Here is a 57,671-nt window from a genome sequence, read left to right on the forward strand (position 1 = left end):
GGGGCGGCGCCCCCCCCCCACGGCACGAATGAACAGATGAAGCAGGATCTAGCGGATGACCTGGTCCAGCTTGTACGTGATCTTGGAGAGGTCCTGGGTTGCCTTCCGCGTGTCGTTGCCGGCGGCCTTGTTGAAGGTGACGGTAGCGGTGACCAGTGCGGCACCGGAGTTGGCGGAGGTCAGGTCGCGGCCCTTGAGCTCGGTGCCGGCCTGCGTGATCTTGTAGTCGTAGCTCAGCTGGCTGGAGAAGCCGTTCGACGTTGCGCCGAAGTCCGGTGCCAGGGTGGCCTTGAGCTGGTCACCGCTGAGCTCGATGGTCAGGGGCTGCTCGAACTTCAGCACCTCACCCGGGACCACCTTGTAGTTGGAGATGTTGGGAATGACGGTTCCATCCGACTTCTTCCAGACGGCGGCACCTGACTCGAGGTCCAGGTTGCCGGCAACGATCGAACCGGTGGTGGCGTTGGCGGTGTCGTTCCAGATCGCCAGCGTTCCGCCGCCGCCGAGAAGCAGTGCCACGCCTACGCCGGTTGCCAGTGCGCCTTTAGCCATCTTGTTCATTCGTATCCCCTAACAGTTGAGTGCCCGGCGGGAACTCTTCCCGCCGACATGACTAATCTGCTATCCAATTCTCAAGAAACCGGGCCGTCCCGGCACAGGGTTTGGAAAACCTTGCGACAATGCTCAAGAGGTCCGCAACAAGGCCGCAAAATCTGCGCAATCCGGCCCGTGCAGCCGCACCTTTGACCACATCCAGCCCCCGGAAGGGCCGCCAGGCAGCGAGGAACCGATGGATATGCAGGCAGTTCCTGCGGCCCGCAGGCCCCGCCGCCATCTTCTGGCGCTGGGCCTGGCGGCCTATGCGGTTCTGCTGGCCAGCGTCGTTTTCTGGCCGCAGCCCGTGGACCGGGGCCTGCGCGGCTACCTCGACCATGCGCTTGAACTGTTCCACTCCCTCGGCGCACCGGGGTGGGTCGATTACACGCTGGTTGAAGCGGTAGCCAACGTGGCACTGTTCTTCCCGGCCGGCCTGCTGCTCGCCGCCTGGCTGACTCCGCGCTGGTGCTGGCTTGCCGCCGTCGTCGGCCTCTGCGTTTCAGCGGGCATAGAAGCGGCCCAGGCGCTGCTGCTTCCCGGGCGGTACGCCACCCCGCACGACGTCATGGCCAACGGGCTGGGGGCTGCGCTGGGCACCATCGCGGTCTATGCCTGGCGCTCCCGCGGCACGAAGCGCCGCCCGGCGCGCCGCCAGCCACCGCGGAAAGCGGCCGCGGGTTCCTGATTCGTGTCACCATCAGGCATTTTGTTTACCCGGGAGGGAGTTTCGCGGCATGATGACATAACCCACATAAATGCGTAAGGAGTACGGACGTGAGCACCACTTCCAAGACAACGGCCAGGTCCTACCGGGTAGTGAACCCCGCCACCGGTGAACCCGGGGAAGAATTCCCGCTGGCAACCGACGCCGAGATCCAGGATGCCCTTGCAGCGTCGCAGGCAGCCTACGAGTCCTGGCGGGAGGTTCCCATCGAGGAACGCGGACGGATCGTTGCCCGCATCGGTGAGCTGTTTACCGAGCGCAAGGATGAGCTCGCGGCAATCATCACCGAAGAGATGGGCAAGCCGCTTCCGGAGTCCGCCGGCGAGGCTGAGTACTGCACGGACATCTTCAACTACTTCGCCACTGAGGGCCCTGCGCTTGCTGCGGATCAGGAAATCAAGGCAATCGGCGGCGGCCGCGCCATGATCCAGAAGCTGCCGGTTGGCCCGCTGCTCGGCATCATGCCGTGGAATTACCCGTACTACCAGGTGGCACGCTTCGCGGCGCCGAACCTGATGCTGGGCAACACGATCGTCCTCAAGCACGCTGAGTCCTGCCCCAAGTCCGCCCTGGCGATCCAGAAGATCATGGACGACGCCGGAGTTCCGGCCGGCGTTTACCAGAATGTCTTCGCCAGCCATGACCAGATCGCGGACATCATCGCGGATCCCCGCGTCCAGGGTGTATCCCTCACCGGCTCCGAGCGTGCCGGTGCCATCATCGGCGAGCTCGCCGGCAAGAACCTCAAGAAGGTGGTGCTGGAACTCGGCGGCTCGGACCCGTACGTGGTACTGGACACCGAGGACGTCAAGGAATCGGCGGCCAATGCCTGGGCTACCCGGATCGAGAACACCGGGCAGGCCTGCAACTCCAACAAGCGCATGATCGTGGCGGAGGACATCTTCGACGATTTCGTGGCTGAACTGACGGACCTTGCCAAGGACCTCAAGCCCGGTGACCCCGCCGAGGCTGCCGACGGTACGTACGCTCCGCTGTCCTCCCGCGCAGCCGCCGAGGGGCTCGCCGAGCAGATCCAGGACGCCGTGGACAAGGGAGCCACCCTGCACGCCGGCGGAACCCTGCAGGACGGTCCGGCCGCATACCTGGCTCCCGCAGTCCTGACCGGCATCACACCGGAAATGCGTGCCTACCGCGAAGAGCTGTTCGGTCCGGTGGCAGTGGTCTACAAGGTGGGCAGCGATGAGGAAGCCGTCCGCCTTGCCAACGACTCCGATTACGGGCTGGGCGGCGCAGTCTTTTCGACGGATGAGGAGCGCGCCCGCAGGGTTGCCCAGCAGCTCCAGGTTGGCATGGCCAACGTCAACGGTGTCGGCGAGGGAGCGGACATTCCCTTCGGCGGCGTCAAGCGTTCAGGCTACGGCCGGGAACTCGGCCCGCTGGGCATGGATGAGTTCGTGAATAAGAGGCTCTTCTACATCGCCGACTAGGCGTTGCAGCGACCGCGACGGCGCCTGCTCCCCTGTGGGGCAGGCGCCGTCGTTTTCGTGGGCCTGCAGGAATCCTCAGCAAACTTTCTGAGATCTTGAGCCTCGCCGGGGACAGTTCCTGAGCTTGGCATGGAACCGTTGGCGGTACTGATCCACCTGCCCTCCCCCAGAAGGGGACGGCTGCCCTCCAGGAGGACCCCCCCATGTCTCCCCGCCCAAGCACCGCGCCTCCGGGCCGCGCAACCCGCGCCCGTGCCGCTGCTTCCGCCCGTTATCCGGCATGACCGTCGTGATTGACAGCCCGGTTTCCCACGTCCTGGTCTCGAGCGCTTCGCTGCGCGAGCTGAGCAGGCAGATGGGCCCGGAGATTTGCCGCCAGTTCGTCGGCAATTACATAGACATGTGGGAAGGCCGATACCGGCGGCTGGTGAATTCGCTCGACGGCGAAGACTACCCCGGCGCCATGGACGTGGTGCTCAGCATCAAAATTTCCAGCCACATGGCCGGAGCGAAGCGCCTCGCCGGCTACGCAGGAATAGCCCAGGAAATGGTGGGCCGAACAGACATCCAGGGACTGCTGTCCCTGCTGGAACCCATGCAGGAGTGCGGTGCGGCCACCCTGGCGTCGCTGCGGGAAATGCTGGACGCTATCTAGCCGCGCCCTCTCCCGGACAGGGCCTGTGGCGCAACCCGGCCTGCCGCTTGGTGAGGTGGCAGGCTAACTGGCCGGTGCCAGCCGGTAGCCTACGCCGCGAACCGTCTCCAGCCAGCGCGGCGACCTGGAATCGTCGCCCAGCTTGCGCCGGAGGTTGCCCACGTGGACTTCAATGGTGCGTTCATCCGATTCGCTGATGTAGGAGCCCGTGTCGTAGTCCTCGCCGCGCAGCCGGCGCACGAGGTCCGTCTTGCTCCGTACCCGGCGCCCGCTCTCCAGCAGGGCGTGCAGCAGGTCGAACTCTGTGCGCGTCAGTTCAACGTCCTTGCCGGACAGCACCGTGGTGCGCGTCCCGGCGTCGAGCACCAGGCCGTTGTGGCTAAAGACGTCATCATGGTGCCCGGCAGGTGTCTCGGCTGCCGGGGGCTGCGGCGCGGGGACGGCTGCTGTTTCCGGGGCGGCCGGGACCGAGTCCTTGCGGGGGCGGCGCATCATCGCCGAGATCCGGGCACGCAGTTCCCGCGGGCGGAACGGCTTGGTGATGTAGTCGTCCGCGCCGGCCTCGAGACCCATCAGGGTGTCAAGCTCTTCTGCGCGGGCCGTCAGCATCACAATGTAGGCGTCGCTGAAGAGACGCAGCTGCCGGATGACTTCGAAGCCGTCGATGTCCGGCAGGCCCAGGTCCAGGGTGACAACGGCAGGATTGTGCAGGCGTACCGCCTCGACTCCCTCCAGCCCGGTGGGGCTGGCGTGGACTTCAAAACCAGACTGCTGGAGTACTGCGTGAAGAAGATCGCGAATGTCCTTGTCGTCCTCGATAATGACGGCGACGCGCTGAGTTTCCATAGCTTCTTGGTTTTTCCTGTCCTGCGAGACCTGCTGTACCCGCTCCCCTTATTCGGCATCCTACAGCCTCAGCGCATAAACTATGGATTCCATTCACGGCGAAAATGCGAGGTACCGGGCAGATGTCCAGCTTTCGGGGCAATGCCCTGTCCGTGCTTGGAATTCGCAGGGATTTCCACGAACTGAGCCTGCGCACCCGAGTCGGCCTCAGCCAGTTGCCGCTGTTCCTGGCAATGCTTGTTTCGGTTCCCATCGTTCTGCTGAACAAACCCTCCGCGTTCCAGGACCCGGTCTACCTCTGGGGCCTGGGACTCATGGTCCTGCTAACGCTGCTTTCGGCCGGGCTCCCGTGGGAAAAGTTCTTCGACGCGGCCTACTGGGTAATTCCAATCCTGGATTTCGTAGCCATTGCGCTGCTTTTCCGCGCGGTCCAGCCTGATGTCACCGGCATGCTCCTGCTCACGGTGTTCCCGGTGTTCTGGCTCGCCTGGTCCGGCTTTGCCCCCCGGGCGGCGTCTGTCCTCACCATCGCGGGATCCCTGCTGGTGGTCTGGAGTCCGTTAATCGGCACGAGCCCGGACCTTCGGGATTTTGCCCGGTCCCTGCTTGTCCCCGTCATCATGCTGCTGGTCCATAAGTCGGCCACGGTCATGACGCAGGATGCCTCGAGGCAGCAGCACGCCCTGGAAGAGAAGGACCGGGAGCTCAAGCGCAGCCTGCAGGACAGCCGCCGGCGGGCGCGGCTCCTGGACGCCGTACTGGACACGATCGATGTGGGAGTGGTGGTCCTGGCCAAGGACGGCCACGTGATGCTGATGAACAACCGCCAGCTGACCACTCACGAGCTGGCGCTTCCCTCGCACACCGGGAACTGGGCCGAGGAAGACATGCACCTCTACCTGCCCGACGGCGTTACTCCGATGCCGGCGGAAGAACGCCCCGTTGCCCGGGCCATGCGCCGCGAAGCTTATTCGGACGTCCTGGTTTCGGTGGGCCGCGGTGCGGAACAGCGGGCAATGACTGTGTCCGCCCGTCCGCTCACGGACGAGAACGGGGATTTCAACGGGTCTGTCATCGCGTTCGGTGACGTCACCGAAATGCTGCAGGCGCTGAGGGCCAAGGAGGATTTCGTGGCCAGCGTCTCCCACGAACTGCGCACGCCGCTGACCTCCATCATCGGCTACCTGGATCTGGCGATCGGCGAAGCGGAGGAACGCAGTGACTCCGCCGCGCTGACGGCGTCACTTACCGTGGCCATACGCAACGCTGAGCGGCTGCTGGTCCTGGTCGCTGACCTGCTGACGACGGCCGCGGGCTCAGTTCACCTCGAGCCCGTAGAGCTGTCCCTCCGGGAGCTGGCTGCCTCCTCCGCCTGGTCCGCCCAGCCACGCGCCGATGCTGCCGGCGTCGAGCTGGCACTGGACATCCCTGAAGATGTGCGCGGTTTCTTTGATCCCGTCCGGGTCCAGCAGGTGCTGGACAACCTGCTTTCAAACGCCATCAAATACTCCCCCGGCGGCGGCACGGTCACCATCCGGGTCCGCGCCGAAAGCAGCATTGCCGTCCTGGAAGTCCAGGATCAGGGCATGGGCATGACCGAGGCGGAACAGGCCGAAGCGTTCAACCGGTTCTTCCGCTCGGCCGCGGTGAAGAAAGCGGCAATTCCCGGCGTCGGACTTGGCCTGGGCATTACCCGGGACATCGTCGACGCCCACGGCGGACGGATCTCCGTAGCATCCGAGGTGGGGCGCGGAACCGTGTTCCGGGTGGAGCTGCCGCTCAGGCCGGGTATGGCAAGGTAGAGTCGATCCGCATTGCCCCTGACATTGCTGCTTTAGCGGCTGTCTTTTAGTGGAATCCGAGAACATGACTAACCAGGTCCCTTATCGCATCCTGATCGTGTGCACCGGCAACATCTGCCGTTCGCCCATGGGCGAGCGTCTGTTCCAAGCCGGTTTCGACTCCCTCGCACCCGGCGAGTTCGAGGTGTCAAGCGCCGGAACCGCCGCTCTGCAGGGGCACGATATCGAACCGCGTGTCGCTGGATTCATCAATGTGTTTGGAGCCAGTTCAAGCGGCTTCTGCTCTCGGCAGCTCACGGAGGACATCCTGTCAGACAAAGACCTTGTGCTGACCATGACCCGTGCTCACCGCAGCCAGGTACTGCAGCTCGCGCCGGGGATGCTTCGTCGCACGTTAACAGTCCGGGAACTCGCAAGGCTTTTACCGGCCGTGGAGGGGGATGCGCGCGCTACAGCCGTTGAACGATGGCGCACCGCGCTCCCAAAGGCCCTCCGGCTGAGGACGGCTCGTACGTCCGACCCTGCCGGTGACGACGTCACTGACCCGTTCCGCCGCGAAGACGCCGTCTACCAGCAGATGGTCCGAGAGCTTGTCCCGGCAGTAAGAAGCATTCTGGATTGGGAGGCCCAGTACCGGTGAAAGGCCGCTACTGCGCAGCGAGTACGGCCTCTTCCAGCGCCACCCACGCGAGCATGGCGCACTTGACCCGCGCCGGATAACGCGAAACACCGGAGAAGGCAGCGGCGTCGCCAAGCACTTCCTCGTCAGCCTGCACGGTGCCGCGCGACCGCATGACCTCGCGGAAGTTCTCCACCAAGCTCAGTGCCTCAGCCCGCGGCATCCCTGCCATCAGGTCCGTCAGCACGGAGGCCGACGCCATGGAGATGGAACAGCCCTGCCCCTCCCAGCTCACGCCCTCCAGGGTTTCCCCGCCCAGCACCGCGCGGAGGGTGATCTCATCCCCGCAGGTGGGGTTCAGCTGATGGGACTCCCCCGCCGAAGCTCCGGCCGGCGCGTCCTGCAGGCCCTCGCCGTGCCGGGTCCTGGCGTGGTCAAGGATGATCTGTTGGTACAGCTGTTCCAAATCCGAGCTCATAGCTACTTCACTCCAAAGAACGGACGCACGCCGGCCACCGCGTCCAGGAACGCGTCGACGTCGTCAGTGGTGTTGTACAAATAGGTGCTGGCCCGGGTGGTGGACACCAGCCCCAGCCGGCGGTGCAGCGGCTGTGCGCAATGATGGCCCACCCGCACCGCGATTCCCTTGTCATCCAGGAACTGGCCCACGTCGTGCGAGTGGACGCCGGCGACGTCGAACGCGGCCAGCCCAATGCGCTCAACGCCCGACGGCGGACCCACCACGCGGATACCCTCAATGGCTTCCAGCCCGGAGACCAGGCGCTGGCCCAGTTCCATCTCCCATGCATGGATCCGGTCCATGCCGGTTTCCTGCAGGTAGTTGGCCGCCGTGCCCAGTGCCATGGCCTGGGAAATCCGCTGGGTGCCGGCCTCAAAGCGCTGCGGGGCGGGCAGGTACTCGGCCTTGTCCATGGTGACGGTGGTGATCATGGAACCGCCGGTCAGGAACGGGGGCAGAGCGTTGAGCAGTGCGGCCTTGCCGTAGAGCACGCCAATACCGGTGGGGCCGAGCATCTTGTGCCCGGAGAACGCGGCGAAGTCCACGTCAAGGGCCTTCACGTCCACGGGCAGGTGCGGCACGGACTGGCACGCATCCAGCACCACCAGCGCACCGTGCAGGCGGGCCATCGTCACCAGGTCGGACACCGGGTTGATGGTGCCCAGCACGTTAGAGGCATGGGTGAAGGACAGCACCTTGGTACGCGGGCCGATGATTTGCTCGGCCTCGTCAAGCCGCAGCGCACCGGCGTCATCCACCGGGATCCAGCGCAGCGTTGCTCCGGTGCGGGCAGCAAGTTCCTGCCAGGGAATCAGGTTGGCGTGGTGTTCCATCTCGGTGACCACAATCTCGTCCCCCTCGCCCAGCGCGAAGCGGCGGGCCGCTGCCCCGCCGCGGTCGGCGGAAGCGTTGGAGAAGGAGTAGGTGAGCAGGTTCAGCGCCTCGGTGGCGTTGGAGGTCCAGACAATCTCGTCGGGAGCAGCGTTCACAAAACCGGCGATTGCGGTGCGGGCGTCCTCGAACACGTCCGTTGCCGCGACGGCCAGGGTGTGCGCACCGCGGTGCACGGCCGAGTTGCGCTGTTCGTAGAACTCCTGCTCGGCTTCGATCACGCTCAGCGGGTTCTGCGAGGTGGCACCCGAATCCAGGTACACCAGCGGCCGGCCGTTGACGTGCTGGTCCAGGATGGGGAAGTCATTGCGGATGCGAAGCACCTCGGCGTTGTCGATCGGCCCGGCGGACGGGCGCAGCGTTGCGGGGGTTGTCACCACGGGCACGTCTGTTACTCCTTGAGCTGGCGGAAGCCTGCATTACGCAAGACAAATCTTCCCTAATCATCCCACGGTGCGGGCGCCCTGGCATCTGAGTGTGGCCTAAGTTCCTGTTTGCCTGCCCGAATCGGGAGTCAAGTGGGAGTTTGCACCCGGCCCCGGACGGGAGTTTCATCCAGAGCCCAACGTTGGGGTGCGGGGCGTGCAGTCCCGGCTAGGTAGCTCGGCTGCAAAAGGCGGGTATGCGCCCGCGTTAACGTTCTGCTTCCCGCCCGCTAGGTTCCTGCCATCCGTTTGGACCGCACTGAGATCGTGGGTGGGAAACATGCGCAAAAAAATGACCGCGTTGCTTACCGGAGCGGTGATGGTCACTGCTTCCCTGTTCGGACTGGCTGCCCCAGCCAATGCCATCAGCCCGGGAGTTTCGTTTGCAGCCAATGACCTGCCTACCTGGCAGACCAACGGCATAGTCTGGGCGCTGGCGGAGGCCAACGGCATCATTTACGCCGGAGGCACCTTCACCGCCGTCCGCCCGCCCGGTGTCGGAGCCGGCGGTTCCGGATCCCGCAGCGCCGTGAACTTTGCAGCCTTCGACGCGTACACCGGCAATCCCACCAACTGCAACCTTTCCGTCACGGGCGGCAGTGCCACGGTTCGGGCCCTGGATGTTTCTCCGGACGGCCGCACCCTGTACATCGGGGGAAATTTCGGGGCGGTCAACGGCGTCACCACTACCCGGATCGCGGCCGTGAACCTTCCCGGGTGCACGGTGAAGACCGACTTCCGACCCGGCGGGGTCTCCGCGACCGTCCGGGCCATCGAATCTACGGACAACACGGTTTACTTCGGCGGCGACTTCAGGACCGTGGGAGGCACCAGCAGGTCCATGGCCGCAGCGGTCAGCACCACCGGAGCACTGCTGCCCTGGACCGCCAACGGCGACGAACCGGTGCGCGTCCTTCACGCTCCGCCAGGGAAGGACGTGGTGATTTTGGGCGGGGACTTTCTGACCATGAACGGTGCGGATTCCAAAGCCTTGGCCGTGGTGAATCGTTTGACCGGCGGGAACGTGCGCACCTATCCGAACTTTTTCATCCCCCGTACGTCCGTGGTGAAGTCTATCGACTCGGACGGCACCAGCTTTTTCATCGGCAACGAGGGAACCGGCGGCGGCGTGTTCGACGGCCGGGCCCGCTTTGATCTGGGCACCTATAACCAGGTGTGGCGGGACACCTGCCTGGGGGCCACGCAGGCAGTATCCGTCTACAACCGGGCCCTGTACTCCGCCCACCACGCGCACAACTGCGCCAGCATGAACGGCTTCACGGACGGCGTGCGGATCCACCTCAGTGCGCAGGACGTGGACCGGCCGTCCCCCATGCTGCAGTGGAACCCCATCACGAATGACGGCATCGGCGAAGGCATCGGCCCGCGCGCCCTGGTCCACACCACCACCGGGAGCAATGACGTGCTCTGGTCCGGCGGCGAGTTCACCACCGTCAACGGCAAGGGACAGCAGGGGTTGACCCGTTTTGGACCCGGCCCCGGCACCGCAGGACCCGGCACACCGCAGTTCGTTGCTGCCGAGTCACTCACCGCCGGGCAGAACGTCATCCGGTGGCAGACCACCTCGGACCCGGACGATTCGAATCTGACCTACAGCGTCTACCGCAACGGCTCGTCCACCCCGCTGGGGACCGTCCAGGCGTCCTCGCTCTGGTGGGACCTGCCGCAGGCGTCCTTCACGGACACCACAGCCACGCCCGGCATCGGCTATTCCTACCGGGTCCGCGCCAATGATCCGGACGGGCACGTGGGCCCGCTCTCGGCGCAGGTCTATGTGGTCACCTCCACCACTCCGCCTCAATATCCCGCCGCAGTACTGGCCGACGGCGCCGCCACCTACTGGCGCCTGGGTGAAACCTTCAACGCGGCCGGGGATTCCTCCCCCGGGAACCGCATAGGGCTGCCGTATGGCAAACCCGTGATGGCCAGCGCCGCCGGTGCGCTCACCGGGGACGCGAACAAGGCCACTTCGTTCGACGGCGTGGACGACTTCATCTATGGACCGCAGCTTATTGCCGCTCCGGGCGTCTACACCGTGGAATCCTGGTTCCGCACCAACACCACAACGGGCGGAAAAATCATGGGCTTCGGCAACGGGCTTCCGCGGCGTGACGGCGCCAACCCTGGACTGAGCAGCAACTATGGTCGGCACGTCTATATGACCAACGCCGGCAACCTGATCTTCGGCGAATGGACCGGGGGCGCGGCAAGAACCGTCAAGTCGCCAGGCACCTACAATGACAACTCCTGGCACCATGTGGTGGCCACTCAGGGGCCTGCCGGTATGTCGCTCTACGTGGACGGGGTGCGGGTGGCTTCCAACACCGTGACCGGTACTCAAACGGCCGCGGGATCCTGGCGGATCGGCGGGGATCAAATCGGGGCCGGCAATTGGCCCGAGGCCCCCTCCAGCCGCTGGTTCAAGGGCAGCATTGACGAGTTCGCGTACTATCCTTCGGTGCTCACCTCCGCGCAGGTGAGCACCCACAACCAGCTCGGACGGCGGTAACTTCGTGCCGGCACGCCTCCTTGGGTAGCTCCAGACTGCACGGCCGGCGGTGGAGGACGGTGGCACTCTGGTGCGCTGCCCTCGCCGCCGCCACGGCAGTCTCGGCAATACTCCTGTGGCCTTCTCCAGTGGACCGCCCGGTATACGGGGACGTACTGAGGGCGATTTCCTGGATGAAGGACCGCGGATTGCCCGGCTGGGTGACCTACAGAGCCGTTGAACAGGTGGCCAACGTGGCGCTGTTCGTGGTCCCAGGGTTGGTTGCATCCCTGCTGCTGCCGAGGCGGTTGTGGTGGCTCGCCGTGGCGCTTTGTGTCTGTTTCTCCGTGGCAATGGAACTCGCGCAGTTGCTGCTGCCAGCCAGATCGGCCAGCGGGGACGACATCACATAAAACAGTATGGGGGCCATGATTGGTGTAGGCACTGGCGCGTTGCTCCGGGGACATGGCGCCGCGGTCCGGCGAGATCCCGGCACGGATCGCCGCGCAACACGCCAGTCCAGCGGGCTTAGCTGACCTTCACGGCACGGAACTCTACCGGCGTGGGTTCGGCATAGTTGCGGCACAAGGAGAAATAGCCGCCACGGTAGCGCCGGTCCGGGGACATCCCGGCCCACCCCTCGCCGTCGAGCCGCGAATAACGGATCCCGTCGGGTGCCATATCAAGGCGGAAGGACATCCACTTCCCTGGAACAGCGGCTGCAGTATCCACCATGCCCAGCCGCAGTCCGCCAGCTTCGCCGGGGTGCCGCAGCAGCAGCGTCATCTGCCCGGTGGGCCGGATCACCAGATGGTAGCCACCCACGTCGCCGGGAACCAGGACCCGGTAGGGCAGGTCGAGGTCCTGGCCGAAAGCGAGTCCTGCGTGCAGGCTGTTGTCCACCGGAAGCGTTTCCGGCCAGCGCATCTCGAACGCGATACTAAACACGTCCCGCTGCACCGGCGCCATGGACCCCATCCGGTAGCTGCTGTTGGCTGGTTCAGACATCAGCAGGGAGGCAGAGTCAGGTTTGATCTGAGGCTGGAAGGCCCAGCCCAAGCCCACCGTCCAGGGCAAGTCTCCGGCCGCACGCAGCCCGTCCGCAAACCGGTCGGCGTTCTCTTTCGATTCGTCCCGGGCCAGATAGGGAAGGTTGGCACACATCAGTCCGGCAACGCCGAGGCTCAGCAGCCGGTCCCGCAGTTCGCGCGTGTGGACCTCCCAGCAGATCACTGGCTTACCGAGGCTAACGACGGAGGCGAGCTCGTCGTCGTCCGCTGAGTGGTGGACGCCAAGGTAGGTGAACTTCTCGTGCAGAGACGGGACCTGGTCCAGCTGGTCTCGGGTGAAGTAGCCCCAGGTGGCGTAGCCACGCCTGGTTGCCGCTTCCACCTGGCCGGCGACGGCCGGCTGCTTCCAGATCAGGTGCTCCCGAGAGTTCGGATAGCTGTCCATAAGGTCCAGCAATTCGGTGGTGTTTGTGCCCTGCTTGTCCTCGATAAATAGCACATGGCTGTCCGCCAGCGCATTCAGGACGTCGGAGAGCAACGGGATCTTTTCCAGTGGAGCGTTCGGACCCAGCCACTGCCGCGCGTCCACTCGCAGCTCGGAGAGTTCCGCATAGGTTGTGTCCTTGATGACCAGCTTCCGGCCGGTGGTGCGCTGGCTATCCAGATCATGGTGGCAAACCAGTTTTCCGTCCGAGGTGGCACAGACGGAAATTTCGATAGCCACGGCACCCGCCTCGGCTGCTCCGAGGTAGGCGGCCATCGTATGCTCGGGCCAGTTGTCCCAGGAACCGCGGTGCGCGATGAGGAACGGAGCGGACGCCAGCATGGACTCAATGGTGTGGGTTGCAGCAGCAGGCTCTTCCGCGTTGGCGTCGGAGTCCTCTCCAGGGCCGCTGCAACCGGCCAAAACCAGTCCTGCGGCGCAAATGCCAGCGGCACCCAGCCCAAGCGCCTGCCGCCGACTGATCCCCGAGGCAGTTCCCTTCCCCGGGAAATCGGCGCGCTTCATGCGTTCAGGACAGCATTCCCGGAGCGTCTGCCTTCCAACGCCGTAAGTGCCCGGCGGAGCATGGTGGAGGACGTGGTTGCCGTGTATGGGAGGTACACCACCTCAACGTTGATGTGCCCCATGTCCCGTTCCAATCGCTCCCCTTTTTCGGTGCCGCGCCAGTCATCGCCTTTGAAGAACACGTTGAACCCCACCTCGGCCCAGGTGTCGGCCTTATTAACATGCTCATCCACCACCACGGCATCCACATGACGGATGCTGCGCACAATTTCCAGCCGCTCAGCCAGGGGCACTACCGGAGTCGTCCCCTTGAGCTGTTCGGACATCTCCGGGGAGGCGACGCCAGCAATCAGGTAGTCACATCTGCTGCGGGCATGGCGAAGGAGATTTAGGTGCCCAATATGAAATAGGTCGTAAACGCCCGAGGCGTAGCCGATTCGAACCGTCATGTCTTAACCCCCAGAGATGGTGTGGTACCCGATCATCTTGGGACGCCGCAGACACGCGGTAAAGCGGATTTCCGGGATTCAAGTAGGCCGCCCGTAAACACGAGTACTACCTGTATTGGCGAGGGGTAAAGGGGTTCCGTAATCGGGTAACTCCCACCGTAGGGAGCGCCCGCGCCCACCGCTAAGCTTCAAGTCAGTTTCGGGCCGTTGGCCCGTCCCCAGTACAACGAGGCGGTTGAGCCGTGCAGAAGAAACTTGCGGCAATGTTCTCCATCGCGGCCCTTTCCGCGACGGCAGTTATCGGTGTTGCCACCCCCGCGTCAGCCCTGTCCCCCGGGGTCGAATTCAACGCGATCGCCCTACCGACGTGGCAGACTAACGGAATTGCCTGGACCATCGCCGAAGCCGGCGGCGTGATGTACGTCGGCGGAACCTTTACACAGATCCGTCCGCCGGGCACCTCGGCCGGCAGCGGCCAATCCCGGGCGGCCGTGAACTTCGCCGCCTTTGACGCCTACACAGGGAACCCAACCTCATGCGCCCTGTCCTTCACGGGGGGCACGGGCACCACCGTCCGGGCAATGGATGTTTCCCCCGACGGCAGCAAGCTATACGTCGGAGGCAACTTCACCACGGTCAACGGCGTCCCGGCGAACCGCCTGGCAGCCATTAGTCTTCCCAGCTGCACGGTGGACACCGGGTTCCGTCCCGGGAGCATCAGCAGCACCGTCCGTGCCGTGGCTGCCACTGCAGACACCGTATATATCGGCGGTGACTTCGTGACCGTCAATAATCAATCCCGGCGCTTCTTCGCCGCCGTCAATACCAGCGGAGCGCTTCAGCCCTGGGCTCCTGAGGTGGACACTGTGGGACGTGCCATCGACGTGCCGGAAGGACGCGACATAGTACTTATCGGCGGGGACTTCGCCACCGTGAACGGCGCCGATTCCAAGGCCCTTGCCGTCGTGGACAGGGGTACCGGCGCTAACGTACGCACGTACCCCACCCGTGAATACATTCCCCGGACCGCCGTGATCAAGGACATCGCCAGCGACGGCGGGAACTTCTACATCGCTGGGGAAGGGACCGGCCCAACATCTTTCGACGGGCGCGCACGGCTGTCATTGGAGAACAACTACGAGCAGGTGTGGAAGGATGTCTGCCTCGGAGCCACGCAGGCGGTGCTTCCTTACAACGGCGTGCTCTACGCCGGGCACCACATCCACGACTGCGGTGCCATGGGCGGCTTCTCCGACGGTTCCCGCAAACACCTCTCCGCTCAGGACATCGACAACCCTTATCCGTTCCTCGGCTGGAGCCCGGACACCAACGACGGCTCCGGCGAAGGAATCGGCCCGCGGGCCATGGCCATGACCCAAGCAGCCTCCAACAATGTGCTGTGGGTTGCGGGCGAGTTCACCACCACCAACGGTTCCCCGCAGCAGGGCCTGACTCGTTTCGGCCCCGGTCCCGCCTCTGCGGCGCCCAGTACCCCGGCAACGGTCAGCGTCTCCAGCTTGGCCGCTGGCCAGAACACCATCCGCTGGCGCCAATCCGTGGACAATGACGATTCCGAGCTGTCGTACAGCATCTACCGCAACGGATCCTCCACTCCGTTAGGAACCGTTGCCGGCAGCTCCCGTTGGTTCGATGCCCCACAACTGTCCTTCACGGACACGACGGCCCGACCGGGCACGGCCTACACATACAGGGTCCGTGCCAGCGACGGCACCAACAACAGTGCCCTCTCCGCGCAGGTCTCCGTCACCACAGCCGCAGAGACCCAGCCATACCCCGAGGCAGTCCTGCGTGACGGTGCCACCACGTACTGGCGTCTCGACGACGCCAACGCGGCTGCGCCGGCGGACACCTCACCCTTCAACAACCGCGGTATCACCTTCAGCGCACCGCAGATTGCGGGGACTGTGGGTGCAGTTCCCGGCAGCACCGGCGCCGTGTTCGACGGCGTCGACGACCAGGTTTCCGGTCAGCAGCGCTACCCGGCACCGACCACATACACCGCCGAGGCCTGGTTCAAGACCAGTACCACCCGCGGCGGGGAGATCTTTGCCTTCGCTTCCGGCCAGCCCAACCGCCATGGCGACCGTAACGCCACCGGCACGGTGGACCGCAGCCTGTACATGACCAACGACGGCAAGCTCTCCTTCGCAGTCCTCACAGGTACGAACACCTGGGCGGCGGCCGGGACGCAGGCACCCTACAATGACGATGTCTGGCACCATGCTGCGGTCAGCCATACCGACGCCGGCTGGACGATGTACATCGACGGCAAGGTTGCTGCCAACGGCCAAACCCCAGCGACGCAGAAGTACAAGGGCTCCTGGCGGGTGGGCGGAGACAGCCTGACATTCCGCTGGCCCAGCCGTCCCGCCAGCGGGTATCTTGCTGGATCCATCGACGAGTTTGCTGCCTACCCGACGGCGCTCAGCGCCGAGCAGGTGGTCAACCACTTCGTCGCCGGCGGAGGATCCACCGACCCCGGGACCGAACCGGAACCGCAGCCGGATACCACCGCTCCCTCGGCAGTCGGCGGGACGGCGGCGAACGTTGAAGGCGGCACCGCAACCCTGGTTTGGCAAGCCGCGACGGACAACGTCGGGGTCACCGGCTACCAGATCCACCGCTCCGCTGCGGACGGATTCGAGCCATCGGAAACTTCTCTGCTGGCCACGACCGGACCGTCCGCGTTGTCCTACACCGATACAGACCTGACCCCAGGCACCTACTACTACCGGGTCCTCGCGGTCGATGAAGCCGGCAACCAGGGCCCCGCTTCCGCACAGGCAGTTGCCACCGTGGCGGGGCCGCCTCCGGTTGAGCCGGTGACACTCACGTTGATCCCCACCGCTGACACTTATGTCAACCAGGGGGCACCGAATTCGATCCTTGGTGCCGCAGTCTCCATGGCCTCCCGGGGAAATATGGCGTACACCTCCTACCTGCGATTCTCCGCCGGCACCGATGTGCCGCCGGGCATGCGTCTAAGCTCGGCGAGTCTGCGGCTATACACCACTTCGGAGTCGATGGCCGGTTCCGTGGACCAGCACACCATCCACGCGGTAGACGGCTCCTGGGAGGAAACCACCACAACTTACAACAGCCGGCCGTCTCTTGCCGAAGCACTGCTGGGCAGCGTGGCACCAACTGCAATCAACACTCCGTACACCGTGCAGCTCGATCCTGAGGCCGTCGCGGCCATGCTTTCCGGCTCTGTTGAGCTGGGCGTCACCAGCGTCGGCTCAGACAACGCGTGGTTTTACACCAAGGAAGCATCCTCCACCCGTCGTCCCGTGCTGACCCTGGTCTTTGAGTAGCAGCTATGAATGCTGACGCACACGCCGGTTCCACTAACGATTAGAAGGCACCTGACATGACAACTGGTCTCAAACCAACCCGATCCAAGTGGCTTCCCGGCCTGCTGCTGTTGCCTCTGCTGGGACTCAGCCTCGCGGCCGGATGTAGCTCACCCCAATCGGTCAACGACGCCGCCCCGGCGACGTCGTCGTCCGCATCCGGGTCCGGAACAACGGGGAACACCGGCAAGGCAACACCCACGAAGCCATCTTCCCCTTCCCCGGAAGCTGACGAGGCGCAAGACCAGGATCCGGAAGCAGTACTACAGACCCCGCAGCCGGCACCGGAACCGGTGTTCGATGCCGCGGAGCAGCAGTTCCTGGCGGACAAGGTTCCGGAGGGCTACGACCCCAATGCCGTACTGCAGGTGGGTCAGGAGCATTGCGACCAGCTGACCAGTGCCAATGAGCTGGACGGCGAGGCCGTGCTCAGCGAGCTGATCATGCATCCTGCTACAGACACCTCTGACGCCATTGCGTCCCTCTGTCCGGAGTTGCTTCCCGTGCTGGAGGCAGCGGCACTCGGTTTTCCCGATGGCGCATTCACCGTCGGGGAGGCAGCACCCTGGGCTGAAGAACCTTCGATTGGACCCGGCACATATCGCGCCTATGGGTCTCCGGAGGCATGCACGATCTCCGTATACGCAGGCAGCGGCGAACTGATCGATTCCTACGACGGGACCACCCCCGTGACCATTGGCGCAGACGCTGCCCGGGTTGAGTCGGATCAGTGCTATTCCTGGGCCCGCGCCTAATTAGTTTTCCGGTCTCCACTTACTTTCATTATTGCCTATCCTAGGGAAGGGGTAACCAATGGATATGCGCGAACAAATACTAATTCTTCGCCGAAATTGGATGCTTATCGTCTCATTTGCACTCATCGGCGTCATTATGGCAGCGGCAGCATCTGTGCTCATGCCAAAAACGTATACCGCCACGAGCAGCCTTTTTGTGTCCACGCAGAATGTTGAAACGTCTGCCGAACTTCAGCAGGGAAGCGTATTCGCCCTGGCAAGGGTCCAATCCTACGTGGGGCTGGCCCGCAAACCGCAGGTCCTCGATCCGGTGATCGAGAACTTGGACCTAAACTTGTCTGCCTCTGAACTGGCCAAGACCGTGAAGGCCTCCACGTCCCGAAACACGGTCCTGATCGACATCACGGCCACCGATTCATCCCCGGAGATGGCAGCGGACATTGCGAATGGGGTAGTGGCCAGCCTGATCGCATCGGTCGCGGACCTTGAGCGTCCCACCAACGGCCTTCCTTCTCCCGTCCGGCTCACCTCGGTGGACGCCGCCCAGCCGCCGAGCAGCGCGTCCAGCCCCAATACGGTGCTGAACCTGCTGCTCGGGATCCTGTACGGACTGGCTGCCGGCCTGATCGTGGCAGTGCTTCGACATGTGCTGGACCGGCACGTACGCAGCGAGGCAGATCTCCGCCGATCCACGAACCTGCCGCTGCTTGGCGGCATCACGGAGTCCCACGTTCCACGGCACGCCACGGGTCCGGCCGTGCTGACTGGTTCCGGTACGGATTCCTTCCGCCGGTTGCGGACCAACCTCGAGTTCGCTGCTTTGGGCAAGCAGATGCGTTCCCTAGTGGTTACGTCCTCCCAAGCCGGGGAAGGAAAAAGTACAGTGGCGCTGAACTTGGCGCTGAGCATTGCGCACAGCGGACAGAGGGTCATGCTCGTGGACGCGGACCTGCGCCTTCCCTCCGTCGCTGAAGGCACTGGGCTGGAAGGCAGCGTTGGCCTGACTACCGTCCTGATCGGCCGGTCCACTCTGGAGGAAGCTACTCAGCACTGGGGATCAGCCGGCCTGTCCGTGCTGACTTCCGGTCCGCTACCCCCCAACCCCAGCGAGCTGCTGGGATCCCAGGCAATGGAAGTATTGGTGCAGAAACTCGAAACTGAATACGACGTGATTGTCTTTGACGCCCCACCGGTGCTTCCTGTCGCGGACGCAGCGATCCTCACCCGGCACACGGACAGCGTCCTGCTGGTGGTCGGCGCGACCCACGTCAGCCAGCACAACTTATCCAAATCCGTGGAACAGCTCAGCCTGGCAAAGGCCAACGTAGTGGGGGTGGTGCTGAACCGTATTCCCCGGAGCGGCCCGGATGCCAACGCGGCATACCGTTCCGAGTACGGTGCTGCACCCCTTCACGCGATCGAAAACAACGGCGCTCCGTCCTCCCCGGTAGCCGAGGCCGAAGCAGCGATCCTGCGGGAGAGTGAGCGCAACGGATCACCTCGGAAAGAGCATGCCGCACGCGGAGGGACTGCTTCATAGGTTTTCCTGGTGGCCCCGGTTCTGGGTCCACCGGCTTCAAGCACAACGCCTCGGGTTTTCCCGGGGCGTTGTGTTCGAAGCACACAAGTCTTTGCACGGTTCTCCGCCAATACGAGTACCGATACTCGTCGCGTTTACTCCACGTTTCCGGCGTTGTCGGCTGGGCTACGCAGTCCCCCCTGTCACCTATCGGTGGGAACTGTTGCACGGTTCGCCGCGCATGCGGACTATCGATGGTTCAGCCTACGCATCAAGGGTTTCGTCGGCAGCAGCGCGGGAACGATGGTTCAGTTTCACTGCGATGGCGCCACACGCACCGGCAATCGCGGCAGCAGCTGCGAAACCCCAGGCGGACGCCTCCGTGGAACCGGTGAGCGCCAGCGCAAGGGGCAAGATCAAGGTAAGCCCGGCCAACACACCGCGCATAAGGGTGGAAAGCTGGTTTGCTTCCGAGGCTCGGAAGTAGGCAAGCAGAATAGTGTACGGGACCATGGCCAGATATTGCACTGCGTAGGGCAGGCGCAGATCCGCGGCGTTCAGCCACGTCTCCCCCAGCACGAACTCTCCGGCAGCGGCCGGCAGCAACAGAACCGCTGCGGACCAGCCGAGACCAAGCACCAGCACCACAGTCAGAGCTTCGCGTAGCCTTGCCCGGAATACGGAAGTCCCCCGGGTACGTACAAGCTCCGGAATAACAGCCGTCTTTAACGCCCCGAACACGGTGTTCAGAGGAGAGAAAAGCAGTTGCGCTGCACGCAGCGCGCCCACTCCCGCTGCACCGAGCGGAAAGACGAGCAGGTAAAGAACAGCAAAGGATGACGCGTTGAGTGCAGCGAACTCTCCCGCATACCGGAAGGCAAAACTGCGATTCAGCCAGAGCCAGCGGACTCCGGCCGGAGCGGCGGGAACGCATCCGGCCAAAAACAGCCCGATCATGAGGGCGGCTGCCGCACCGGCTCCCCACCACAGCAGCACAGCTTCCACCCCTGCCCCCGCCCGAACGGCAAGCAGCATCGTGGCAATGGAGATGACGGCCCATGCTCCGTCAATGGCAAGTGCCTTGCCCGGCGCCCCCTCGCAGATGAACAGATAGCGGATGTTGTCCTGGAGCAGGACTACGGGGGCGACGCCGGCCATCACCAGCCACAGCGCGGCGTCCGCTCCCGCCGTGGCTGCTCCGACGAGGAGCAGCAGAACGGCAGGCACGGCCACGAGGGCAGTTGCGCCCAGGCTTGCTGCAGCGACGTCCCGCGTCAGCTGGCCTGTGCGCGAGTACCGAACCAGCAGCGTCTCCCCAATAAGGGCACGCTGGGCACCCAGAAAGAGCAGCAGCCCGGCATAGGCGAGGGAAAACTGACCGAATTCGTGGGCAGAAGCGACGTTGGCCGCAATGGCAACTGCTACAAAATTGGAGACGCTTGAGACACCCTGGTCTGCGAAGGTAACTACGCGCCGTAGTCCGCCCATTCAGGCCAGCCCTAACAGCTCAGACCGCCATTTCGGGAGGAAAGCCGCGCACATCAGCACATGTGCCGCAGCTAGACCGGCATAAACACTGACGAATACACCCGGGAGGGGCAGCAGGAGGAACGCCAGGCAGGTCACGCCGTAGTCCACAGGAAGGGTAACGATCGACCGGCGCATCAACCGTCGGCTTTCGGCTGCCGCGTTAGCGGTGCCAGCAGCAGCGCCGTTAGTTGGTCCAGGCACGGCTCGGGATCGCCCCGAGCGCCCGATAACCGGCCCGGGAGTACCGTTCCGCTTCTGCCGACCCGCTTGGACCTGCTCAGCTGCACGCGCTGCAGCGTTCCGGCGCAGCTGGTCCAGCAGCGCGCCGCCGAAAAAGATGGTGGAGCTTGCAAACAGGAATGCACCCGTAAGCGAGGCCAGCAGCACCGGATCGTAGTCAGTGTTCCGAAACAGGAAACAGAAGACGGCAACGTGCATGACTGCGATCCGCCCATTGTCCAAAATGTGGTCCAGCCACTCCCCATAAGCGGAACTGCTTCCCTGTAGCCGGGCCAGCTGGCCGTCCGCTGAGTCCAGCGCATATCCCAGGGCGAGAAGCACCCCGACCAGCGCAGACGAAGGGTCCGCTCCCGCACCGAACGCCAGCCACAGCAGCGAACCATACGTCAGGACGGCTCCTGCAAAGGTGACATGGTTGGGCCGGATGCGCGTGTTCCGCAAAGCAGCGGCAATCACGCGCCCGGCCGGACGATTCACCCACAGCAGGTACAGCGGCACGCCTTTGCGCGACTTCTGCGCCTGTTTCAACTGTTCGAACGATTCACGGAATCCCGCCTTAGCGGCGGCCTGGGGCATGGTCCGGCTCATGCTTTTGCTCTTTCTTTACGGTCGGCCACAGCAGTGAGGATCAGGATGGACAGGGTGAGAATCATCAGCCGCCCCATGGATTGGAGCAGGGATCCACGCAGCAGGATGAACAGGTAACCGGCAAAGATCGAGATCCCCAGGTATCCCACCGAACCGCGGCTGAGGACATCAGTTCTGAAGCCGGCATCCAGCCTGTGGGCCAGGAACCCGAGCCCGGCGAACACCACAATCAGGCCGATGAGCCCAAAGTTGATCCAGGCTTCCGCCCAGAGCGGCGCAGACAGGTTCAGGTTGACGCTGTTCATCCACATGCCCACCTCCACCCCGGTGTCATACGGCTTATCCGGCCAGATCACGCGGGGCACCCAGAAGAACAGGGGACCCATCGCCTGCTGGCCCCAGGACAGTCCGTGGTCTTGAGTGTAACCAAGGGTATTGGCCAGCATCGTGAATTGGTCGTAATCCTTAGTGGCAATAGTGGTCCAGACTGAATCGAACTGCACGGCGTTGCCCGTGCCGGCTGCGCGGCGGGTCACATCGGACAGTGGAAACACCAGGATCGAACCCAGTGCCCCACCTCCCAATATCACGTTGAAAATGCCCTTGCGCCCCCGGATGAGCGGGAGCAGCAGCCCGAAGAGTACAGCCAGCGTCCAGTACCGGGAGTTGGAGATGGGATTGTTGACTATTACGTTCATGACGACCAGCACGGCGATGAGGAAAACATCGACGGCCGCGAGCGGGCGTTCGCGATTCCGTCTCACGTGGAGGTAGAAGATCAGAGCGGTGAGGCAGGTTACCGAGCCCGCCGCGGAAACAATGGCTCGCAGTGCCTGACCACTATCCGGGTTGATCGCGTCCAGGGCTTCACTCGTCTCTTCCCTGCTGAGAAAGAACACCCCCAATCCGCCCACCTGTGCGATGTAGACCAACGCCGCACCAATGGAAGCAACCGAGAAGAACCGCAGCGTCTGCAGGCTGCGCAGTTTCCTGAACCCCGGCGACACCTGCCGCCGGTGTCGCAGCCGTAGGTGGTATGCGGCGTCGAAGCAAAGGCAGCCCAGCAGAGTCAGGAAGCTGGCTAGTGTAAGCAAGCCTTCATCAACCTGGATTGCCAGTGCGGTGGATCGACCGGTAGTCAACTGAGCCAGCGGTGCCAGCCCCATTCCGGTGTACACGAAAATCCAGAACACACCGGCCACTGGCCGGATATCGGGATGCCAGAGCAGCGCTGAGATCTTTACCGCTGCGTACAGGACAACGGCGTAGCGGATCAGGAAATCGGTATCCGTGTACACCACCGCTGCTGCACCGCGGGCGAGCAACGGCAGCACAACGGCAAAAATCAGGAACGCAACCAGCGCGGCGGCCGAGCGGAGGCCGCGCCTGTGCTCGGGTTCAAGGAGATCCGCCCGCAGTTTGGGCGGTTCAAGGGCATTCCTCACGGTGCCGCCCTCCTGGACGGGCTGCCCGCGCACTGAACTGAGCCGGCAAGTTCCCCGTACTGCCCCAGCAAATCCTCAGCAAGCCGGTCCGCTGACCAGACGCTGCGGTGCACCTTCCGAGCGTTCGCTCCGAGGATGCGCCGGGCCGAGGCGTCCGCCGCGAGTTTACGCATGGCTTCGGCCAGCGCGCCGGCGGACGGTTCACTCAGGACCGCGGCCCCGGCCCGGTCCAGCTCCGCGGCCAGTCCGCATTCGGTACTGACGATCAGCGGCACCCCCAGCGACGCCGCCTCAATCACGGCCATTGGATAGGGCTCATTCCGAGAGGACAGGACAAACGCCGTGCAGTGGACCATCCTGGTCTGGACCTGCTCCGGGCTAAGTTCTCCGCAGATCTCGAAGCGGTCCGTGTATCCGGAGGCAGCAATCAGCTCCCGGACCTTTCCGGCTTCGCCCTGGTCAGGTCCGGCCAGGACAAAGCGGGCGTCCAGTCCGGCATCCAGCGCTTCGATCGCTGCAAGCACAAACACCACGGGCTGTTTGCGCTCGGCCAGCCTGGCGGCGAACAGGAACACCTTTTGCTCCTGGTCCTGCCACTGAGCTGCGGGCTCCGGCACCGCATTGACAACGCGGCGCATACGGCTTCGCATCACACCCAGGTTTTGCAGTCCCTCCTCCTCCTGTGCGGTCAAGGTGAGCCAGCGGTCCGGTATCCGGACCAGCTGCCGGGTGATGAACCAGTCGAATACACGGACCGGCAGCGCCCGCGACGGCACCAGCATTCCGTGGGGCTGTGCCACTACGGGCGTTCCTCGGCGGCTCAGCAACAAGGTTGCCGTCGTGGTGATGAAGTCTCGGCTGAGGTGGACGTGTACCACGTCGGCATTTTTTGCCCGCGCGGCAGCAAAACGCGGCAAGGCCAGGCTTACCAGCCCTCGGAGCCGCGCCCCGGGAAACGGACGCCGGACGCGGAAGTAGCGCACATGCGCTCCTCCCGGCACGGTTGCTGGAGCAGGCGGCGGTCCCAACCAGCCACCGGCCAGTTCGACGGCGGCGCCGGCGGCGGCCAGAGCACCACTCTGCATCCGGGCCACAGCCCACACTCCGCCCGCCGCTGCGCCCGGTCCGGCCAGCCCTCCGAGCTGCAACACCCGCAGGGGGCGGTCTTGGAAATCCCGGTAACTAGCCACGGCCGGGTTCCTATGCCGGATCCACTGATGCGGCAGAATCCGCTAGCTTGGTGGGATCGGCTGGCTGCTCCTGCCTCAATCGGAGGAGTTCCCGGCTCTTTAGGCCAATCTGCCAGTAGTACGTGGACAGAGCCATGGCGTAGTCGAAACCGGCACGTCCGTCCAGAAACCCGCGCCGTAGCACGTAGCTGTACAGGAAGAAAACCAACGGTTTGAACGGGATGACGTCGAACTGCCTCCCCTGTCGGCTCTTGGATTCCCTCACATAGCCGCGCGTTTTGGGGTTGTTCCGCAGGTACGCTTCCCAGTCTGAATACCGGTTATGCCGGTCGAACCAGGTCCGCACCGGATCGGCGTCGTTGTGCACCAGCAGGGCCGCGGTGCGACCCACAGGGCCGCTGGGGCGCGGCTGGTAGTGTGCTTCCACTTCCCCCATTCCGGGCAGGTGCAGCAAGTCGATGTTCCGGAATGCGTTCCTGCCGCGGAGCAGGAATGACCGCTTGACCACGCGGTGACCGTGCTCCAGGCGAGTGCCCGCGAACCAGTAGGCAATGGGTAGGTCGAAGGCCACCCGTTCCTCAGCTGGATCCTCGGCGATTTCAGCCAGTTCAAGGACCAGCTCGGGCGTTGGGTACTCGTCAGCGTCCAGCATCAGGATCCAGTCGTGACGGGTTTCCACGTGCTCCAGCTGCCACTGCTTTTTCTGCGGGAAAGAACCGTTCCAGGTGAAGTTGACCACTCGGGCGCCCGCTTTCTCCGCCAGTTCCGCAGTACGGTCGGTGCTATTGGAGTCAACAACTATGACCTCGTCAAAATCAGCAAGTGCAGCCAAGCACTGCGTAATTCCCTTTTCCTCGTTCTTCGTCTGGACCAAAACCGATATAGGTATTTTCTTCACGTACTTCCCCCCTTGAAGCAGGTATTTTCTCTTGGCTATTAAATCTATTCCGGGCGGGACGCCTGGTTTAGGGTTGAAAAATGCCTAGCAGACACGCCTCTCCGCGTTCTTCCCGAACTCCCAATCGCCGCAGGCCGCAAATTATGGCTTTTGCCGTGCTGGTACTGGCCGCACTCTTGCTTACCCTTTACGCCCTGTCCCAGTCCGGTGCCGCAACTGGAGTGGCTCCCGAGGAAAACGCCGCCCCGGATGCAACTGCCGTTGCCCCCTCGCAAGCAACGTCCGTGCCTCGCATTGAGATCCTGGGTGACTCCTACGTAGGAGGTTCCGCGGAGGGCGGCAAGGGCGCTGCAAACTGGACGAGCCTGGTAGGCACCCGGTTCAACGCCAGCGAGACCCGCGTTGAAATCAACCCGGTGGCCCAGCCGAACTCCGGCTACATCGCCCGCGGTGTCACCGGACTGGTGTTCCGCGAAGCTGCCACCCAGCGCCTGAGCCCCGATGCCGACGTCGTACTGGTCTTCGGCAGCCGCAACGACGGACGCCAGTCCGATGCCGCGATGTACGACGCAGCCCGGACGCTTTACTCGGATCTGAAAATCCTCGCCCCGAAGGCTGAAATCATTGTCGTGGGTCCGGTGTGGGTGGACGAGTTCGTGCCGGATTTCATCGCTGCTAACAACCAGGCCATGGCTCGGGCCGCGGCGGATACCCAGGTCCGCTACGTCGACGCCGTCGCCGAAGGCTGGTTCGCCGACACGGACGGCAGCCTGATCGGTCTGGATGGGGTGCACCCTACGGACGCCGGCCACATATACCTGGCGGACAAAATCTATCCGCTGCTGGCTGAGACGGTGGCGTCGCTGGGCAAGTAACGCGGAGGAGTTCACGGTCTGCCTGCCAGTCCGGGGCCGGCAGCCTCATCCGGGAACCGGTCTCCCAATTCTTCCGGCACCGCGGCGGCACCGTAGACGCGGTTCTCCCCCACGATTCCCTTGACCACGGTCATCGGCTGGATGACTGCTGACCGGCCGATGCGGGCACCGCCCAGCACAATGCAGCGGGAAGTCACCCAGGCGCCGTCGTCAATCCGGATGGGACTGGTTATAAGTCCCATATCTGTGCGGACGCGATGACTTCCGGTGGTCAGAAAGCTCTCTTGGGAAATCACCACATCCGCTCCAATCCACACGTGGTCCTGGTTGTGGAACCACACGCCCTCTCCGATCCATGACCGCGGACCAATGTGTAGTTTCCACGGCGACTTGACCCTGGTGCGGGGACGGAAGATCACGCCGTCGGCGATGTCCGCCCCGAAAGCCCGGAGCACGGCTACACGCAGCCGCGAGCTGATCTGCCACGGGTTGGTGACAAAGAGCAGTTCACAGGCCGACCACAGATAGACGACCGGCTTGGGCCGGCCCCAGGACTCTCCTGAGCCTGGTGCCCTGGACAGATCGATGACAGGGCGAAGGCGGCCCTGCCTGGCAGAGCCGCCGTTCTCCACTGCCGTTGCCGGCTTAGGCCGCAGCATCCGGCTGCCTCCTCCGGAACAGGGACGGGCCGGCATGGGCCGGATGGGGATGAGACTCGTGCGGAAGAGGCTGAGCACCGGGCAGCGCCCGGCGAAGCACAGCCTCAAAGCGGTCAGCGATGGGAACAATCCCGAACCGATTTTCGGCCAGTTCCCTGCCCCTGGCTCCAAGATTTTTCGCTGCCGCCGGATCACGGTTCAGGGACCTCAGCCAGACGATCGCCCCTGCAACCCCGTACTCAGTGGGTGGTCCCACGTATCCATCCGCAGCGAGGATGTCAGCGGCAGCCGGGTTGTCCTCCGGCATGAGTCCCAGCAACGGGCGGCCGGCCGCGAGAGATGAAAGTACCTTGCTGGGTATGGAGAATCGTGACGCTTCCGGCTCCAGGATGGTCACCAGGACGTCCGCGGATCCGAGCATGTCCGGAAGATCCGCCGCAGGTTGGAACGGCAGAAGCGTCACGGGGAGTTCCGGGTCCTTCTTCAGATCAGCCTTCAGCATCTCGATGCCTTCGCCTTCCGACGCCACAATCAGCCGTGCCGGAAGGCCTGCTGCCAGGGCCGACCGGAGCAGGTCCGCGAGCAGGAGTGGATTGTGCTTGCGGCCCAGCGTTCCGGCGTAAAGCAACCTGAGGCCGGGGTCGGCCGGCAAATTCGCCGCAGCCCAGGCGTTGCTGCGCGGCCGCGGCACAATCTCGTCCAGGGGTGCCCAGTTAGGAATCACCGACACGTGGGCGGTGTCCAGCCCCCACCTGCGGTAGGCGAGGCGGAATTCATCTCCGATTGCCACCACCTGCGAGGCACTGCGGACGATGCCTGCTTCTATGCGGCGCACTATAGCGCCCCCAAAACTGGCTGCGGGGCCCGGCAGCCTGCGGGTCAGTTCCTCGGAGATCGCGTTGCTGAACAGGTCCTGGTGCCACAGTAACCAGGGTTGGTTGCTGCGCGCTGCTGCCCGGCGGAACTGGTCCAGGGCAAACAACGGGACGTTGCACGCCACGATGCAATCGGGGGCAGTGCGTCGGTTGTGCTCCAGCCAGGTGCGTGCGTAGGCGTGTTCAAACCGTAGCCGGCCCAATGCACTGTACTTCTGGAAGGGCCTACCCGAGTCCAGCGGGGAAAACTCCAGTGACACCGGATCGCCGGGGGTGCGCTTCAGGACTCCCTTCCCGCTGCTGTACTGCGCGGAGTACACGTGGTCCACGCTATGGCCGCGCGCAGCCAGTTCCCGGGAAAGCTGAGCCTGGAACGGGTGCCCGGAAAAATCATGTACCTGGAGTCGCATCAACCGCCCCCCTTTGCGTCTTGACCTGGCCAAGGATCCACTCGTAGGTGCGCTCAAGGCCGTCCCTGAGCGAGATGGAGGGTTCCCAACCGTAGATTGACCGGAAGAGGGTGTTGTCGCTGTTCCGTCCGCGAACTCCCTGTGGAGCGTCCAGCTTGTACTGACGGTTTACCACGGTGCCGGAGATCTGCTCCAGCAGGTCTGCCATCTGGTTGATCGAGACAAGTTCAGCCGAGCCGAGGTTCACCGGCTCCGCCGAGTCCCCATTCATGATTTCCAGGATGCCGCGGACGCAGTCGTCGATGTACATGAAGCTGCGGGTCTGCTCGCCGTCGCCCCAGATCTCCAGGTCCGGCTCACCGCTAAGGGAAGCCGTCGCGAACTTCCGGCACAGTGCCGCAGGGGCCTTCTCCCGTCCGCCATCCCAGGTGCCTTCCGGCCCATAGACATTGTGGAACCGGGCCACCCTGGTCTGCAGCCCGAAGTCCTCCTGGAAGTGCCGGCACATACGCTCGGTGAAGAGTTTCTCCCAACCGTAACCGTCCTCAGGCTGGGCCGGGTAAGCATCTTCTTCCCTCAACGCGGTGACTTCAGAGCTGGTCTGGTGCTCCGCGGCGTACACGCACGCCGAACTGGAGTAAAAGAAGCGCTCAACTCCCTGGTCCCGGGCCGCGACCAGCATGTGGGTGCTGGTGAGGACAGTAAGCATGCAGGCGGCCTTGTTATTCTCAATGAACCCCATGCCGCCCATATCCGCCGCCAGGTTGTAGACGTGCTGGACACCACGGGTTACCTCCTGCGCGGTTTCCAGCAGTGAGCAGTCGCCCTGAATATTTTCGGCGTTGCCATGGACCTGGTACCACTCTGCAATGGGTTTGCAGTCGACGGCACGAACTTCATGCCCTTCGTTGAGGAGTTTGGCCACCAGATGTCCACCGATAAAACCGCCGGCTCCCGTAACGAGACTTTTCATAATTTCTGTTCCTTAATGTGAGACCAGCAAGTGCCGGTGTGTTTGGGTTAGTAAGCACCGACTGGACGCAGCAGCATCTTTGCCGTGCGCCAGAGAATGATGAGGTCGCCCGCAACGGACCAGTTCTCCACGTAGTAGAGGTCCAGCCGGACGCCGTCCTTCCAGTTCAGCTCCGACCGGCCGTTGATCTGCCACATGCCGGTGAGGCCCGGCTTGATGTAGAGGCGGCGGTGGACGCGATCGCCGTACTGGGCAACCTCGCGCGGCAGCGGCGGGCGGGGACCGACCAGGGACATATGTCCCAGAAAGACGTTCCAAAGCTGGGGCAGTTCGTCCAGGGAGTATTTGCGCATCCAGCGGCCAACATCAGTTACTCGCGGGTCGTGCTGCATCTTGAAGAGCAGGCCGGAGCCTTCGTTGCGGTCCAGCAGTCCCGCAAGGTCGTCTTCGGCGGTCTGAACCATGGAGCGGAACTTGAGCATTTCAAAGACTTCCCCTCCGCGCCCCACACGTTCCTGGCGGAACAGGACAGGGCCGGGGCTGTCCCGCCGCACCAGTAGCGCGAGTACGAGGAACACCGGGATGAGAACCAAAAGCGCGAATCCGGAGAGGACCACGTCCATTGCGCGTTTGAGAAGGTGCTTTCCACCCGCATACTGCGGCAGCTCAACGTGCATCAGAGGGAGGCCTTCTACCGGCCGGGAATGGATGCGCGGTCCGGCGACGTTAGTCAGGCCTGTCGTCAAAATCAGCTGCACCGCCGATTCCTCGAGTTTCCAGCCCAATTCCTGGACGTACCGGCTGCCGCCCTTGGTAGGTCCGGCAACAATGACGGCGTCGGCACCGAGGTTGGTGACTGCGTCAACTACGTGCTCGGCGTCCGCGACCACCGGCAGCCTGACGCCGTCCACGTCCAGGCTGGAGCGCGGTTTGCCGGTGGTCGCCACTCCCACCACCTTGTATGCGGCGCCTGCCTTCGCGGCGATCTGATGAGTTACGTAGCGTACGTCCTTCGGGCGCCCAAGAACTACGACACGGGAGAGGAACCTGCCACGCTGGCGCTGACGATTAAGCCACTGACGCACCGTCCAACGAGAGCAGATGAGGCCGGCGGCTCCCGCGGGCAGCACAAACGCAAAGTACCCCCGGGCTATGTCGAACTGCAGGACGAAAGACGCTAAGACGATCCCAGCAGTCACCGCGAACGCGGCGTTAGCAACCCGTTTGTACTCATCTGTTCCCATTCCGGCGATTCGGGGGTCCCGGCTTCGGTACGCGTGGAGGGCCACCATCCAGCCTGCCCAAAGCAGCCCTGAGAAAACCCAATAGGTCGTGGCGAGGTTTCCTACGCGCAGTTCCGCTGCCTGCGTACCAAACCTGGCCAATGTCCCAGCCAGCAGCGCCAGGCTTACAACCATGGCGTCCGTGAGGATCAGGATCCGTTCGTAACGGCGGTTCCAGAAAACTGCAGTACCCTTCGGGACACGTGACGCGCTGGGGGAACGCGTGATGAATGAAGGGAAGACGAAAGGCTGTACCGGCAGCACTGCGGATACTGCCCCGGCAGGTTCCGGTGTGGCTAAGGCATCCTGAGGCGTAAGCGCGTACTTGGTGTGCAGCGTGCTGTCCGGAGCCTGCGATAATTCCTCACTGCCACCGTGCCTTGGTGCCTGTGTCCGACGCCGAATTCCAGGAGGGGCCGAAACCTGTTCGGCTACACGTCTTGCTTCCCCCTCCAGGACCTTGCCCGGCAGCCGATGTGTATGTGCGCTCATATAGAGTCCGTCATCCTTCGTCGCTACGCCTTCCAACGGCCACTAACGTAGGATCACCCGCGCCCCGCGGCACGAGTACCGGATACTCGCCTCATGAAACCAATCTCGCCCCTGGACCTGCGCCTACTTGCACGGCTACGCGCTTGAAAAGGGTGCCTCACCAACCCCGTACGAAAACACGGCGGCTGCCGCTGGTCATAGCGCAGTGGCGCGATGCCAGATGACACCCAAGGCCCGGCTATTTCTGAGCAGATGTGGCAGCAAAGCGGAGGAGCCGGCGACGGCTGGGGGGAAGCCTGGGTCTCAGCAGACTTCGACGCCGCCGGCTCCGCTTCGGGAGGCCCGCGCACACAGGAGGTGCGGTCCTGACGGTCAGCGGAGCACCTAAGCTCAGCACGAGGCAAACGTGCCTGGCTGAGCCGTTTTGACGCGCTGACAAGGCGATTCAACTACAGGACTATTGACGCCACACCAGTAGTTCGCACCTCAAAACGCCAGCGCGTCACTCGGTCCGGGCGGTTAGGTACCCTACGGGCTACTGCTTCTACTTGGACCGTGCGGCGCGGAACGTGAATGATCGGCAGTTACGGCACCCTCTGGGCCTCCGGCTCTGCCTCAAGCGCCCGGTATACGGCTTCCAGCTCGGTCCTCTTGCTGATACCCAGTTTCACGTAGATACGGTAGATATGGCCTTCCACAGTGCGCTGCGACAACGTGAACTTCGTGGCAATATCCTTGGACCCTGCACCTTCCAGCAGAAGCTCAACGATTTCGTGCTCGCGTCTGGTCAGCCTGACCTGGTGCACGCTCGGGCTGAGGTATGCGACAGTGACCCCTGCGAGTTCTTCCCGTCGCCGCCTCAGCTGCTGGATCAGAGCCCGCTGGCGGCGCAGGTTGTTGTGGGCACCGTAGTAGCGAATGGCATGGCCCATGCACTCGACAGCAACCAGGTACTTCCTGCGGCGCACTGCCTCGTCCGCTGCAGCGACCATCCGTTCGGGATTGTCTGCCGCGACAGCGGCAGCATATGCGTGAAGGGCCGCAGCTTCACCGCCTTCGAAAAAGCCGGTAAGGTCCATGAGTCGTTTTGACTGCTTCAGGTCACCGACGGCGAGCGCCAATTCCAGGATGTCCTTCTCAGCTGCGAACTGTCCCAAAGCACGAGCCTCCTCAGCCAGCGACCGTACCTGCGCCGGTGGTGGTTCCTCACTGCTCTGGGGAGCCAGCGCTGCCGCCGCGAACGCACGGGCTGCCAGTTGAAGCCCCTTCGGTCCCGAGTAACCTAACCCCCTCAGCTCAGCCGCGAACCTGGCCGCCGGGGAATCGTCATCCACAACAACTGCGGCATACCCTGCAACGGACATCGCATACGGCAGCAGCCTCTCCGGGTCCCTGGATCGAAGGGCGCCGATAGCCGGCTTCAACCGGCGAAGGCCTTTACGGAACCGGCCCTGGTGAATCTCCAGGGCACCTTCGAGCACGCCGATACTGCCGCCGTAAGCCAGCAGGCTGGCGGGTTCCGCCCTCAGCTGTCCGGCGAGCAGTTCTTCAAGTTCCGCGAAGTTTCCGCCGTGCAGCAACGCGAAGGCACGACGGACCCACACGGCTGCCCGTACTCCGCTTTGTGAATTGGGGTCAAGCTCGAGTTCCCTCTGTGCCTTGCCGGCAGCCTGCAGGGCGTCCTGAATGGCACCGGCAGCGGTGTACGCCTCGCATACCAGGGAATAGCCCAGTGCCCGAAGCTCATGCTGCCCAGCTGTCCGTCCCGGGTTCGCGGTGTCCGCATCCAGCAGGTCCCGGGTAGTGGCTTGGCTTTCTCCCGGAACCAGCAGGTCTCCGTCGGCTATCCGCGCCCAAAGAGCCAGAACGCTCTGTCCCGCCGCAACCCAATCGGTACGCGGGCTTCCGTGGTCCTGAAGCAGGGCCTCCCGCTCAGCCCATTTCCGAGCCAGGTTGCGGAGCCGCTTGCCCGCAGATTCCGAACAGGCGGCAAGCTGCGCCGAAGCGAGTACTGCAAGGTCCAGGGTCTCTGCGTCCGCGGCTGCCGCAAGTGCGTCTTCCAGCCCCGCCCTGGCGTCAGCTATGTTTCCAAGCATCAGCTGGGCAACTGCCGCCTCGATGCGCGACCTTCCTCCCAGAGGACCGGGCTGGACCGCCTGGGCGAGACGGAGGGCCAGTTCGCTGTCGCCGTCGGCGTTTGCCGTCCTAGCCGCTTGCAGGAGGCCCGTATCTTTGGGCGCTTCCCCGCAGTCCAGTGCCCACGCGGCGTGGAGAGTATCCCGGTAAGGCCCGCCCGCGGGCCCACCGGAATGCATGAGCTGCCGGCGGATTTCCATACTGCGCACCGGCGGCACCAGGGAGCGGATGGCATGGGTATGGAGTGGCTGGGCGAGCTGAAGCTGGTCGGCAGCTTCCGGAACCGGAGCGAGGTATCCCTCGTCGATCAGTGCCTGCACGGACGCCGGATCCCCAAAGGCCGTCAGGATGGGACGGGGAATGGCCGTGGCCAGCGCGACTGCCTCCAGTACCGCGCGCTCCGCATCTGTCCGGCTCATGAGGAGCCGCTTGGCAAGGTCTTGGACCGTAGGCTCCAGCCCTGGGGAGAGGGCGCGGAGGTACCAGGAGCCGTTGCTCTCAAGCAGTTCGCCGCGCCTGCGTGCGCCTTCCAGAAGTGCCTTCGCGTACAGCGGGTTTCCACCCGATACCCGTGCCAGCACCCCACTGGAGGCCCGTAACACCGTGCCGCCCAGTTCCCGAACGCACAGGCGGTGGATCGCTTGCTGGGTCAGCGGTTGGAGGTCCAGCCGTGACAGCAGGCCGTCCCGTGCCAGGGAAAGGAGCTCCTGGAGGTTCGTGCTGCGGGCACGGGAGAGGACCAGCAGGCGCAGTTCCCCTGACATCGCCAGCTGGACCAGTACGTGGCTCGACGCTTCGTCCAGATGGTGGGCGTCCTCCACCACGAGCAGTGCCGGGGCGTCCCCGGCCTCTGCGCGAACACGGAAGAACCGGCGGATGTTCCGGAGGACCATCAGCGGGGAGTCCATGTCTCCAGCCAGTGCCCGTTCCATGAACGGTGTCAGTGCTCCATAGGGAATACGGGCCAGCACCGGGCTGCTGTGGATCCGGTACGGCGTTACGATTCCTTCGAGCCGGCGCAGTACTTCCTCGGCGAGTGCGCTCTTGCCCATCCCTTCCGGAGCCATGACAACCGCCCCCCTGAACATTGGATCCAGGAGATGGTTCGAAACCTGTTCAGCTTCGGCACTGCGCAGTATCTCCGGTGCAGCTGACGCTTGGTGGTTCATCACCGAACCCCCTGTACTGCGTTCGGCCGGATGCTGCTGTCCGCATGGCCGGCGGTTAGCAGTTTTGCCAATTCCCTTCGGCTGCCCACGTGGAGCTTCGAGTAGATCTGGTAAAGGTGCCCTTCAACGGTGCGCACCGAAATCGAGAGTTCGGTTGCGATCATCTTGTTGCTGGTTCCGGCCGCTGCCTGTCTGGCGATCACCCGCTCCCGCCCAGTGAGGCCGCGCAGGCAGTCCTCGATTTCGGCGTCGTTCTCCGATTCTCCGGACTGGAGCCGCCGTGTGCGATGGATGAACCGCACCGTTGCGCGGTCCCCTGCTCCGGCGGCGATTTGCAGGGCACGTTCCCCGGTCTCACGGGACAGCAGTTCGTGTCCTAGGGCCGCAGCGGCGTCGGCTGCCAGCAGCAGCAGCTGCGGGTCGCAGCTTGCTGCACCCTTCGCGTAGTCCTCGCACAGCCGGGCGAAGCGTCCCTGCAGACCGGATGCTGTGTCGAGCAGCTGCTGCGCCTGGGACAGGTCCCCCAGCCGGACGGCGCCGAGCAGGCTCAGCACGGCGTACGCCCCGGCGCCGCGTTCCTCATCCTTGGCTGCCATTTCGCTCAGCGCTTCGGCCGAATCGACTGAGCCCAGCACGTTCCCGGCAAGGACGGCGAAGTGTGCTGCGGTGCGCTGCAGCGCCCACGAAGGCGTGGCAGGAACTGAACCGGCAGTGCGAAGATGCTCTTCTGCCCTTTGATTCTGGCCCTGTAGCGCAGCAGCATATGCGGCGACGGCGCTGACCGTGTGGAGGAGGCCTCCGGGATCAGAGATTGCAAGCTGGCGGGCGGCCGGGAGCAATCGCGCGGTAGCAGCGGCTCCGCGGCCTGCGAAGGCATGCAGGACACCTTCGCAGATTTCGTGGAGTGTTCCGCCGAAGCTACTGGCGCCTTCCTTTCCCGTTGCTCGGGCAAGGAACTCGGCAGCAGAGTCGAGGGCGCCGGAAATCATCAGGACGTGGAGTATTCTGGCCTGCGCCCGGGACGCTTCCCGGGCATCCAGATCCGGCTCTTGGGCATCTGACAACAAGGGCCAGAGCGCCGCGGCGAGTTCAAGAGCATCGGACTGACGGTCCGTCATGCCCCAGGCAACGCAGAGCCACGAACCCACCAGGGCCCTGAATCCCCTGCCGTTTTCATCCCCTCGGGCATAGACCCCGGAGAGGAAATCGGCCGCCTGCCCGTACTCGCCGTGCTGTGTCAGGCACCGGGCCCGCGCCAGGATGAGTTCCCGCTCCAGCTGGGCAGACTCGCCGCGAGCGAGTCCGTCGGCGGCGAGCACGGCAAGGACCTGTTCGGCTTCCTCAAGGCGGGTACTGTGCGCTTTGGACGATGAGCCGGCCTCGAACTGCTGCTCCGCCATCGCGCGGCAGCCGGCTTCGGCTTCGACAATGAGCAGGCGCACGGTCTCGGGAGAACGGACACCTGACGCACCGAAGGCACGGTGCCGGGTGACGACGTCGGATGTGCCGGCCGCATCTCCGCCTGCCAGTACCGCTCGGGCCAGCTCAAGCACAGCCGCCGGCGAAGACAGATGGTTTGGATCTGCTGCGATGAACGCCGCGGCTGACAACGGATCACCTTCCGCGTTCGCAGCCCGGGCGGCTGCGAGCGCGAGCTCCGCCGGTACTTTGGCACCCGAGGAGAGCAGCCACCGTGCTGCGTGTACCGGACATGAAACCACCGGATCCGGCGGAAGCTTCTCTAACAGTTCCCGTCGCCGGCCGGGATCAATCCGCCCCCGCAGAACCATCCCGAGGCCGGGATCAACCAGCGAAAGCGCCGGAACTGTCCTGTGCTCCAGCTGCAACAGCCCCGCCTCCTGCAGGGCATCCACTTGTCGGCTGTCCACCCGCTCCAGGACCTGGCTGAGGGGCAGTGCACCGGCGAGAGCGAACACGTCCAGCAGCTCGCGCTGGACGTCAAGAAGCCCCGCCAGCTTCGTGCCCATCGTGGAAGCGAGCCGAGGGAAAGCGCATTCCCGAGCCCGGTCCAACACCCAGACACCATCCCAAGAACGGATCCGGCCGCTCTCGCGGTAGTCCTCGGCAGCGGCGAGCAGCAGGCTGGGATTGCCGCCGCTGATCCCGGTCAGTTCTTCCGCAGCGGCCCGGCTTACCGGTCCGCGAAGTTCCGATTCCAGGAGATGGGAACATTCAGGGGGAAGCAGCGGCTCAAGATCCAGACGGGCAAGGAGGCCCTCGCGCCAAAGCCCCATGAACTCGGCCGGCGCGGCGCTGAAATCCCGGAAGGCTGCGAACATGTGGGCTGACCGGTTCGCCACCATCTGGCTAAGCACCATGGCAGAGAACTCGTCGAGCTCTTCCGCATTGTCAACTGCCAGGATGACCTGCCGTCCCTGCGCCCGTTCACGGATCAGCTCGGACAGACCCCGCAGTATCAGCACCGGGTGCGAAGCGGATTCCGGATCGAGCTCGGAGAGCAGGAAAGTCAGGGCACCGAAAGCAGTCCTGCCGGCAAATGCTGAACCGCGGACGTTGACCGTGTAGACATCCTGCCCGTACAGCGCCAGTACATGCCGCATGAGGGCGCTCTTACCGCTGCCGGCTTCCCCAATGATCAGGGACCCGGAAGCAGTCGAATCCGGGGTCAGGCACCCGGCCATGGCCTGGACAAGGGCGGTCCGGCCCAGGAAGGGCGAATCGTGTCCTTGCCGGATGGGAGCGGGCACGCCACCGGCGGTACGCGCCACAAGTGAGTAGGCGTCTGACGAATGATGCTTCTCCACTGCGAGACCTCTTCCTAGCAGACCGTCTGTGCCCGCGGCAGCAGGCGTTCAACACACTAGGTAGGAGGTGGGGAACCAGCCTGAGTAGCAACCACCAGTAATCATCAGCACCTACTCGGGTTACACCAGTGTGATTTGGGATCGCTACTTGATTCGCCCGCTTCAACGGCACATGCGCTACTTGGAGTACTGTCCCGGTTCCCCCTTCCGGCTGTCTTTCCCGTCACCGAGCAGGCGCCTCAACTCCGCGCGTCCGGAGACGTGCAGTTTTAGGAAGATCCGGCCGAGGTGCCAGTCCACGGTCCTCGGGGACAGGTGAAGTACGCTTCCCAGCCGGGCACTGCTTGCTCCGGAAGCAGCCCGGCGGGCCAGGTCCCGCTCAAAATCCGACAGCTTCTTCAAACGGCTTTCCAGGCTGTTGGCGTCAGCCAGCATGCGGTAGCACTCGTTCGCCACCATCCGGGCCTGCCGGCTCAGCTCCCGCCGGCTGGCGTTTTCGGCAGCTTCCCGCGCAGCGACGGCAGTCCGGTATCCGTGCAGGTAGAACCCACGGTCCAAAAAAGCACCGGCGGCCTCATACAGCTCCTGCGGCGAATTTCCGACGAGGCCGTCGCCGAGCGCCTGCCACATCCGAACGGACTCGCCGTCACCGGTACCCGCGGTGGTTTGCAGCATCGCAGCGGACGACGTGTCGCCGGAGAGTGCGGCCGCCGAGAGGCACAGAATCGCCACCGGATAGTTGCCCCGGCGGGCAGCCCGTCGCCCCTGTAACGCAAGCTCAGCGCTTGACTGCCCTTCGGCACTAAAGCGAAGGGCAGCGGTCCGCTGGAAATAACGGGTTGCAGTCAGCACATGCGATGCGGGAGCAGCCTTGAAACCCGGGACTGCGGCGAGGCACTCGGTCATCCGGTCCCAGTCCCCCCGTTCCGCGTGGCAGTAGCCCATGGCCGCGAGTGCCAGCGGCAGCAACCCGCCCCTGTCCTCCACCTCCAGCTGCCGGCATGCCGGAACAAGGCATTCCAGGGCCGCATCGGTTCTGCCGCACAAAGCATGGATCACTCCCGCCGGCAGCTCCGACCATGCGCTCAGATGGGTTTCCAGGTAACGGACTTTCCCGGCCTGGTCCAGCAGCGCAAGTGCCTGCAGCGGCTCAGCGCACAGGATGTAAGTGCACAGGATCCCGTTCAAGGTCTCGGCCCCGACGGTGAGGGGCAGTCCGCGGGCGTGTTTTAAGTTCTCCCAGAGCTCCGCTGCCTCCAGCAGGGCTTCCCCCGCCCTGCCCTCCAATGCCAGGAGCTGGCAGCGGCTGGCCCTCGCCGGCAGCAGCACAGCGGCGGGAACTGTCCAGTCCAGGCAGAGCGCCCCGAGTTCTGCCGGCGCCAACGCCGGATCCGACTCGAGCGCGGCGAGTGCGGCCCGTGCAGCAGTCACTTGCTGCTGTGATTGGGTCCGCAGTGGTTCCGGCAGGGACTGCGCAGCAGTCTCCGCGCGGGCCAGTGCTGCCTGCGGCGACAGCCGCGGTGAGGACACCATCCGTGCCACCATGGCCAGCTCCAGTAGCGCCGGTACAGCGTTTGCGGAATCGCCAGAATCCAGGAGCTGCTCCAGCTCTGCTGCGGCTTGTTGCAACTCATGGAGGGCGTGCAGTGCACGCGCGCGTTCGAGTCTGAGCCGTGGATGCGTTCCAGAAGCCTGAACGGCGCCGGCTATCCGCAGCGCGCCGGCTGGGTCTGCCTCCCTGTTCGCCGATGCACAGGCACGGGCTGCCAGCTCGGCGCTGATGGGACTACCTGCGTCCGCAGCCCACAAAGCGTATGCCTTCGCCGCTGCGTCCGGCCAGGTCTCGGGATCCAACCCTGCTGACTGCAGCTCCTGCCAGAGTTCGAAGAAGTGGCCCATGGGTACCCGCTCAGCAACCAGCTGAGTGTAGAGCGGGTTGAGGAGATATACCGATCCTTCGCCGTGGCTCACAGTCAGCACGCCCCGTTCTTCGAGCGCTTCAACGGATGGGGCATCTGCCACGTCCAGCAGGGCGCGCAGCGGCATCCCGGGACACAGCGACACGAAGTCCACGATTCGCTGCTCGCAGATGTCCAACTCCTGATACCACGCTTCAATCCAGTCCGAAATCTCGCCTCGGAAAGTCAGCGGACCCTCGAGGGTCCAAATTCCGCTGCGTTCCTTCAGCCGCCCGCCGTCCATCTGGTCACGGCACAGCAATGAGGTAAACAGCGGGTTTCCCCGTGCCTGACGCCACAAGGCATGTGCCGCCAAGGCAGACAGTTTGCCGCCGGTAATCCCTTCAATGAGCGCTAATGAAGCTGCGGAATCCAGCGGCCCCAAGTCGATCCTGCGAATCATTCCCTCGGACCACAGCCGCACCAGTTCCTCACCGCAGCGCAGCAGATCCGGTGTAGTGGCGAGCAGTGCGGCCGAGGTCTGACGCGTCAGCTGGACCAATGCGGTCTGGCTCAGCGCGTCGAGCTCATGGACGTTATCTACGAGCAGCAGGGTCCGCCGCCCGCTGGCCTGTGCCGCCAGGTGTTCCTTGAGCGCACGCAGGACGTGCCCCGGATTTTCAAGAGATGTCTCCGGCATTTCGCTGAGCACCCAGGCCAGCGACCCGTAGGCCGTTCCGGCAGAGACCCTGCTGCCCAGCACGTGCACTACGTGAAAGTCCTGCCGGGCCGCTCGGGCTGCAGCATTGGCCAGTGTTGTTTTGCCAATTCCCTCCGGGCCGACAATTACGGCGCCGCCGTTGGACTCGATGGCGGAGACTGCCCAGCGAAGTTCCTCCGACCGTCCGACCAGCCGGGTCTGTGACCCGGGGTCCGCCCGGTCTCGGTATAGGGGTAGGGGTGGTGCAGAGCGCATGGGATTCCCGCCTCAAGGTATTGAGCCTGGAACCGAGCGTAAAGAGAGGCAGTCCCTCCGCCAACACGTAGTCGTTACTGGCTTTGGACCACTTGCCGCCGGCTGCCGGGCACACGGAACACCGCGACTACTTGGGGACGGAGAGTACCTACCCGTCCCGCGGGTGCAGCTACCGGACGGGGTGTGCGCGCCGGATGCGCGCCCCGCCGCACGGAGGAAAGCCTGCCCATGTGACTCGCGGGGACTACTCCCCCATCAGTTCAGCGGTGAGTTCCTCACGCCTGCTGATGCCGAGTTTTTCGAAGATTCGATAGATATGGCCCTCGACGGTTCGCACGGAGAGGAAGAGCTGACCGGCTATCTCCGCGTTGCGGTACCCCCTGGCAACCAGCCCCGCGACGTCCTTCTCCCGGCGGGTCAGGGCAGGCGCGGCAGGGCTGCGTCCGGGCTCCGCGGCTGATTTGCCGATCATCCGCTGGACCCGCTGGAGCTGGGCCCGGTCGCCCGCCGTCTTGGCGATTCGGAGGGCCTCCTGCAGGGCAAGGGGCCCAAGGGCACCCGCATCGGCATCCGCCGGCTCTGACGCGAACCTGAGGAGGGCCGATACGTCCTGGTCCAGGACCGCCCTGGCGAACACGTTCACGGCCCGTCCCCGCGGGCCCTGGATATCCTCGGAAAGCTTGAGCAGGCGGTTCATGACAGTCGGATCACCGGCCCTCATGCTCAGGCAGCGCAGCTCGAATTCAGCCGTGGGAAGGCCATGCTCTTCAGCCTGCTCTCCTACGTCGCGCAGTGCAGCCAGCACCTTTGGATCTCCGGTCCTGGCATATCCCGCCGCCAGCCGGTTGCCCCGTGCTATGAACCTGGTGCTGAGGGTTCCGCGCGGAGGAACCCTGTCACAGTCGGCCAGCAGCTCGTCCGCCCGGTCCAGGTCTCCTGCGCCCGCAGCCAGCTGGGCCGCGATGGTGAGGGCCACGGGCAGGTTGCCGTCCGGGTCATGGGTACGCATTCCCTCGATCGCAGCCATCAGCTTGGGCAGCGCCGCCTCCATGTTCCCGCGGCGCAGCTCCATGACGGCGAGGCACATATCCACGGTGCCGCCTACCCGCAGTGAACTCCGCGACACCGCCAGCAGGTCCTTGTGGACGGTGCTGAGGACCTCGTCCCAGTAGCCGGCCCACAACAGGGCCGACAGGTGACGGTGCAGGACGAACTGGTAGTACGTCAGGAACCGGTGCTCGCTGTGGGCTACTATCCCCAGCGCCTCCCGGGTGAGTGTCACCGCGCTTTCCGCTCGGCCGCTGCAGGAGTGGATTTCCCCCAGGATCGCCAGGGACACCATCACCGCTTCAGCATCCCCCGCCTGCCGGGCCTGGGCCAGCAGGTCCCGGACCGGTGCCTCCATGCCCCGGTGGTTACCCGCGGACACTTCAATCAATGCTTCCAGGAGTGATGCTCCGCGCCATGATGAGTCGAGGTCAGTCCTCAGCTCCTCGTCCAGTGTTCCGGAAGACTCCGCTGCCGTCTCAATCCGCCGGATCGCGGCTTCCCAGGCCGCACATGCTTCCTTCAGCCCGTCCACCTCGCCCGTGAACCGCTGCAGCAGCTGCACGCGCAGCAGCGTGCCCAGTTTCGCCGTCGTCAGGTCCGCGGCTGTTTCGACCGTTCCGCTCACCAGTTCCCAGGCAGCATTGAAGTTGGCGCGGTTGTAGTGGGCACGGGCCTTCTGGATCCTCGCGGCTGGCAGCAGGGCCGGATCCTTCACTTCGCCGGCGGCGCGGAGCGCAAAATCACTGTCGAAGAAGTTGTTTGCCATATAGGCCGCCCGCAGCAGCTGGGCCTCCGGAACCGCGGCTCCGCAGTCCAGGGACCAGCCGACGCTTCGCAGCAGCCCGTCCATCGATTCCATGTCATCGGGCATGACTTCCTGGACCCGCTGACGCAGCCGGGCGCTTCGCGCTGCTGGAACCATGTGCCGCACCAGCTGGCCGTACAGCGGGTGCCGCGGCCGCAGCAGCCTGTCGCCTTCGTCCTCAACGCTGACCAGGTTTGCCGCGGTCAGGGCGTCAACCGAGCGGTGAAGACCGAGTTTGAAGGCGACCGCCACCGGTAACGGTTCCGCGAGCGCAATGATCTCCATTGCCTCCCGCTCTGCGCTGGAAAGCCCCGAGAGGTGCGCCTTCAGCAGGTCTGCCAACCGCCCTTCGGGCGGACCGGCGTTGTTTTCCATGAGCCACACGCCGTGGCGTTCGGTCAGCGCCCCGCTCTTGCGCGCCTCAGCGACCAGCGCCAGCACGAACATGGGGTTCCCGCCGCTGCGGCTCGCAAGCTCGGCGCTGGTGGTGCTGAGCACCGGCCCGCCGAGCACCTTGGTGCAGAGTTCCTGGACCTGCGTTTCGGTCAGCGGCTGAAGCTGGTGCCGTGAGATGGCGCCGCTCCATACTTGGGCCGGGATGCCTGCCGGGATGTCAGTGATGCTCCTGGTCAGCAGCAGCATCCGCACCCGTCCCGACGCCATCAGCTGGGACAACAGGTCGGCACTGGCTTCGTCCAGGGCGTGTGCGTCGTCAACCACCAGCAGCGGCGCGGGACTGGCGTCCTGTCCCCCTGCGGGGCGCACTCTTCCCAGCAGTGCACGCATGACCGCCAGCGGAGAGTCAGTCTCATCTGCGGAGAGCACGGGCAGCAGCGGCGCGAGGGCACCGAACGGAATGCCGGTCAGCGCTGAGCTGGCATGTATACGGAATACCGGCAGCTCACGCTCGAGTTCACGGACGACGGCGTTAGCGAGTGCACTCTTGCCCATCCCTGCCTCTGCCACCAGCAGGGCGCCGCACAGTTCCCCCGAGCGCAGGTCGGTCAGGACCGCCTGGAGGTCGGCCTCGCGGCCAACGAGCTGCTGTGTTGCAAAACCCTGCATTTTCTCCCCAAACCTCACTCTGCGGAGCGGAAAGCATCCCGCAACTCAGTTCTTCCCGACACGTGCAGCTTCCGAAACAGTTTGTTCAGGTGCCAGTCAACGGTGCGCGGCGAGAGGTGCAGCTCCTCCGCAATGTGGTTCCTGGACGCTGTCCCGGCTGCTAGCCGCACCAACCGCGCGTCGAAGTCGCTGAGTCCTGCCAGCAGGTTCTCCATGGTGTTTTCGCGCAGGAGCCTGCGGTACGCAGCATTCTCCACAGCGGCGGCGCGGCGGGCTATGCTGCCGCCGCCGGCCGCAGTCATGGTGCGGACCATGCCCGCGGCGTGGTGGGCCAGCAGATGGTGGCCCAGCTGTGCAGCCCCTTCGGCAGCTTCCAGCAGGACCCAGGGGTCGCTGCTGAGCAATCCCTTGGCGTAAGAGCCCAGGGCCTCGGCCCATCGTCCCGTCGCGGTGGATGCCAAGCGCCCCAGGTGCGCTGCTGCGGCCAGGTCTCCCCTCGTGGCAGCAGCTTCGTAGCAGCCCAGGGCGAAGGAAACGTTTCCAAGGGCTTCTGCGTCCTCCGCCATCTGCACCAGGCTGCGTGCTGCGGTTTCCCTCTCCCGGCCCTGCCGGGCAAGTATCCGGAAGAACTCCGTGACTCGTGCGGCATGCCAGAACGGACGGTTGCGGAACCGCGGCGCGAGCTTCTGGTAAATGCCGGCTCGGGCGGCGTTTCCGCTCAGCCCGTGGGCGTAGGACAACAGTGCTGCGGCAAGGGGAAGCAGGTCCTGGGGATCCCGGTACCGCAGCTGGCTCACTGCCGGTTCGAGTGCCTCGACGGCGGCGTCGGATTCTCCGGCTGCCGCACGGACCACGCCCCAGACCAGCTCGCCGGCGGTCCCGCGGTAGGCACCATCAGTGCCGTCGGTGTTGTCGCGGATAAAGCGGAGTGCGCGCTCCAGGTCGCCGGCAGCGTAGAAAGTGTAAAAGAGGCGGTTGAGGATAACACTCTGGTCCGGTGCCGGCAGCGGAGCACGCAGCACTTCCCCGTGTTCTTCCACCAGGCGCAGTGCTGCCCTGGCGTCACCGGTCACCGCAAGGGCTTCAGCTGCGGCCGCTGCCGCCAGGGCGCGTGTCCTGACCGCTATGTCCCGGCGGCGGGCCAGTGCTGCCAGGGGCTGAACGGCTCCAGCGCAGTTTCCTTCGGCGAGCTGGAGTTCGGCCCTGGCGTAGTCGATTTCAGCAGAGATGTGGGGGGTGTCGGCAACGCCGGAAGGAGGGTCCAGGCTGTCCAGGACCCGGGCCGGGTCATCCGACTTCGAAATGCTGCGCAGCAGCGCAGCCTTCTGGATCATGACGGCAACCCAGGTGTCCCGGTTGTCCGGATCCAGTCCGGCTTCGGCGGCCGTCAGGACGCTAAGGGCTTTCTGGTTCTCCCCCAGTGCCATAAGTGCCCGGATCTCCTCGAGGACCAGACCGTCCTCACGGCTCCCGGGCCCGGCCGAACCAACAATCTCCAGTGCCAGGGACTGCTTGCCGGAATCATTGGCATACGCAGCGGCCCTGCGGAGAAGCCCGGGGCCAGGATCCGTTTGGCAGTCCAGCGACCATGTGACGAATCCGGCCAGCGCGGCGGGGGCCAGGCTTCCCGGGTCCTGAAGAACCTCCGTCAGTTCCTTCCACAGCTCATGGCTGCGGCCCAGCCGCATGTTGGCAGCCACCACCGAGGCAAAGAGCGAGTTCGACAGCATCACGGCCGGCTGTGTACCGCGTTCCAGCATCACCGTGCCGTTTTCTTCCAACGCATCCACTGTTTCCGCAGGCACCAGCTGCAGGGCCGTGGCCAGCGGCAGCGGACTAACCCGGGAGAGGACTTCGACCAGTTTGCGATACTCTGCGGGTAACCCGGCCAGCTGCGTATCAAAAAGCTCCGCAACGGCCCCGGTGTGCACATAGGCCCCGGCGCGGACCCAGGTATGGTCGGAGAGGACCAGCCGGCCCTGCCGCACCTGCTCAGCTGTCATCAACAGGGTAAAGTGCGGATTGCCGCGGGTCTCCGCCCACATGCTCCGCGCCGCAGGTTCAGAGACCGCCCCGCTGAGGAACCCCTCCATCAGTGTCCGGGTTTCGGCTTGGCTGAGGGGCTCGACGTCGACCCTCACCAGGTGCCCCTCCGCCCAGAGCGAAAAGACTTCCGCTTCAGCCTGCACCAGGTCCGTGGCCGTGGCAGCAACCGTGGCTTCCCCACCCCGCACCAGCTGGGCGATGACCTGCACCGAAAGCTCGTCGAGTTCATCGACGTCGTCAATCACCAGCAGCAGCGGCAGGCCGGCGGCCCGTGCGCGCAGGAGCCGGCGTACTTCGTGGAGCGCGGTCACAGGATTCAGTCCTCCGGCCAGAGGCAGCTCGCTCAACAGCGGCGCCAAAGCGCCGTAGGGGGTGCGCCGCGAAACCCTTGTGCCGTACAAGGCTTCGATCCGGTGTCCCCGGGCGCGGTCGGCCAGGGCCTGCACCAGGGCGCTCTTGCCAATTCCCTGTGGCCCGGCGATGAGGGCCCCCCGCCCTTCCGCCAAGGCAGATTCCATGCGTCCAAGGAGAGCGTCCCGGCCCACAAGTCCCGCCAATGGCCTGAGCAGCCTCATGTTGTGTCAGCAGGCCGCAGGCGCGGACCGCTGACAGGACCGTATGAATCAGGCCCTCCCATAATTCTCCCCCAGATCCCCGATTCACTGTCTGACTCGGTTCGTTTGCACCGTTGCGACAGATCAAACCACTGCGGAAAGAGTACGCTCCAACGGCGTCCATAGGAAGCTATTTAAGGGCGCGGTTGTTTTGCCGGAGCTGTGGAACGGCTTCCCGGAGCGTCTTGGATTGGGGGCGGACCTGTGCCGCGAAGCGAACTGCCGAAGCCTGTAGGGAATTGGAGGATTGATAAGGGACCGGCGCCGGGATGGGGGTGGCCCAGTCTCGGAGGCCTCCCGACGCCGGCCCCGCTTCAGGAGCCCGAAGGCTACCGCCAGTGTAGGCCCGCCTCCGGGGCCAAACAATGCTCGCCTGCCGTGCTGTGGACACGGGTTCCATACCTAAATATTCCGCAGGCGCTACTCGGTGCCGGTGACCTGCGGTTATGTCCGCAGCATCGAGGCAGCGGCCGCTCAGGCTCCGCTGTGGAACTTCTGCTGAGCGGCCAGGAGCCCCTCAGTGACCAGTAACTCGACGGCGTCTGCGCCGTCGGATACAAGGAATGGCAGCTCCTTGGACTCCGCGGTCCCGAAGTTTTTCAGGACCCAGTCCGCCGTGTCCATCCGGCCCGGCGGCCGGCCCACGCCCACGCGGACCCGGAGGTAGTCCTTGGTGCCCAGGGCCTTGCTGATGTCCCGGAGCCCGTTGTGTCCGCCTTCTCCCCCGCCGCGTTTGAGCTTCACGGTGTTGAACGGGATGTCGATCTCGTCGTGCACGGCCACGATGTTTTCCGGTTCGATCCCGTAGAAACGTGCCAGCGCCGAAACCGGCCCGCCGGAGAGGTTCATGTAGGTGAGCGGCTTGGCCAGGATGACGCGCGGCCCGCCGATGCCAATCCGGCCTTCGGCGACCTGTGCCCGGGACTTGTGCGACTTGAAGCTGCCGCCTGTGCGCGATGCGAGTTCATCGAGGACCATCTGGCCAACATTGTGCCGGTTACGGCTGTAGCCGGGCCCGGGATTCCCGAGCCCGGCTACTAGCCAGGTGTTGCTGGTCAAGAAGGACTACGCCTCTTCGGCAGCAGCTTCTGCGGAAGCTTCTTCGGCCTCATCGGCAGCCGAAACGGCAGGCTCGGAGATGTTGACAACCATGGTCTCCGGGTCCAGCAGCAGCTCGACACCAGCGGGGAGCTCGATGTCACCGGCGGTGACGTGCTCGCCTGCGGCACGGCCTTCGACGGAGACCGTGACGGTTTCCGGCAGGTTGGTGGCGTCGGCGGAAACGAGGACGGTCACGGCTTCCTGGTTGTAGACGGCGCCGGGGGCAACCTCGCCTTCAACGTGGACGTTGACCTCGACGTCGACCTTCTCGCCCTTGCGGACGGTCAGGAGGTCGATGTGCTCGATGATCTGCTTGATCGGATCGCGCTGGATATCCTTGGCCAGGGCCAGGTGGCCTTCGCCGTCGACGTCGATCTCCAGCAGGGCGTTGGGGGTACGGACAGCCAGGGTAGTGGCCTTGGCGGGCAGCAGGATGTGCAGAACATCGGCGCCGTGGCCGTAGATGACAGCGGGGATCTTGCCGGCGACGCGGGCCTTGCGAGCTGCGCCCTTGCCGAATTCGGTGCGGGTGGTTGCTGCGAGCTTCTGCTCAGACATTGCTAACTCCTGTGATGGTTCTTCCGGGATTTCAGTTGCCTATTCGGCGCCGGTATCGGAACGAACCAGCTGCACCATCCGCTTCGGTCAGCAGAAACTGATCATGAGCGGGTGCAGTTGAGAAGTTGCCAGCCACCGTCGATAACGGAGGTCCTCCGGAAATTCCGGGGCCTCCCTCGCCTAGGCATCGGAAACAATGCTACCAGCAACACGGCGTCGGGCTTTCCACTCTCCTCCCCGCCCCTCAACCACCGAGAGGCCAGTTACGGCTGGTTTGAGCATTCAAACCGGCCGTAACTGACCTCTCGATGACGGGAAGGGGTGATGAAAGCGTGGTCGAGGACTAAGCCTTGCCGTCGAAGAGGCTCGTCACGGAACCGTCTTCGAAGACCTCGCGGATGGCGCGGGCGATCAGCGGAGCGATGGAGAGCACAGTGAGCTGCTCGAAGCGCTTGTTGACCGGGATCGGCAGCGTGTTCGTCACTACGACTTCGCGGGCACCGGACTCGGCCAGGGTGCGGGCAGCCGGGTCGGAGAACACGGCGTGCGTCGCGGCGATGATGACGTCCTTCGCCCCGGCTTCCTTGAGGACGCGCACGGCGCCGGCAATGGTTCCGCCGGTGTCGATCATGTCATCGATCAGCACGCAGGTGCGGCCTTCGATCTGGCCTACAACCTGCTTGGAAACAGCCTGGTTGGGCACTGTCAGGTCGCGGCTCTTGTGCACGAAGGCCAGCGGAGCGCCACCCAGGCGCTCGGCCCACTGTTCGGCAACGCGGACGCGGCCGGTGTCCGGGGAAACGACGGTGACGTTCGAAACGTCCACCCGGGTCCGGATGTAGTCCGCAAGCAGCGGGATCGCCATCAGGTGGTCAACGGGGCCGTCGAAGAAGCCCTGGATCTGCGAGGTGTGCAGGTCCACGCTCATGATGCGGTCCGCTCCGGCGGTCTTGTACAGGTCTGCCACCAGGCGGGCGGAGATCGGCTCGCGGCCGCGTCCCTTCTTGTCCTGTCGCGCGTACGGGTAGAACGGGGAGACCACGGTGATGCGCTGGGCCGAGGCACGCTTGAGCGCATCGATCATGATGAGCTGTTCCATCAGCCAGTTGTTCAGCGGTGCCGGGTGGGCCTGGATGACGAAGACGTCCTTGCCGCGGACACTCTCTCCGGGACGCACGTAGATCTCGCCGTTGGCGAAGTCATAGGCAGCGAGCGGCAGCAGTTCGGTGTCGAGGCACTTGGCCACTTCCTCCGCCAGCTCAGGGTGTGCCCGTCCCGTGGCTAGGACAAGCCTTTTTTCACCTTGTGCGGTGATTACGCTGCTCATGACTGTTCGCTTTCTCGCGTGGGGTTATCAGTACCGGAGAGGGAAGTCTGTGTCTGGGCGCGCCCGGCGGCCTCCGCTGCAGCGGAACCGGGGCGGTTGGCCGCTACCCAGTTTTCGAGGTTGCGCTGGGGCGCCACGTTGATGGCCAGCGAGCCCGCCGGAACGTCCTTGCGGATCACCGTTCCAGCTCCACTGTACGCCCCGTCCCCTACCGTGACGGGCGCCACGTACATGTTGTCACTGCCCATGCGAACGTGTGATCCAACCGTGGTGTGGTGCTTCTTTTCGCCGTCGTAATTGACGAAAACGGAGGCGGCGCCGATGTTCGAGTGCTCGCCGATGGTGGCATCCCCCACATAGGAAAGATGCGGAACCTTGGAGCCGGTGCCGATCTGCGCGTTCTTGGTTTCCACGAAGGTGCCGATCTTCCCGCGCTCACCGAGCTGGGTGCCCGGGCGCAGGTAGGCAAAGGGTCCGACGTCGGCACCCGCGCCGATCACGGCGTCGGATCCGTGGGTGCGGATCACCTTGGCGCCCTCGCCGATGACCACGTTGGTGAGGGTCGTATCCGGGCCGACGACGGCGTCGCGCGCCACCGTGGTGGTGCCGTGGAGCTGGGTGCCCGGCAGGATGGTGACGTCTTCGTCGAGGGTGACGGTCGAGTCGATCCAGGTCGTCGCCGGGTCGACGATGGTGACGCCGGCGCGCATCCAGCTGACCAGGGTGCGGCGGTTGTGCTCGGCGTTCAGTGCTGCGAGCTGAACCCGGTCATTGGCGCCTTCGACCTGCCACTGGTCGGTTGTCTCCACTGCCGCCACGCGCCCGCCGGCTGCCCGGGCGATGGCCAGGACATCGGTCAGGTACATCTCGCCCTGTGCGTTGTCCGTGCTGACCCGGGACAGGGCAGAACGGAGCACGGCGGCGTCGAAGGCATAGATGCCGGAGTTGATTTCGTTCACGGCCAGCTGCTCGGCAGTGGCATCCTTCTGCTCCACGATGCCGGTGACCGTTCCGTCCCCGGCGCGCAGCACCCGGCCGTAGCCGGTGGGGTCCGCAACCCGGGCGGTGAGCACGGTGACAGCGTTGGAGTCCACGTTGTGGACGGCCACCAGCTCGCGCAGGGTGCCCGCTTCCAGCAGCGGAACGTCGCCATAGGTCACCACGACCGTCCCCTCGAGCGGGGTCAGGGCGTCAATGGCCTCGACGGCGGACTGGACGGCGCGGCCGGTACCGGGAACTTCGTCCTGGTCCACGATCATGGCGCCGGGCATCAGCGAGGCAATGTGGTCCGCGACCGTTTCGCGTTCGTGGCGGACGACGACGGCGAGGGTGCGCGGGCGCAGGGCTTCCGCTGCGTTCAGGGCGTGTCCCACCATGGAGATGCCGCCCACGGGATGGAGGATCTTTGGCGTGCGGGACTTCATTCGGGTGCCTGCTCCGGCTGCGAGGACGATGACCGCAGCTGGTGCGGTGCCTTCGTTTGGTCCGGTTCCCTGCGTATCCTGCATGCTCACGAAAAGGCGCTCCTACACGTTGTCCGGCCACGGCACCGGGGCAGTTCCAAGCTTGCGGCGGGCTGCATCCCAGCGTTCCGCCCATAGGATTCGAACCTATACTCCACGGCTCCAAAGGCCGGGGTGCTGCCGTTACACCAGGGCGGAAAATGTGTGGCTGATGCCGCACACAAGAGTCCAGTTTGCCATGCCCGAACCCCGCTCCGCGACTCGGTGTCCGGGCGGCCCGCGGGCCGGCGCGTGCCAGTGCGTAGACTGGGACGGTGGCGAGAATAACAACTGCGCGGTCACGGCCGCGTATGACAGGAGTCCAGCGGCGGGCCCAGCTGATCGGAGTCGCCCGCTCCCTTTTCGCCCTGCGGGGACTTGAAGGCGCGACCATCGAGGACATCGCGGCCGGGGCCGGAGTGTCCAAGCCGGTGGTCTACGAACACTTCGGTTCCAAGGAAGCGCTGTATACCGAGGTAGTGGATACGGAGTTCGACCGGCTGCTGGCAGCCATTACGCAGGCGCTGGGCGCCGACGCGGGCCCCCGGGTGCTGCTGGAACGGGCCGCCTATTCACTGCTCGACTACATTGAGAACCACACGGACGGTTTCCGGATCCTGGTCCGCGACGCTCCGCCGTCGCAGCCCGAAGGCACCTTCTCAACCCTGCTCTCCCGCATCGCCGCGGACGTTGAGCACATCCTCTCCAAGGAATTCGGCAGCCGCGGCCTGAGCGCGGAGGTAGGCGGCATGTACGCCCAGATGCTGGTGGGCATGGTTGCCATGACCGGCCAGTGGTGGCTCGATGCCCGCACCCCGGACAAGGCCACCGTGGCCGCCCACCTGGTCAACCTGTCCTGGAACGGTCTGACCGGACTGCAGAAGGAACCGGCCCTGGGGTACATTCCCGGCGGCGGAGCGCCGCTGGTACTCACCCTCTCCGCAGTCCTGGTCCGTGACTCGGACGGACGCATCCTGCTGGTCCGCAAGCGCGGCACCCGGAAGTTCATGCAGCCCGGCGGCAAGCTGGAGGCCGGCGAGGACTTCCGCACCGCTGCCGCCCGCGAAGTGAACGAGGAACTCGGGCTGGCCGTGGCCCCCGGGGATCTCGCGGACATTGGCCGCTGGTACGGGCCTGCAGCAAATGAGGCCAACACCTACATCGACGCCGGACTGTTCTCCCTCAACCTCGAGGGACCCCGTGGAACCGGCAGCGCCGTCGTCCCGCAGGCCGCGGCGGAGATCGAGGAAACGCTCTGGCTCACCCCGGCCGAAGCGCTCGCCCGCAACGACATTTCGCCGCTGCTGCGCGACCATGTGCTGCCCGAGCTGCTGGCCACCGAAAGCCCGGCGGCCGGCGTCGACGACTAGTTCCCCAGCTCCCAGCCATCGAAATCACAGAAACTGCCCGTACCAGCGCTGATACGGGCAGTTTCTGTCATCTGGATGGGATTACTCGAGGATCTCCGAGGCTTCGAGCCACTGCATCTCGAGTTCTTCCTGCTCCGCTGCCACGGCCTGCAGTTTCGCGTTGAGGTCCGCCAGCACCTCGAAATCGGGGCTGCCGCCGGCCGTCTCCCGGTTCATCTGCTCGTGGATCTTCTCCGACTGGCCTGACAGCTTGGTCAGCTGGCGCTCGATCCGGGTGAGGTCCTTGCGGGCGTTGCGCTTATCCGCTTCCGAATGCGCGGACCCGGCAACCGCAGTGGCGACGGCGCCCGGCGCGGCGTCGGGGCGGGAGGCACCTGCCTGCGCGGCCCGGCTGGCCTGCGAGGAGCTTCCACCGCCGGCACCCGAGGCCAGCGCGGCTTCCCGCAGCTCAAGGTACTGGTCGACGCCGCCGGGCAGGTCCCGCAGCTTGCCGTCACCGAGCAGTGCCATCTGGGTATCAGTGACCCGCTCCAGCAGGTAACGGTCGTGCGAGACCACCACGAGGGTCCCGGGCCAGCCGTCCAGCACGTCTTCAACCGCGGCCAGGGTGTCGGTGTCGAGGTCGTTGGTTGGTTCGTCGAGCATCAGCACGTTCGGCTCCCCCACCAGCAGGCGCAGCAGCTGAAGCCGCCTGCGCTCGCCGCCGGAGAGCTCACGCACCGGGGTCCACTGCCGCTGGGAGCTGAAGCCCAGCTGCTCCACCAGCTGCCCGGCGGACAGCTCGCGCCCGCCTACGTTGAAGACGCGCTTCTCGTTCTCGATCACCTCGATGACCCGCAGGTCCGCGACGTCGTCCAGTTCACGGACTTCCTGGGTCAGCACGGCGGTCTGCACGGTCTTGCCGCGCTTGAGCCGGCCCGACGTCGGCTCAACAGTGCCGTTGAGCAGCCGCAGCAGGGTGGTCTTGCCGGCGCCGTTCACGCCCACGATGCCCAGCCGCTGGCCGGGAGCCAGCCGCAGGGTGATGTTCCGGAAGAGCTGGGTGTCCCCCAGTTCCAGGGACACGTTTTCCAGGTCCAGGACGTCCTTGCCCAGCCGCGCCGTCGCCATCTTGTTCAGGGACAGCGTGTCGCGGGGCTCGGGCACGTCGGCAATCAGGGTGTTCGCGGCCTCGATGCGGAACTTCGGCTTGGAGGTCCGTGCCGGGGCGCCGCGGCGCAGCCACGCCAGTTCCTTCTTGATCAGCTGCTGGCGCTTGTTCTCGACTACGGCGGCCATCCGGTCGCGTTCGGCGCGGGCCAGCACGTAGGCGGCGTACCCGCCGTCAAAGGGCTCGACGACGGCGTCGTGCACTTCCCAGGTCCGGGTGCAGACTTCGTCCAGGAACCAGCGGTCGTGGGTGACCACCAGCAGTGCCCCGTCGGTGGCCCGCCAGCGCTGCTTCAGGTGCCGGGCCAGCCAGGCGACGCCTTCGACGTCGAGGTGGTTGGTGGGCTCGTCAAGCATGATGACGTCGTCGTCGCCCATCAGCAGCTTGGCCAGGGCCACGCGGCGGCGCTGGCCGCCGGAGAGGGAGGAGACCCGGGCGTTCCAGTCGACTTCCTGCACGAGGCCGCTCATCACGTCGCGGATCTTCGGGTCCGAGGCCCACTCGTAGTCAGCGGCGTCACCCACGATCGCCTGTCCCACGGTGAGGTCACCGTCGAGCACGTCTGACTGGTCCAGGTAGCCCACCGTTACGTCTCGGCGGCGGGTGACCCGTCCGCTGTCCGCGCTCTGCCGCTCAGCCAGCAGCCGCATGAGCGTGGACTTGCCGTCGCCGTTGCGGCCCACCATGCCAATACGGTCCCCCTCGTCGAGCCCAAGGGAAACGGAATCGAGGATAGTGCGGGTGCCAAAGGCGATGCTGAGGTTCTCAGCGCCAAGCAGGTGTGCCAATCGGAGCTACTTTCGTCGGTGGTTCAGGTTTTGCTGGCCGTGCGCTGCGCCCCGGCCACAGGGCCGTGGACGGCGAGGGCATTGTGCCCCTCGGACCGCAGGTCGGCTTCGAGATGCGCGGCGGACGCGGCGTCCGCGGCCAGGAAAGCGAGGGTGGGACCGGATCCGGAAACGATTCCGGCCAAAGCGCCGAGGGCGCGTCCCCGGTCCAGGACAGGAACAAGCTCCGGGGCGAGGGACAGGGCCGCTGGCTGGAGGTCATTGGAGATAACGTCCGCCAGTGCCGCAGCGTTCCCGGTGCGCAGTGCCTCGAGCACACGAGGGTCGGCCGCGTAGGGCTCGGGCGCCGGGTCTGCACCCCCGGATTCGGCCTCCGAGCGCAGCGCGTCCAACCGGCCGTAGACCGCGGGGGTGGACAGGCCAGCGCCGGAGGAGGCCACAAGGACCCAGTGCAGCGGGGTTCCCGCGGGTGCTTCGGTGAGCAGGTCCCCTACCCCGAGCCCGACGGCGGCACCGCCTTCCAGCGCAAACGGAACATCCGCACCGAGCCCGGCTGCCAGCGTTCTGAGTTCGGCGGCGTCCAATCCGGTTCCCCAGAGCAGGTTACAGGCCAGCAGTGCGGCCGCGGCGTCGGCCGAGCCGCCGCCCATGCCTCCGGCGACCGGAACGCGCTTGGTGATGGTCAGTTCCACCGCCGGATCGGCTATGCCGGCGTGTTCGGCCAGCGCCGCGGCGGCACGGGCCACCAGGTTGTCCGGTCCCAGGGGAATGCCGGCCACGGGAATCCGCAGCGGGCCGCCTCCCGTCACGGACACGGCGATGCCCGGCTTCGGGGCGGCCGTGGCCGTTACGTCTTCGCGAAGGCTGAGGGCCAGGTAGACGCTGGCCACGGCATGGTAGCCGTCCGGGCGCAGCGGGCCTACCTGGAGGGAAACATTGATCTTCCCCGGCGCGCTGACCGTCACTGAGGCCGGGGTCTGGGCGGTGGTGCTCACGGGGCAGTCTTCGCCTCGGCGATCCGGGTGTAGGCGGCAATATCCAGAACCTCGCCGCGGGCGCTGGGGTCCACTCCGGCGGCGCGGAGCGCGGTTTCCGCAGCGGCTGGGCTCCCGGCCCAGCCGGCGAGCGCAGCGCGCAGCGTCTTGCGGCGCTGGGCGAAAGCTGCATCGATGACCGCGAAGACTTCCTCGCGGGTGGCCGTTGTGGCAGGCGGCTCGTGGCGTTCGAACCCAACCAGGCCGGAGGCGATCTTAGGGGCCGGCCAGAAGACGTTCATGCCAATGACCCCGGCCTTGCGCATGGTGCCGTACCAGGCGGCCTTGACGGACGGCACTCCGTACGTCTTGGACCCAGGGCGCGCGGCGAGCCGGTCAGCCACCTCGTCCTGGACCATGACCAGGCCGTGGCGCAGGCTGGGGAACGTTTCAAGCAGATGCAGTACCACGGGAACGGCAACGTTGTAGGGCAGGTTCGCCACCAGGGCGGTGGGCTGGGCCGGCAGCTCGGTGACGCGCATGGCGTCCGCGAGGACTACGTGCAGGTTCTCCGCTTGTTCCGGACGCCACGTCTGCACGGTCTGCGGCAGGCGTGCGGCCAGGACCGGGTCGATCTCCACTGCCACTACTTCCCGGGCAGCGTCGAGCAGTCCCAGGGTGAGCGAGCCGAGGCCGGGACCGACTTCCAGCACGGTCTCCGAGGGATCCAGCGACGCGGCGGCGACGATCCGGCGGATCGTGTTTCCGTCAATGACGAAGTTCTGTCCAAGGGTCTTGGTTGGACGTACGCCAAGTTCATCTGCCAGCGCGCGGATATCGGAGGCACCAAGGAGCGGTTTGGGCCGCGGAACGGGCGCAGAAACGGATTCAGTCACTGCCTCATACTAGCGCCCGCAGCCGCCCCGGACCGTGTCGGCCGGTGTAGCCGCTAGTCAGGCCAGTCCCCCACGCAGGGCTTGGGAGCCGGGTGGAAAGGTGTCTTGAAAAGACTCATCGGATTCCCTCCACGCTTTCGCAATTGCTCTGCCGCAGCCGCGAGCGGGACTGTAGCGTCCCTTACCGCGGCTGATCCAAGTCTGGCGCACCGGGAGAACGGCGGTAACGGTCATGGGCAAAACCTTTGGGAAAAGGCTTCGAACAAACCGGCAGGAGAGGCTGCTCAGCCGCCGGGACCTCGGGGAACCCGGGCTGGCTGAGCGGGAGGTCTCACTGCTGGAAAACGGGAGGCGGGAGCCGGGACAGCAGATGCTCAGCCACCTCGCAGCCCGGCTCGCGTCTGCGCCGGGGTGCCCGCCCCGCCCGGGCGGTCCGAACGGCGCCCTCTACCTGGGCCTCTGCGCGAGCCAGGCCTGGGATGAGAGGAGCTACTTTGAGTGCCTTGAGACCGCGGTGGCTGCTGCGGCCGCGGCTCGGGCGGAGGGCGACGGCGAAGACTGGTTCGAGCTGTCCCTGCTGGCAGGAAACGCGCGGTTGAAGCTCGGCCACTACCGCTTCTGCATCCGGCAGGCTTCTGCGCTCGCACGGCATCCGCAGGCCCGCGGCCGCGCGGAGTTGAGGGCCAGGGCCCTGGAGCTGCTCGCCCGGGCTTGCCAGGGGGCGGGCCGGCTGCCCGCAGCGGTCCGTCACGGCCGGGAGGCGGTCGATTCGGCGCAGGAGGGACCTGTGCCGGCAGAGGTGAGCCTTGCCGCCTGCCTAAGCCTGGCCGCAGCGCTGACCGAGAGCGGCAGGGTTTCCCAGGCCTGGGAGTACTGCCGGGTCATGCTGCTTCCGCTGGCGGAGGCAGTGCCGGACACGCTGCTGGCCGGCAAGGCCTTCTGGGCCGTGGGAAACGTGGCCTTCCGGCGCGGGGATGCCGCCGCGGGTGTCCGATACCACCAGCGTGCGGCAGCGCTGCTCAGCCCTCGGCTCGACGTCGGGCTGTGGGCTTCGTTCAACAAGGCCTCGGCGAGCATGCGACTTGCCTCCGGACTGCACGATGAGCAGACGTTCACCTGTATCCGCAGGGCGGAAGCCGCCCTCGCCGTCGTCGGCGCGTCCCCCGGTGATGCGCTGGACATCATCCACGCCCACGGGCGCTGGCAGCATCTGAACGGCAACTACGCACGTGCCGTGGACCTGCTTTCGGAAGTCTGGGACGCGCGGGGCCTGCTCTCTCCCCAAACGGCAGCAGAAGTGGCCCTCCAGCTCGGCCTCAGCCTCGGGCGCCTGGGCCAGGCAGAGGCCGCCAGGCGTCACCTGGAGGAAAGCGAGTCGTTGTTCCGCCTGGCCGGCGCACCTGACCGTTCGGGACACGTTCGGACCCTGGCGGATGCGCCGGCGGAGCATCCCGGTCCGGCTCGCTGACACCGCATCTGCGCCAGGCATGGAAAAAGCCGGCCTCAGGGACCGGCTTTTTCCATCTGTGTGCTGGCTGGGCTAGAGCAGTCCCAGCTTGCTGGCGCAGGAGGGCCAGTGGCCCCATCCACCGTTGGCACGCAGGTTTTCGGCGACGGCAATCTGCTGCTCAGGGGTAGCCTCGCTTGCCACCGGGGCGTAGGCGCCGCCGCCGGCACCAAGCCAGCTTTGGGTGCTGAACTGCAGGCCGCCGTAGTAGCCGTTGCCGGTATTGATGTGCCAGTTGCCGCCGGACTCGCACTGGGCAAGCGCCGCCCAGGCACCCCCGGCGGGTGCCGAACCGGATGCGGCACTGGACGCAGCTGCTGCTGCGGGACGCTTCTTGGTACCGACGGCGACCGTCTCGGCAACCGGTTCACGCGTAACGCTTTCGCTGGCTAGGACACGGCTGACTTCGCGGCCGTCCACCACCACGGTGTTGAAGATCCGGGTGCGCTCGCCGGCCACGCCGGGCTCGGTGACCTTCTTTTCGCCCTCGAAGAGCTCCGCGTCATCCACCGTGCGGGTTTCGAACGGCACTGGCTCTGTCACGGTGTCCTGGGTGTCTGCGGCCACCCGTGTCACCTTCAGCGTCATGCCGTCAGCAATCGCCGCCCGGGTCGGTACTGAAATCCGGTCCGACGCTCCGAGGGTCACGCCGGCTTCAGCCAGGAGTTCTTCGACACTCGACGCGGTGGTCTCCAGCTGCGAGGTCTTGCCGTCTGCAAGCAGGGTAACGGTCTTGGGAGTGGAGATTGAGAGTCCGCGAACGGAGACCAGGGAGGCGTCCAGCGAGGCGGAGACCGAAGACTTCGCGGAGACCCGCAGTTCGGAAATCAGGTCTGCCACCGTGGAGCCGGTGGTCTGGACGGTGTGGCCGGTGCCGTCAACGTTGACGTTAACCGTCTTGGCCGTGGTCACTTCAATCGTGGTGCCGTCCCGGACCTCGGTATCCGGGGCGGGGACCACGCGGTCTGCTGCTGCAAGCTGCACGTCGGCCTTCGCGAGGACATCCTCAACGGTGCCGCCGAAGGTCATGATGTCGCTTGTCTCACCGTCCACGTTCAGGACGACGGACTTGTTGGTGCCGACGAAGGCCACGAGTCCCAGGATGAGGGCCACCATGACGGCGGCCTGGCCTCCGAGCTTCAGCCCGCGCCTCATGAGTGAAGTTGCCACGGAATTCCAAACTTTTTGAGCTTCCGGGCACGGGGACTTGGGCGCACGCCGGGCAGGGCTCCGGGTCTCACGGAGTGCCGGCGCGCGCAGGCAGGGACCATCGCCGTCGTGGCTACACCGGCTGCCGAGGCAGGGCATGGTTCTCTAAGGCGGTAGTTATTAGTCCGGAAGCC

General features: G+C 65.1%; 41 protein-coding genes and 1 tRNA gene. 13 read left to right on the forward strand and 29 right to left on the reverse strand.

The annotated features are described in order from the left end of the window. Nucleotides 1-48: 48 nt before the first annotated feature. Nucleotides 49-561 (reverse strand): alternate-type signal peptide domain-containing protein, encoded by a 513-nt coding sequence (locus ACSLGO_RS14445; protein WP_091606592.1) that lies wholly within the window; start codon nucleotides 559-561, stop codon nucleotides 49-51. A 229-nt stretch (nucleotides 562-790) separates the two neighbouring features. On the opposite strand from ACSLGO_RS14445, the gene ACSLGO_RS14450 reads away from it, so the two are divergent. The 3 genes from ACSLGO_RS14450 to ACSLGO_RS14460 all read left to right on the forward strand — a co-directional run bounded on the left by ACSLGO_RS14450 (nucleotide 791) and on the right by ACSLGO_RS14460 (nucleotide 3,424). Further along, entirely contained in the window at nucleotides 791-1,282 is a 492-nt protein-coding gene (locus ACSLGO_RS14450; RefSeq protein WP_436401367.1) for a VanZ family protein, read from the forward strand. Nucleotides 1,283-1,371: 89 nt separating this feature from the next. After that, the gene (locus ACSLGO_RS14455) at nucleotides 1,372-2,769 is read left to right on the forward strand and encodes an NAD-dependent succinate-semialdehyde dehydrogenase (protein WP_377955895.1); all 1,398 of its coding nucleotides are present in this window, start codon (nucleotides 1,372-1,374) and stop codon (nucleotides 2,767-2,769) included. Nucleotides 2,770-3,049: 280 nt separating this feature from the next. Further along, nucleotides 3,050-3,424 carry a hypothetical protein gene (locus ACSLGO_RS14460; RefSeq protein ID WP_325787551.1) on the forward strand — a complete coding sequence of 125 codons (375 nt, stop codon included), beginning with the start codon at nucleotides 3,050-3,052 and terminating at the stop codon, nucleotides 3,422-3,424. Between the two features lie 63 nt (nucleotides 3,425-3,487). Here the strand turns inward: ACSLGO_RS14460 and ACSLGO_RS14465 are convergent, their stop codons facing one another. Next, complete coding sequence (locus ACSLGO_RS14465; protein WP_325787552.1) at nucleotides 3,488-4,270, reverse strand: response regulator transcription factor; 783 nt, start codon at nucleotides 4,268-4,270, stop codon at nucleotides 3,488-3,490. A 122-nt stretch (nucleotides 4,271-4,392) separates the two neighbouring features. Here ACSLGO_RS14465 and ACSLGO_RS14470 point away from each other — a divergent pair, with 122 nt between their 5' ends. Together ACSLGO_RS14470 and ACSLGO_RS14475 are read left to right on the forward strand one after the other, a co-directional pair. Further along, nucleotides 4,393-6,072 (forward strand): ATP-binding protein, encoded by a 1,680-nt coding sequence (locus ACSLGO_RS14470; protein ID WP_436401368.1) that lies wholly within the window; start codon nucleotides 4,393-4,395, stop codon nucleotides 6,070-6,072. A gap of 64 nt (nucleotides 6,073-6,136) precedes the next feature. Further along, nucleotides 6,137-6,712 carry a low molecular weight phosphatase family protein gene (locus tag ACSLGO_RS14475; protein ID WP_386886427.1) on the forward strand — a complete coding sequence of 192 codons (576 nt, stop codon included), beginning with the start codon at nucleotides 6,137-6,139 and terminating at the stop codon, nucleotides 6,710-6,712. A 7-nt stretch (nucleotides 6,713-6,719) separates the two neighbouring features. Here the strand turns inward: ACSLGO_RS14475 and sufU are convergent, their stop codons facing one another. Both sufU and ACSLGO_RS14485 read right to left on the reverse strand, forming a co-directional pair. Next, nucleotides 6,720-7,169 (reverse strand): Fe-S cluster assembly sulfur transfer protein SufU, encoded by a 450-nt coding sequence (gene sufU, locus ACSLGO_RS14480; protein WP_263128609.1) that lies wholly within the window; start codon nucleotides 7,167-7,169, stop codon nucleotides 6,720-6,722. A 2-nt stretch (nucleotides 7,170-7,171) separates the two neighbouring features. Continuing rightward, the gene (locus ACSLGO_RS14485) at nucleotides 7,172-8,488 is read right to left on the reverse strand and encodes a cysteine desulfurase (RefSeq protein ID WP_386886430.1); all 1,317 of its coding nucleotides are present in this window, start codon (nucleotides 8,486-8,488) and stop codon (nucleotides 7,172-7,174) included. 319 nt (nucleotides 8,489-8,807) lie between these two features. Here ACSLGO_RS14485 and ACSLGO_RS14490 point away from each other — a divergent pair, with 319 nt between their 5' ends. Continuing rightward, on the forward strand, nucleotides 8,808-11,057 hold the full coding sequence (locus ACSLGO_RS14490; RefSeq protein ID WP_436401369.1) for a LamG-like jellyroll fold domain-containing protein: 2,250 nt from the start codon (nucleotides 8,808-8,810) through the stop codon (nucleotides 11,055-11,057). A 59-nt stretch (nucleotides 11,058-11,116) separates the two neighbouring features. Then, nucleotides 11,117-11,449, forward strand: a complete 333-nt coding sequence (locus ACSLGO_RS14495) for a VanZ family protein (protein ID WP_436401370.1) — start codon at nucleotides 11,117-11,119, stop codon at nucleotides 11,447-11,449. Nucleotides 11,450-11,564: 115 nt separating this feature from the next. Here the strand turns inward: ACSLGO_RS14495 and ACSLGO_RS14500 are convergent, their stop codons facing one another. Next, complete coding sequence (locus ACSLGO_RS14500; protein WP_386886434.1) at nucleotides 11,565-12,953, reverse strand: glycerophosphodiester phosphodiesterase; 1,389 nt, start codon at nucleotides 12,951-12,953, stop codon at nucleotides 11,565-11,567. 98 nt (nucleotides 12,954-13,051) lie between these two features. Next, the gene (locus ACSLGO_RS14505) at nucleotides 13,052-13,504 is read right to left on the reverse strand and encodes an adenylyltransferase/cytidyltransferase family protein (protein WP_386886436.1); all 453 of its coding nucleotides are present in this window, start codon (nucleotides 13,502-13,504) and stop codon (nucleotides 13,052-13,054) included. Nucleotides 13,505-13,746: 242 nt separating this feature from the next. On the opposite strand from ACSLGO_RS14505, the gene ACSLGO_RS14510 reads away from it, so the two are divergent. The 3 genes from ACSLGO_RS14510 (at nucleotide 13,747) to ACSLGO_RS14520 (ending at nucleotide 19,173) form a co-directional block, all read left to right on the forward strand. After that, on the forward strand, nucleotides 13,747-16,839 hold the full coding sequence (locus tag ACSLGO_RS14510; protein WP_263128604.1) for a DNRLRE domain-containing protein: 3,093 nt from the start codon (nucleotides 13,747-13,749) through the stop codon (nucleotides 16,837-16,839). A 56-nt stretch (nucleotides 16,840-16,895) separates the two neighbouring features. Next, nucleotides 16,896-17,633 (forward strand): hypothetical protein, encoded by a 738-nt coding sequence (locus tag ACSLGO_RS14515; protein ID WP_386886440.1) that lies wholly within the window; start codon nucleotides 16,896-16,898, stop codon nucleotides 17,631-17,633. A 64-nt stretch (nucleotides 17,634-17,697) separates the two neighbouring features. Next, the gene (locus ACSLGO_RS14520; protein ID WP_386886914.1) at nucleotides 17,698-19,173 is read left to right on the forward strand and encodes a polysaccharide biosynthesis tyrosine autokinase; all 1,476 of its coding nucleotides are present in this window, start codon (nucleotides 17,698-17,700) and stop codon (nucleotides 19,171-19,173) included. A 243-nt stretch (nucleotides 19,174-19,416) separates the two neighbouring features. On the opposite strand, the gene ACSLGO_RS14525 is transcribed toward ACSLGO_RS14520, so the two are convergent. The 5 genes from ACSLGO_RS14525 to ACSLGO_RS14545 are packed head-to-tail and all read right to left on the reverse strand — an operon-like array spanning nucleotide 19,417 to nucleotide 25,043. Beyond that, nucleotides 19,417-20,640, reverse strand: a complete 1,224-nt coding sequence (locus ACSLGO_RS14525; protein ID WP_386886442.1) for a hypothetical protein — start codon at nucleotides 20,638-20,640, stop codon at nucleotides 19,417-19,419. Continuing rightward, a complete protein-coding gene (locus ACSLGO_RS14530) occupies nucleotides 20,641-21,510 on the reverse strand; it encodes a CDP-alcohol phosphatidyltransferase family protein (RefSeq protein WP_387005224.1) in 870 nt (289 codons plus the stop codon). After that, nucleotides 21,507-22,955, reverse strand: coding sequence for an O-antigen polymerase (locus ACSLGO_RS14535; RefSeq protein WP_436401371.1), 1,449 nt, complete (start codon nucleotides 22,953-22,955; stop codon nucleotides 21,507-21,509). The genes ACSLGO_RS14530 and ACSLGO_RS14535 overlap by 4 nt, the downstream gene beginning before the upstream one ends. Continuing rightward, nucleotides 22,952-24,145 carry a glycosyltransferase gene (locus tag ACSLGO_RS14540; protein ID WP_386886448.1) on the reverse strand — a complete coding sequence of 398 codons (1,194 nt, stop codon included), beginning with the start codon at nucleotides 24,143-24,145 and terminating at the stop codon, nucleotides 22,952-22,954. The genes ACSLGO_RS14535 and ACSLGO_RS14540 overlap by 4 nt, the downstream gene beginning before the upstream one ends. Before the next feature lie 10 nt (nucleotides 24,146-24,155). Next, on the reverse strand, nucleotides 24,156-25,043 hold the full coding sequence (locus ACSLGO_RS14545; RefSeq protein WP_386886450.1) for a glycosyltransferase family 2 protein: 888 nt from the start codon (nucleotides 25,041-25,043) through the stop codon (nucleotides 24,156-24,158). A gap of 143 nt (nucleotides 25,044-25,186) precedes the next feature. Between ACSLGO_RS14545 and ACSLGO_RS14550 the strand changes: the two genes are divergently transcribed. Then, entirely contained in the window at nucleotides 25,187-25,918 is a 732-nt protein-coding gene (locus ACSLGO_RS14550; protein ID WP_386886452.1) for an SGNH/GDSL hydrolase family protein, read from the forward strand. An 11-nt stretch (nucleotides 25,919-25,929) separates the two neighbouring features. Here the strand turns inward: ACSLGO_RS14550 and ACSLGO_RS14555 are convergent, their stop codons facing one another. From ACSLGO_RS14555 to ACSLGO_RS14620, 14 genes are all read right to left on the reverse strand, one after another. Further along, on the reverse strand, nucleotides 25,930-26,577 hold the full coding sequence (locus ACSLGO_RS14555; protein ID WP_387005233.1) for an acetyltransferase: 648 nt from the start codon (nucleotides 26,575-26,577) through the stop codon (nucleotides 25,930-25,932). After that, entirely contained in the window at nucleotides 26,564-27,862 is a 1,299-nt protein-coding gene (locus tag ACSLGO_RS14560) for a glycosyltransferase (RefSeq protein WP_386886456.1), read from the reverse strand. Before ACSLGO_RS14560 ends, ACSLGO_RS14555 begins: the two co-directional genes overlap by 14 nt. Next, nucleotides 27,843-28,835: an NAD-dependent epimerase/dehydratase family protein gene (locus ACSLGO_RS14565; protein WP_386886458.1), complete on the reverse strand. Its 993-nt coding sequence runs from the start codon at nucleotides 28,833-28,835 to the stop codon at nucleotides 27,843-27,845. The genes ACSLGO_RS14560 and ACSLGO_RS14565 overlap by 20 nt, the downstream gene beginning before the upstream one ends. 47 nt (nucleotides 28,836-28,882) lie before the next feature. Beyond that, complete coding sequence (locus tag ACSLGO_RS14570; protein WP_386886460.1) at nucleotides 28,883-30,253, reverse strand: sugar transferase; 1,371 nt, start codon at nucleotides 30,251-30,253, stop codon at nucleotides 28,883-28,885. 941 nt (nucleotides 30,254-31,194) lie between these two features. Continuing rightward, the gene (locus tag ACSLGO_RS14575; RefSeq protein WP_436401372.1) at nucleotides 31,195-33,915 is read right to left on the reverse strand and encodes a LuxR C-terminal-related transcriptional regulator; all 2,721 of its coding nucleotides are present in this window, start codon (nucleotides 33,913-33,915) and stop codon (nucleotides 31,195-31,197) included. Next, nucleotides 33,915-36,701: a LuxR C-terminal-related transcriptional regulator gene (locus tag ACSLGO_RS14580; RefSeq protein ID WP_436401373.1), complete on the reverse strand. Its 2,787-nt coding sequence runs from the start codon at nucleotides 36,699-36,701 to the stop codon at nucleotides 33,915-33,917. Before ACSLGO_RS14580 ends, ACSLGO_RS14575 begins: the two co-directional genes overlap by 1 nt. A 177-nt stretch (nucleotides 36,702-36,878) precedes the next feature. Beyond that, the gene (locus ACSLGO_RS14585; RefSeq protein WP_436401374.1) at nucleotides 36,879-39,575 is read right to left on the reverse strand and encodes an AAA family ATPase; all 2,697 of its coding nucleotides are present in this window, start codon (nucleotides 39,573-39,575) and stop codon (nucleotides 36,879-36,881) included. Nucleotides 39,576-39,819: 244 nt separating this feature from the next. Continuing rightward, nucleotides 39,820-42,495 (reverse strand): LuxR C-terminal-related transcriptional regulator, encoded by a 2,676-nt coding sequence (locus ACSLGO_RS14590; protein WP_436401375.1) that lies wholly within the window; start codon nucleotides 42,493-42,495, stop codon nucleotides 39,820-39,822. A 14-nt stretch (nucleotides 42,496-42,509) separates the two neighbouring features. Then, a complete protein-coding gene (locus ACSLGO_RS14595) occupies nucleotides 42,510-45,116 on the reverse strand; it encodes an AAA family ATPase (RefSeq protein ID WP_436401376.1) in 2,607 nt (868 codons plus the stop codon). A gap of 513 nt (nucleotides 45,117-45,629) precedes the next feature. Further along, entirely contained in the window at nucleotides 45,630-46,214 is a 585-nt protein-coding gene (pth, locus tag ACSLGO_RS14600) for an aminoacyl-tRNA hydrolase (RefSeq protein ID WP_091606663.1), read from the reverse strand. A 6-nt stretch (nucleotides 46,215-46,220) separates the two neighbouring features. Continuing rightward, entirely contained in the window at nucleotides 46,221-46,814 is a 594-nt protein-coding gene (locus ACSLGO_RS14605; RefSeq protein WP_325787579.1) for a 50S ribosomal protein L25/general stress protein Ctc, read from the reverse strand. Between the two features lie 343 nt (nucleotides 46,815-47,157). Further along, complete coding sequence (locus ACSLGO_RS14610) at nucleotides 47,158-48,141, reverse strand: ribose-phosphate diphosphokinase (RefSeq protein ID WP_091606667.1); 984 nt, start codon at nucleotides 48,139-48,141, stop codon at nucleotides 47,158-47,160. Further along, a complete protein-coding gene (gene glmU, locus ACSLGO_RS14615; protein WP_436401405.1) occupies nucleotides 48,138-49,649 on the reverse strand; it encodes a bifunctional UDP-N-acetylglucosamine diphosphorylase/glucosamine-1-phosphate N-acetyltransferase GlmU in 1,512 nt (503 codons plus the stop codon). The genes ACSLGO_RS14610 and glmU overlap by 4 nt, the downstream gene beginning before the upstream one ends. A gap of 81 nt (nucleotides 49,650-49,730) precedes the next feature. After that, nucleotides 49,731-49,802 (reverse strand) — tRNA-Gln (locus tag ACSLGO_RS14620). A 152-nt stretch (nucleotides 49,803-49,954) separates the two neighbouring features. On the opposite strand from ACSLGO_RS14620, the gene ACSLGO_RS14625 reads away from it, so the two are divergent. Then, nucleotides 49,955-51,013 (forward strand): TetR family transcriptional regulator, encoded by a 1,059-nt coding sequence (locus ACSLGO_RS14625; RefSeq protein WP_377955914.1) that lies wholly within the window; start codon nucleotides 49,955-49,957, stop codon nucleotides 51,011-51,013. An 81-nt stretch (nucleotides 51,014-51,094) separates the two neighbouring features. Here the strand turns inward: ACSLGO_RS14625 and ACSLGO_RS14630 are convergent, their stop codons facing one another. From ACSLGO_RS14630 to rsmA, 3 genes are read right to left on the reverse strand one after another with little or no spacing between them, the layout of a single operon-like run. Further along, on the reverse strand, nucleotides 51,095-52,951 hold the full coding sequence (locus ACSLGO_RS14630) for an ABC-F family ATP-binding cassette domain-containing protein (RefSeq protein WP_091606671.1): 1,857 nt from the start codon (nucleotides 52,949-52,951) through the stop codon (nucleotides 51,095-51,097). Between the two features lie 23 nt (nucleotides 52,952-52,974). Beyond that, nucleotides 52,975-53,946 carry a 4-(cytidine 5'-diphospho)-2-C-methyl-D-erythritol kinase gene (locus ACSLGO_RS14635; protein ID WP_386917426.1) on the reverse strand — a complete coding sequence of 324 codons (972 nt, stop codon included), beginning with the start codon at nucleotides 53,944-53,946 and terminating at the stop codon, nucleotides 52,975-52,977. Continuing rightward, the gene (gene rsmA / locus ACSLGO_RS14640) at nucleotides 53,943-54,821 is read right to left on the reverse strand and encodes a 16S rRNA (adenine(1518)-N(6)/adenine(1519)-N(6))-dimethyltransferase RsmA (RefSeq protein WP_152274753.1); all 879 of its coding nucleotides are present in this window, start codon (nucleotides 54,819-54,821) and stop codon (nucleotides 53,943-53,945) included. Before rsmA ends, ACSLGO_RS14635 begins: the two co-directional genes overlap by 4 nt. A 232-nt stretch (nucleotides 54,822-55,053) precedes the next feature. On the opposite strand from rsmA, the gene ACSLGO_RS14645 reads away from it, so the two are divergent. Continuing rightward, nucleotides 55,054-56,289, forward strand: a complete 1,236-nt coding sequence (locus tag ACSLGO_RS14645) for a helix-turn-helix domain-containing protein (protein ID WP_436401377.1) — start codon at nucleotides 55,054-55,056, stop codon at nucleotides 56,287-56,289. 72 nt (nucleotides 56,290-56,361) lie between these two features. On the opposite strand, the gene ACSLGO_RS14650 is transcribed toward ACSLGO_RS14645, so the two are convergent. Beyond that, nucleotides 56,362-57,498 (reverse strand): ubiquitin-like domain-containing protein, encoded by a 1,137-nt coding sequence (locus tag ACSLGO_RS14650; protein WP_436401378.1) that lies wholly within the window; start codon nucleotides 57,496-57,498, stop codon nucleotides 56,362-56,364. Nucleotides 57,499-57,671: the final 173 nt, after the last annotated feature.

The sequence above is a fragment of the Arthrobacter sp. IK3 genome (genome assembly GCF_051337705.1).
Classification (GTDB): domain Bacteria; phylum Actinomycetota; class Actinomycetes; order Actinomycetales; family Micrococcaceae; genus Arthrobacter_B; species Arthrobacter_B koreensis.

Excerpts from the sequence above, each read along its gene's own strand:
- ACSLGO_RS14445 (WP_091606592.1), bottom strand. The coding sequence starts at position 561 with ATGAACAAGATGGCTAAAGGCGCACTGGCAACCGGCGTAGGCGTGGCA.
- ACSLGO_RS14450 (WP_436401367.1), top strand. The coding sequence starts at position 791 with ATGGATATGCAGGCAGTTCCTGCGGCCCGCAGGCCCCGCCGCCATCTT.
- ACSLGO_RS14460 (WP_325787551.1), top strand. The coding sequence starts at position 3,050 with ATGACCGTCGTGATTGACAGCCCGGTTTCCCACGTCCTGGTCTCGAGC.
- ACSLGO_RS14465 (WP_325787552.1), bottom strand. The coding sequence starts at position 4,270 with ATGGAAACTCAGCGCGTCGCCGTCATTATCGAGGACGACAAGGACATT.
- ACSLGO_RS14470 (WP_436401368.1), top strand. The coding sequence starts at position 4,393 with ATGTCCAGCTTTCGGGGCAATGCCCTGTCCGTGCTTGGAATTCGCAGG.
- ACSLGO_RS14475 (WP_386886427.1), top strand. The coding sequence starts at position 6,137 with ATGACTAACCAGGTCCCTTATCGCATCCTGATCGTGTGCACCGGCAAC.
- sufU (WP_263128609.1), bottom strand. The coding sequence starts at position 7,169 with ATGAGCTCGGATTTGGAACAGCTGTACCAACAGATCATCCTTGACCAC.
- ACSLGO_RS14490 (WP_436401369.1), top strand. The coding sequence starts at position 8,808 with ATGCGCAAAAAAATGACCGCGTTGCTTACCGGAGCGGTGATGGTCACT.
- ACSLGO_RS14505 (WP_386886436.1), bottom strand. The coding sequence starts at position 13,504 with ATGACGGTTCGAATCGGCTACGCCTCGGGCGTTTACGACCTATTTCAT.
- ACSLGO_RS14515 (WP_386886440.1), top strand. The coding sequence starts at position 16,896 with ATGACAACTGGTCTCAAACCAACCCGATCCAAGTGGCTTCCCGGCCTG.
- ACSLGO_RS14520 (WP_386886914.1), top strand. The coding sequence starts at position 17,698 with ATGCGCGAACAAATACTAATTCTTCGCCGAAATTGGATGCTTATCGTC.
- ACSLGO_RS14525 (WP_386886442.1), bottom strand. The coding sequence starts at position 20,640 with ATGGGCGGACTACGGCGCGTAGTTACCTTCGCAGACCAGGGTGTCTCA.
- ACSLGO_RS14530 (WP_387005224.1), bottom strand. The coding sequence starts at position 21,510 with ATGAGCCGGACCATGCCCCAGGCCGCCGCTAAGGCGGGATTCCGTGAA.
- ACSLGO_RS14550 (WP_386886452.1), top strand. The coding sequence starts at position 25,187 with ATGGCTTTTGCCGTGCTGGTACTGGCCGCACTCTTGCTTACCCTTTAC.
- ACSLGO_RS14555 (WP_387005233.1), bottom strand. The coding sequence starts at position 26,577 with ATGCTGCGGCCTAAGCCGGCAACGGCAGTGGAGAACGGCGGCTCTGCC.
- ACSLGO_RS14560 (WP_386886456.1), bottom strand. The coding sequence starts at position 27,862 with ATGCGACTCCAGGTACATGATTTTTCCGGGCACCCGTTCCAGGCTCAG.
- ACSLGO_RS14565 (WP_386886458.1), bottom strand. The coding sequence starts at position 28,835 with ATGAAAAGTCTCGTTACGGGAGCCGGCGGTTTTATCGGTGGACATCTG.
- ACSLGO_RS14570 (WP_386886460.1), bottom strand. The coding sequence starts at position 30,253 with ATGGTTGTAAGCCTGGCGCTGCTGGCTGGGACATTGGCCAGGTTTGGT.
- ACSLGO_RS14575 (WP_436401372.1), bottom strand. The coding sequence starts at position 33,915 with ATGAACCACCAAGCGTCAGCTGCACCGGAGATACTGCGCAGTGCCGAA.
- ACSLGO_RS14585 (WP_436401374.1), bottom strand. The coding sequence starts at position 39,575 with ATGCGCTCTGCACCACCCCTACCCCTATACCGAGACCGGGCGGACCCC.
- ACSLGO_RS14590 (WP_436401375.1), bottom strand. The coding sequence starts at position 42,495 with ATGCAGGGTTTTGCAACACAGCAGCTCGTTGGCCGCGAGGCCGACCTC.
- ACSLGO_RS14595 (WP_436401376.1), bottom strand. The coding sequence starts at position 45,116 with ATGAGGCTGCTCAGGCCATTGGCGGGACTTGTGGGCCGGGACGCTCTC.
- ACSLGO_RS14605 (WP_325787579.1), bottom strand. The coding sequence starts at position 46,814 with ATGTCTGAGCAGAAGCTCGCAGCAACCACCCGCACCGAATTCGGCAAG.
- ACSLGO_RS14610 (WP_091606667.1), bottom strand. The coding sequence starts at position 48,141 with ATGAGCAGCGTAATCACCGCACAAGGTGAAAAAAGGCTTGTCCTAGCC.
- glmU (WP_436401405.1), bottom strand. The coding sequence starts at position 49,649 with ATGCAGGATACGCAGGGAACCGGACCAAACGAAGGCACCGCACCAGCT.
- ACSLGO_RS14625 (WP_377955914.1), top strand. The coding sequence starts at position 49,955 with ATGACAGGAGTCCAGCGGCGGGCCCAGCTGATCGGAGTCGCCCGCTCC.
- ACSLGO_RS14645 (WP_436401377.1), top strand. The coding sequence starts at position 55,054 with ATGGGCAAAACCTTTGGGAAAAGGCTTCGAACAAACCGGCAGGAGAGG.